The organism is Microbacterium sp. NPDC064942 (assembly GCF_049545525.1).
In the GTDB taxonomy this organism is placed as follows: domain Bacteria; phylum Actinomycetota; class Actinomycetes; order Actinomycetales; family Microbacteriaceae; genus Microbacterium; species Microbacterium gawkjiense.
On sequence record NZ_JBMWDR010000007.1, the window covers coordinates 112,488 to 168,546 of the forward strand.

A 56,059-nucleotide genomic window follows, 5' to 3' on the forward strand; every position below is an offset into this window, starting at 1 on the left:
CTTCGCGGCCAGGATCTCGCGCGCGGACTCCCGGTCGACCGGGGTGCCGTAGGTCGCGAGCAGCGGCGACGCCGCGACGGCGGCCTGCACGGCGGCCGACGGGGTCGGGGACATGAGCCCCTGCGGCGCGCGCAGCCGCGTCCAGGCGACGGGCGTCGGCGCGCCCTTCTCGTTCATGACGGTCACGATCGCCTCGCCTGTGCCGAGCTCCTGCAGCACGCGTTCGAGGTCGTAGCCCGAAGTCGGGTACGTGCCCACCGTCGCGCGCAGGGCCTTCGCGTCGTCGGGCGTGAAGGCGCGGAGCGCGTGCTGGATGCGCGAGCCGAGCTGGCCGAGGACGTCGCCCGGCACGTCCTTCGGGGTCTGCGTCACGAAGAAGACTCCGACCCCCTTCGAGCGGATGAGGCGCACGGTCTGCACGATCGCCGCGGTGAACGCCTTCGACGCGTCGCGGAACAGCAGGTGCGCCTCGTCGAAGAAGAACACGAGCTTGGGCTTGGCGGCATCCCCCACCTCGGGAAGGATCTCGAACAGCTCCGCGAGCAGGTACATGAGGAACGTCGAGAACAGTTCGGGCTTGTCGGCGATGCCGGGCACCTCGAGGAGCGAGATGATCCCGCGTCCGTCGGGGGCGGTGCGCAGGAAGTCGCGGACGTCGAACTCCGGCTCGCCGAAGAACACGTCGGCGCCGCCGTCGGCGAAGGTGATGAGCTCGCGCAGGATGACACCGGCCGTGGCGGAGGACAGCCCGCCGAGGTCCTTCAGCTCGGGCTTGCCGGCGTCGCTGGTCAGGTGGGTGAGGACGGCGCGCAGGTCCGCCAGGTCGACGAGCGGCAGCCCGTGCGCGTCGGCGTAGTGGAAGACGAGGCCGAGGCTCGACTCCTGCGTCTCGTTGAGACCGAGCACGCGGCTCAGCAGCAGCGGACCGAACCCGGTGACGGTGGCCCTGACCGGGACGCCGGTACCGATGCCGCCGAGCGCGAAGTACTCCGTGACGGATGCCGCCGGTTCCCACGCCTGGCCGATCGCCTCGGTGCGGGCCAGGAGCTTCGGGCTCGATTCGCCGGCCGTGGCGATCCCCGTGAGGTCGCCCTTGATGTCGGCCGCGAAGACCGGCACGCCCTTGGCCGCAAGCTGCTCGGCGAGCCCCTGCAGGGTGCGGGTCTTGCCCGTGCCGGTGGCCCCGGCGACCAGCCCGTGTCTGTTGGTCATCGCGATCGGGATTCGGATCTGCGCTTCGCGGACCGGGTCGCCGTTGACGAGCGCGCCGAGGTCGAGCGTCTCCTCTTCGAACGTGTACCCCGTGACGATCCGCGCGACCTCCTCCGCGTCGAGCGGGCCGGTGGGCGCGTCGGGAGCGGGCGCGTCGGCCGGAGTGGGTGCGTCGGCCGGAGTGGGTGCGTCGGCCGGAGCCGGCGCAACGGGCGGCGGAGGGTCGGCGGCCGGGGCGGGATCGCCGTCCGGGCCGGCCGCGGTCGGAGGCGCGGCATCCGTCTGTGTCCGTGCGGCCGCCGCACGTGCGGCGGCCAGGGCGGCCTGCGCCTTCGCGAGCTTCAGCTCCGCCTCTGCGGCGGCGGCCTCGGCTTCGAGACGGGCGAGTTCGGCATCGGCTTCCTCGGCGCTCATGCCGCTCAGCCTAGCGAGAGCCGGCGCTCGCGTTCCCGGACGACGGGGATCGTCAGCGCCGCCGCGACCAGCAGCGTCGTTGCGACACCGAGCACGGTCCCGCCCAGGGTGTCGGTCAACCAGTGCGCATGGACCTGCGTGCGGCTGAACGCCATGAGCAGGGTCCACGCGACTCCGACGACGAGCACCCAGACGCGCGGGAAGAGGACCACCGCGACGGTGGCGATCACCGCGGCGTTCGCCGTGTGGCCGGACGGGAACGACCCTTGGTCGGAGATGACGAGCATCTCCTCCGGCCGCACGCGGCCGAAGATCCCTTTGAGCAGCTGCACGACGAGCGCCCCCGCGATGGACGCGGCGAGGAAGAAGACCGCACCCCACAGCCGCCGGGCCACGAGCAGCAACCCCGCGCCGACGAGGGGCACGACGTAGGTCCCGATGACCCCCGCGCCCAGGATGTTCATGAGCAGCGACACGGGTCGGATGCCGGGGAGGAACGTCGCGACGTAGGCGTTCCACCAGGAATCGAGGTCGATGAGTTCGGAGTCGGTCGACTCGACGGCGATCCCGGTGGCCACGGCCGCGACGAGGAGCGCCGCGCCGATCACCGCCAGCCGCAGACCGATACCGATCTCGTGTTCGTGCGTGGGCACTGTCATGGCCCCATCCTGCTCGACGCGGGGCGCCGTCAGGCACCCCTTGCGCAGCCGCGCGGGATGCCCCACACGTCACGAGACCCTATGAAACGCTCACCGCCCAGGGCCCGTGCAGATGCAGGCGAATAAAATCGAAGCGGCGCACCTGCGCCCTCCCCACCCCGACCGACGAGGCCACTCCCATGACCCCGAACGATCCCACCGGTAAGCGCACGAGCGGCAACCCTGCCACGCAGGCGCAGCTGAACCTCACCGTGAAGCAGCAGCGCGAGCAGCAGAAGCAGCAGAAGCTCGCCGAGTACCAGCGCCAGCTCGCCAAGCGCCGCCGCACGAAGACCACCTGGTGGATCGTCGGCGTCACCGCCGCCGTGCTTATCGTCGGCCTCGTCGTGGCCTCCGTCGTTCTCACCCCGCGCCCCGTGACCGTCGCCCGCGGCGACGGCGACGGCTCGGGCATCGCGGGGGTGCAGACCTTCGAGCACACCGCGAACCACGTCGAGGGTGTCGTCGACTACGAGCAGACCCCTCCCGCCGGCGGCGACCACAACGCGGTGTGGCTGAACTGCGGTGTCTACGACCAGCCCGTCCCGAACGAGAACGCCGTCCACACCCTCGAGCACGGCGCCATCTGGATCACGTACGACCCGGCGCAGGTCGACCAGGCCGGCATCGACGCCCTCGACGCGCAGCTGCCCTCGGACCACACCGTGCTCTCGCCCTACGAGGACATGGACACTCCCATCGCCGTCAGCGCGTGGAACGCGCAGCTGAAGGTCGACTCCCCCGACGATGAGCGCATCGGCGAGTTCATCAAGGCCTACTGGCGCAACGTGAACGGTCCCGAGCCGGGCGCCGCGTGCACCGGCGCTCTGGACGCGCCCGGCAAGCAGTGACCGACGGCACCGTCGGCGACGAGCCGGGCACCGAGCGCACCCTGCCCCCGTGGTGGGTCGTGCTGCTCGTGGGCCTCGCCATCGCCGCGGTGGCGTTCGCGATCGGCCGCTTCTCGACGTTCGGCATCGCCGGCTCCACCCCGGGTGAAGGCTCCGCCGACGCCGGCTTCGCCCGCGACATGCAGATGCACCACGCGCAGGCGGTCGACATGGCGATGACCATCTACGCCGAGACCGACGACGACGAGCTCCGCGCCCTCGCGTACGACATCGCGACCGGGCAGTCGTCGCAGCGCGGCGAGATGCTGGACTGGCTGGTCCGCTGGGGGCTGCCGCAGTACGACGACCAGCCGATGGCGTGGATGGCGGCATCCGATTCCGGGCATGCGCACGGCGGCACCGACGGCGAGCCCCTCTCGGACGAAGAGATGCGCGAGCAGATGGGCATGGCCTCGGACGCCGAGCTGGCAGCTCTCAAGGCGGCCACCGGTCAGCAGGCGGACTGCTCGTTCCTCACCCTGATGATCCGCCACCACGAGGGCGCGATCCCGATGGCCGAGGCCGCCGTCGACCTCGCCTCCGACGAGCGGGTCCGGACGGTCGCTCAGACCATGATCAAAGGCCAGTCCTTCGAGATCCAGGCGATGACCTCGATGCAGCAGCGCCTCGGCTGCAGCGGTTGACCCGCAGACGAACGAAGAGGGGGATGCCGGTGGCCACCGGCATCCCCCTCTCTCGTCGTTCCGGGCTCAGCCCTTCGTCGCACCCGCGAGCAGGCCGCGGACGAAGAAGCGCTGCAGCGCGAAGAACACGATGAGCGGGACGATGATCGAGATGAACGTGCCCGCCGACTGCAGGAACCAGCGGTTGCCCCAGGTTCCCGACAGCGAGTTCAGCGCCTGCGTGATCGGCAGGGCGCCCGGCGAGGCGAAGATCGTCGCGACCAGCAGGTCGTTCCACACCCACAGGAACTGGAAGATCGCGAACGACGCGATCGCCGGAGCGGCCAGCGGCAGGATGATCCGGAAGAAGACCTGACCGTGGCCGGCGCCGTCCACCCGCGCCGCCTCGATGACCTCACCCGGGATCTCCGCGATGAAGTTGTGCAGCATGAACGTCGCCAGCGGCAGCGCGAAAATGGCGTGCGCGATCCAGACGCGCGCGAAGCTGTACTGCACGTCGTTCAGACCGAAGCCCGGGAAGATCGGCACCTCGTTGATGGTGAGCCCCTCGGAGAAGAGGGACAGCAGCGGCACGAGGGCCATCTGCAGCGGCACGATCTGCAGGGCGAACACGAAGACGAACAGCGCGCTGCGCCCCTTGAAGTCGATCCACGCGAACGCGTAGGCCGCCAGCGCCGCCATGACGATCGGGAAGACCGTCGCGGGGATGGTGATCGCGAGCGAGTTCACGAACGCCGAGGCGAGTGTCGTCGACGTACCGCCCGAGTTCAGCGCCTCGAAATAGTTGTCGAGGGTGAAGTCGGGGTTGGTGAACACCGTCCACCACCCGGTCGACTGCGTGTCGGCGCCGGGTCGGAACGAGGTGACGAACAGGCCGAACGTCGGGATCGTCCAGAAGATGGCGATGATGACGGCCGCGATCGTCGCGCCCTTCGACGTCAGCTTCTTGTGGGCGATCGCCTCGTTCTTGCGGGTGTCGCGCGCGACCTGGCGGGCCGTGCGGTTGTCGACCGGTGTGGTGGGTGCTGCGACGGTCATCAGCGGATCTCCCTCTGCTTGGCCATCGATCGGGCGTTGTAGATGATCAGCGGCAGGACGAACAGGAACAGGACGACGGCCAGAGCGGACGAGTGACCGTAGCTCTGGAACCGCTGCTGCTGGTTGACCATCTCGAAGCCGAGGACGGTCGTCTCGTCGCGACCGCCGGTCATGACGGCGACGATGTCGTACACCTTCAGCGAGGCGATCGTGATGGTCGTGAGCACGACGATCAGCGACGAGCGGATGCCGGGGACCGTGACGTTGCGGAACCGCTGCCACGCGTTGGTGCCGTCCAGTTGTGCCGCCTCCATCTGCTCGACGGGGACCGCCTTGATGGCCGCCGACAGGATCACCATCGCGAAACCGGTCTGCGTCCAGACGAAGACGACGAGGAGCATGAGCGTGTTGATGACCGGCTTGATCGCCAGCCACTGCACCGGGTCGCCCCCGAAGGCGGTGACGATGGCGTTCAGCAGACCGACCTGGTCGCCCTGGCGGGCGTCGTACATGAACTTCCAGATGATGCCGGCGCCGACGAACGAGATCGCGACGGGCATGAACACGAGGACCTTCAGGATCTTCTCGCCGCGGGCGCGATCGATGAAGACGGCGTAGGCGAGACCGATCACGACCGAGATCGTCGGTGCCAGAAGCGCCCACAGCAGCGTGTTGACCACCGACGCCGTACCGGTCGGGTTCGTGAACACCCAGATGTAGTTCTCCATGCCGACGAACTGCTCGCCCGACTTGTCGAAGAACGACTTGAAGATCGTCGAGATCGCCGGGTAGATCAGGCCGAGGATCAGCATGATGCTGGCCGGCGCCATGAAGAGGATCAGCTGGAACAGGTAGCCGGCGCCCTGACGGGAACGGAAGTCCGCGAAGAAGAGCAGTCCACCGACCAGCAGGGCGATCGCGACGACGTACACCACCGCGTTCGCGTAGGGACGCAGCAGGAGGAAGGCCAGCAGCGGGATCAGCAGGCAGGCCGCCAACCGCATGATGAAGTAGCCGCGGCCGGGCCGCGGGGCGAACTCGATCAGCACGAGGATGATGCCGACCACGATCCCGAACACCACCAGGATGACGGGGATCTGGATCAGCGGGTTCAGACCGCCGAGCCAGAGGAAGAAGCTGTTGAGCGAGAACCCGATGGTGATGCGTGCCGACTCCTCGCTGGAGGCCGTGAAGGCCAGCAGGAAGAAGAGCAGGACGATCAGGGCGAAGCCGGCGGCGACGACGATTCGGGTGATCGATCGTCCCTTGGGGTCCTGCGCGTGAGTGGTCACGGCGGGTTCGGTGTCGACCGGCCTGTCGACGGTGGTCTGCGACATGGGTGTCCCCTTCTGAGTAGGACGACGTACTCGGGCGGTGCGGATGGGAGAAGCGGGGTCGGGCTGGTGCAGCCCGACCCCGCTCGGCTCAGCCGATCGTCAGGCGACGATCAGTTCTCGTAACCGGCCTGGATGTCCGAGAGCACCGTGTCGGTGTCCTTGCCGTCGATCCAGTCGACCATGCCCTTCCAGAACGAGCCCGAGCCCACCGTGGAAGGCATCAGGTCGGAGGCGTCGAAACGGAAGACCGTCGACTCGTCCTGGAGCGTCGTCATCGCTTCCGTGAGGAACTCGCTGGAGGCGAGGCTGGGGTCGGCGTTCTTGTTCGCGGAGATCACACCGCCGAGCTCGACACGAGCGTCGGCGAACTCCGGCGAGGCCATGAACTCCAGCACCTTCTGAGTGGACTCGTCGTCCGAGAAGCCGGCGACGAACTCGCCGCCACCCTCGACCTGGAGCTCGCCCTCGGTGTAGCCCGGCATGATGAACGCGTAGACGTCACCGTCGGGGGCGACCTCGGGGGTCTCGCCGTCGGCGGTCTGCACGTCGAGGAAGTTCGCCGAGAGGAACGACGCCTGGTGCGTGAGCGCGCAGTCGCCGCTCGCGACGGCCGCAGCCACGTCGCCGAACGCCGTCGAGTTGATGCTCTTGACGTCGCCGTAGCCGGCGTTGACGTAGTCCGGGTTGAGCAGGATGTCGCCGACCGCGTCGAACGCTTCCTTGATCTGCGGGTCGGTGAACTTCACGTCACCGGCCACCCACTGGTCGTAGACGTCGGGGCCGGACTGGCGCAGGACGAGGTCCTCGATCCAGTCGGTGCCCGGCCATCCCGACGCGGCGTCGGAGGCGAATCCGGCGCACCACGCGGGGCCGCCGGTGGTCTCGACGATCTTGTCGGTGAGGGCGATCATCTCGTCCCACGTCTTGGGGATCTCGACGCCCCACTCGGCGAACTGCTTCGGGGAGTACCAGACGTACCCCTTCAGGTTCGCGAGCATGGGGGCGGCGTAGAACTCGTCGTCGAACGTGCCGTAGTTCTTCCAGTCGGGCGACCAGTTCTCGTCGACGGCACTCTCGACCGCGTCGGAGGCGGGCAGCACCTTGCCGGTGTCGACGAGCGTCTTCAGCAGACCGGGCTGCGGGACGATCGCGATGTCCGGGGCGTCACCACCGGTGACCTTCGTGACGATGTTTCCTTCGAACGACTTGTCGCCGGTGTACTCGACCGTGATGCCGGTGTCGGCGGTGAACTTCTCGAACGACTTGTTGAGGGCGTCGGCCTCACCGCCGGTGATGCCTCCGGCGATGCGGACGGTCTTCTTCGCCTCGCCGCCCGTGCCGCCTTCGCCCTCGGTGCCACCTTCTGCACACCCGGCGAGCACCAGTGCTGCCGCGCCCAGGAGGGCGACCGGGGCAAGAAGACGGTATCGCTGTGACAATGCCATGTACTTCTCCTCTTTCGGGATCATCGTCCGCCCAGAGGAGCCTTGGCCGCATCCTTGGGGAACCGATTCCAAGACAACCTACTTGGCGGTAGCGCTTCGACACAACAGCGAAATATCAAGGTTCTGCATCCATTAGAGTGCCTGGGCCCTCGAGCCGTGAGACCGCTCTCACGGCCGGCCCACGGAACCGGTTCCGGAGTGCCGTTCCAGGCACTACGCTGAGTCCTCGACCGAGGGGACGGTCGGACGGGGTCGAGGAGGACCGATGAGCACCATCGCCGACGTCGCACGTGAGGCCGGCGTATCGAAGGCGACCGCCAGTCGCGCACTGACGGGCAGCACGCAGGTGTCGGCCGATGCCCGACGACGTGTGCACGAGGCCGCACGCCGGCTCGGATACACACCGTCGACGAGCGCCGTCAGCCTCGCGACGGGGCGCACCCGCAACGTCGGCGTCGTGATGCCGCACGTCAACCGATGGTTCTTCGCCGAGGTCCTCGAGGGCATCCAGCAGGCGCTCCTGGAACGCGGACTGGACCTCACCCTGTACGACGCCGACCCGGGCAGCGAGACCCGCCGTCGCGTGTTCGACGAGTTCCTCACCCGCAAGAGGTTCGACGGGCTCATCGCGGTCGGGCTGGAGCCCGCCGAGAGCGAGCTCGAGACCCTGCTGTCGCTCAGCCGCCCGGTCGTCAGCATCATCGGCACTGAGCGCACGACGAGCGTCGTGACCCTCGACGACGCGCACGCGGCCGCCCTGGCGACGGCGCACCTCGTCTCGCTGGGACACCGCCGCATCGCGTTCCTCGGCGGCACGGCGGCGACATTGTGGCCCCACGTCGAGTCCGCGCGCTACGAGGGTTACGAACGCGAGATGCGCGAGTCGGGGCTCAGCGACCACATCAGCCGCACGCCCGCGGAGCTCACGATGTCCGCCGGCTACGCCGCCGCGGTCGATCTGCTCAGCGACCCCTCGCAGCGACCCACCGGACTGGTGGCGGCGTGCGACGAGGTCGCGATCGGCGCCATCATCGCGGCGCGGCGCCTCGGCATCCTGGTCCCCTCCGACCTCAGCGTCATCGGCATCGACGACCACGAGAACGCCGAGATGTTCGCCCTGACGACGCTGCGGCAGATCCCGCGCGAGCAGGGCGCGACGGCCGTGGAACTGCTCATGCGGCACATCGAGGATCCGACGGCCGAACCGACCAGCGTCATAATCCGACCCCGACTGGTGGTGCGGAACTCGACGTCCACACCGACCGGGTCATCGAGCGCCGCCGTCCGCGACGCGGCCTGGTCCTGACCCCCGGCATCCACCCCGGAAACGGCCGAAGGCCCCGGATGCCGAAGCATCCGAGGCCTTCGGAAAGGTGCGGAACCTTACTTGACGGACACCGTCGCGCCGGCGGCCTCGAGGGCCTCCTTCGCCTTGTCGGCGGCTTCCTTGTTCGCGCCCTCGAGCACGGCCTTGGGAGCACCGTCGACGACGGCCTTGGCCTCGCCGAGGCCGAGCGAGGTGAGCTCGCGGACGACCTTGATGACCTGGATCTTCTTGTCGCCGGCAGCCTCGAGGATGACGTCGAAGGAGTCCTTCTCCTCAACCTCTTCAGCAGCAGCGCCACCACCGGCACCGGCAACGGCGACGGGGGCAGCAGCGGTGACGTCGAACTTCTCCTCGAACGCCTTCACGAACTCGCTGAGCTCGACGAGGGTGAGGCCGGCGAACTGCTCGAGCAGCTCCTCGGTGGAAAGCTTCGCCATGATGTATCTCCTAGATAGATGGGGTGTGTGTAAAAGAGCTCGCTCGTCGCTTACGCGGCGTCAGCGGTCTCCAGCTTTTCGCGAAGCGCGTCGATGGTGGCGGCAGCCTTGCCCATCGTCGCCTTCATCATGCCCGCAGCCTTCGCCAGCAGAACCTCGCGGCTCTCGAGCGAGGCGTACTTGTTGACCTCGTCGGCCGAGAGCGCGTTGCCCTCGAAGATGCCGCCCTTGATCACGAGAAGCGGGTTGGCCTTGGCGAAGTCACGCAGAGCCTTGGCAGTGGCGACGAAGTCGCCGTGCACGAAAGCGACGGCCGAGGGACCCTTGAGGTCCTCGTCCAGCGCCGTGATCCCCGCGTTGTTCGCGGCGATCTTGGTCAGCGTGTTCTTCACCACGGCGTACTGCGCGTCCTGACGGATCGCGTTGCGCAGCTGCTTGAGCTGGGCAACCGTCAGACCGCGGTACTCGGTCAGCAAGACGGCGTTCGAGTCCTCGAAGTTCTTCGTGAGCTCGGCGACCGATGCATCCTTCTGCGCCATGGTCACTCCTTGATGTGTACGAGACGCCCCGCGGTGGCGGGACGTCGACCTCGACGGTCGGGCTGCATGAGAAAAGCTCCGGCGCATGCGCACGGAGCTTCGGCCCGGTTTCCCGGAAGTCTGTCGTACACCTGCGCGGGCCCCTGCGATGCAGAGCTTCGATCGTGTGCGCGGGCGCACAACGATGACCGACGGTCTTTGGCTTGTCCCCCAGTGTACGCCGCGCTCGCGCACCCGCCAAATCCCGGCATCCGGTCCGTGCGTTCGCGCGAAAGCGCGCCCGCGTGCCGAGAGGTGCGGGCGAGGCGCCGCCGCGTCGTCCACATCATGTGCTCCCGACGAGAGCACACGATGCGGACGGTTTAGGAGATGTGCAGTCGTTCAGAGCACATGATGTGCACGACGGAGGAGGCAGGGGATGCCGCGTTCGCCGCGCTCATGGGCGGGGTGAGATCCGGAAGGCAGCCATCCGGGCGGCGAGCACCTGCGGTGTGTCGAGGTCCGTCCACCCGATGCGCACCAGTCGCTTCTGTGTCACGCCTCGGATCCAATCCTCACGCTGCTTCTCCAGGAGCAGGATGTCGTCCAGGTGTCGACCGGCGCGGAGCTCATCGTCGCGGTACTTGACCGCGCCGTCGAACTCGACGAGAACGTTCTCGTCCTCCAGCTCGATGTCGACGCGGTAGTCCGAGCCGGCGGGCCCGCGCACCGGGACTTGGAGCCGGAATCGGGCGAACCCGATCTCCGCCAGCATCCAGCGCGCGATGCTTTCGCCCGTACTCTCGGCGAGACCGTTCGCGAAGGCGATGACCGTCCCTGCACGAGCCGCTCCGCGTGAACCGCGCTTTCGCCGGCCGATGTCGAGCACACTCTGACGCCAGCGCTCGACCGCCTCGGGATCGCCGCCGGATGTGGACGCCACGATGCGCAATGCCGCGTCGGCGGCCGCGACACCGCTGGACGGCGGCAGAACTCGACACACATCCCAGAGCGTCCGGGCCAAGGTCGTGCAGGGCACATCGAACGGGTTCGTGATCTCGGACGGCTCGAGCCGATCCGCGTGTCGGCGCAGCGCCGCGCGACTGACCAGCCGGCCATCCGCCGGCAAGCTCACGTGAACCGCATCGGGTACGTGCCGTGCAAGCGGCAGTCCCCACAGCACCGCTGCGGACTGATAGGAGAACACGCTCGTCCCGTCCTTCCGCTCAGCATCGGCGGCGGCGATCTCGACGAGGTGGCGCGCTTCGGGCCATAGGTCGTCGAACTGCTCGGCGAGGACGTATCGATTGCGTTGGATCCGCAGCATCCGACCCTCTCTCACCGCGTCCGTGATGTCACGCGACCGCCACCCGGAGCGTTCCAGATCGGCACGATCGAGAATCAGCCGGCGCGCTTCGGCGAACGAGATGTGTCGAGGCATGCAGCGAGCCTCCCCAGGGCGACCCGGCCCAGAGGGGTTCGCGCACCGAACCGGGGAAGCCTCCGCAATCCGTCGTCCAGTGGAGGAAGCGACGGATGTTCACATCATGTCGTCCGCACGAGAACACACGTTCCGCGCAGCTCACGACGTGTGATGTCGACCAGACGACATGATGTGGACAGAAGGGCGGATGCCGGGCGGCAGCGCACGGGCGGCAGCGCAGCGCGCGGGCGACGCAGCGCACGCCCTCGCGCGCCGGCACCGGCGCGGGTCAGTGCGAGGAGAAGGCGGATCGATGGCGCGGGTGGGCGAGCACCTGATCGCCGGGGTGCGCGAGGTCGTGTACTCCCGTTCCGCGCCGCTCGCGACGGCGCACCTGTCGATCGTGCAGTCCGCGACGGGTGCGGAGGCGGGCGTCCTGGGCGCCAGCATCCTCGTCGTCGAGCATGCGCTCTCCCGGGACGTCCTCGCCGCGGGGGTCGAGACCGTCTGATCGGGCGACGGCCGCGCGCGGCGGGTCGGGGCAGCCCGTGCGGGAGGGGCGACTTAGGATCGACGGGTGACTCCCGAACTCGCCGCCCGGATCGTCGCGGACTCCCGCGACCGGGTCGCGTGGATGCGGGCCCGCTCCCGCGGGATCACGGCCACGGACGTCGCCTCGCTCACCAGCGAGAAGGCGATCGCCCGGGCGGCCGAGGCGAAACTGAACGGCTCCGGATTCAGCGGCAACGCCTACACCGACCACGGCCGACGGCGTGAGCCCGAGATCGCCGCCTGGGTCGCGGCGACCCACGGCATCCGTCCGTCGTCGGCGCTGTTCCACGCCGAGATCGAGAAGCGGCACCTCGCCACGCCCGACGGGATCATGGTGGATGCCGCGGGCCGCGTCACGCTCGCCGAGATCAAGACGACCAACAAGACGTGGAAGTCGATCCCCCGTACGTACCTGCGTCAGGTGTGGTGGCAGCAGCACGTCCTCGGCGCCGAGCGCACGCTCGTCGTGTGGGAGGAGCACCAGGACTTCGTCCCGCTCCGGGACGAGCCGCGGTGCGCCTGGATCGATCGCGACGAGGCCGAGATCGGCTCGCTCGTGCGCCTGGCGACCGCCTTGATCGACGAGCTCTACCACCGCACGACCGGTAAGACGCCGCCGGTGCGCGAGACGGCCGCGCCGGTCAGCCGCCGCGAGCAGCTGCGCGAACGCGACATCTTCCGCGCGCTCGCCCTCGCCGACTGATCCCCCGCGATGAGGCCGCCTTCGGGCGGTGTTTCGTCGCGCCTCGGGGAGATAGTTGACGTGGATCAAATGTCGCCATATAGTTGACGTCTATCAAATGTTGACCTGAATCATCTAACAGGAGTCGCATGTCCACCTCGACCCCCACCGCGCCGCGCCGGGTCCTCGCCCCGCTCTCGGGGCTGCTCCTCGGCATGTTCGTGTCGATGATCGCGTCGACGGTCGTCTCGACGTCGCTGCCCGTGATCATCCACGACCTCCGGGGCGACCAGGGCGCGTTCACCTGGGTGGTGACCGCCACCCTGCTCACCACGGCCATCTCGACGCCCATCTGGGGCAAGCTCGCGGACCTCGTGAACCGCAAGGCGCTCTACCAGATCGCGCTCGTCATCTTCGTCCTCGCGACCGCCGCCGCCGGGTTCGCGCAGGACCCCGGCACGCTCATCGCGTTCCGCGCCGTGCAGGGTCTCGGCGCAGGAGGCCTCGCGGCCCTCAGCCAGGTGCTCATGGCCGACATCATCAGCCCGCGTGAGCGCGGCCGCTACATGGGCCTGTTCGGCGCCGTCATGGCCGTCGCGACCGTCGGCGGCCCGCTGCTGGGTGGCGTCATCACCGACGCGTTCGGCTGGCGCTGGAACTTCTTCGTGTCGCTCCCGATCGCCGTCGCCGCGCTCATCATGGTGCAGCGCACCCTGCCTCACTCGAGCGTGAGCAGTCGCCGTCCGAAGATCGACTACCTCGGCATCGTGCTGCTGTCCACCGCCGTCTCGCTGCTGCTCATCTGGGTCACCAGCGCCGGCTCCAGCTTCGATTGGTGGGGCACCGAGACCATCCTCATGGTCGGTGGCGCCCTCGTCGCCGCCGTGCTGTTCGTCGTCGTCGAACTGCGCACCAGCGAGCCGCTCGTGCCGCTCACCCTCTTCCGCGACCGCACCTTCACCCTCGCGGTCGTCGCCTCGATCGCCACGGGCATCGCGATGTTCGGTGCGTCGGTCTTCCTCGGCCAGTACATGCAGATGGCCCGCGGCGCCACGCCGACCGAGGCCGGCCTCATGACGATCCCGATGATCGCGGGGCTCCTGCTGTCGTCGGTCGGTGTCGGTGCGCTCATCACGCGCTTCGGCCACTGGAAGCCGTACCTCGTCGTGGGCAGCATCCTGCTGACCGCCGGCGCGACCCTCCTGTCGACCATCCACTACGACACCGACTTCTTCCTCGTCTCGGTCTACATGTTCCTGCTGGGCGCGGGCGTCGGCATGACGATGCAGAACCTCGTCCTGGCGGTGCAGAACACCGCGAAGCCGTCGGAGATCGGCGTCGCGAGTTCGGGTGTGACCTTCTTCCGCAGCCTCGGCGGCACCGTCGGCGTCTCGCTCATGGGCGCGGCGCTCGCCACGCGCGTCACCGACCTGTTCGGCGGAGCGCAGGAGAAGATCGTCGCCGCCCTCACCGCCCTCGGGCCCGAGGGGGCGACCTGGGCCAAGCAGCTCGCCTCCGGCGCACTCCCCCGCGTCGCCACCATGCCCGAGAGCCTCCGCGTGATCGTCGAGGACATCTACGCGCAGGGCATCTCGTCCGCGTTCCTCATCGCGGTGCCGTTCGGTGTGATCAGCATCCTGGCCGTGATCTTCCTGCCCGACCGCAGCCTCAGCACCATGACCACCTCCGAGCGTCGCCACGCGTCGGAGGCCGACCTGGCCACCGTGTCGGTGCCCGCCGGAATGGACGCCGTCACCGCGACGGGCACGGTTCCCGTGGTCGCCCCCGACGCCCCGGCGGACGAGGCCGCGAGCGAGGCACGGCGATAACATGGACACGATGTCCGCAGCGACCGACCGAGAGGCCCGCACCCGCGCGGTGCGGGCTCTCGAGGGCGAGTTCAGCGACCTGATCACCCTCTTCAGGCGCAAGATCACCGAGAACGCCAACCGTGTGAGCCCGGGGATGCTGCCGGGCGCCTACAAGGTCTTCACGACGATCGTGCGTCACGAGCCGGTCACCCAGTCCGCCCTCGCCGAGATGCTCCTGCTCGACAAGGGCCAACTCAGCCGGAGCGTGCGCGAGCTCACGGAGCTCGGACTCATCGAACGCACCCCCGACCCCAACGACGGCCGGTCGAGCCTGCTGAGCGCCACGGCGCACGGCCGCGATCGCCTCGCGGATGCCCGGGGCCCCCAGGAGGGCGCGCTGCTCGCCGCGCTGGAGGACTGGCGGGTCGAGGACATCGAGAACCTCGCCCGACTGCTGCACGCCCTCGTCGCCGGATCCCGACCCGACGGCGGCCCCACCACGTAGGCCGCCGCCGGGATTCTCGCTCCGGTGACGCCGACGTAACACCGTCGAGACAATGTCGCGATTGACTGGTCTTCCACCGAGCACCCCCGCGCTCGCCGTCGAGCGCAGGTGAGAAGGAGCAGCCGATGCGATTCCGGCCGCTGCGATCCGCAGCCCCCACCGCGAGCGAGGCCGTCGAGGTGACCGCTCCTCCCCCGGACATGCGCGGCGTGGTCTACGACGCCCCGGGCGACGCCGAGGCCCTCCGTGTCGCCCGGCTGCCCGTCCCGAAACCAGCGCTCAGCGAACTGCTCGTGCGCGTCGTCGCCGCCGGCGTGAACCCCATCGACGCCAAGACCCGCGCGGGTCGCGGCCTGAACGGTCTCCTCGACGGTGCCCCCACGCCCCTCGGCTTCGACTTCAGCGGGGTCGTCGTCGCGAGCCCGTTCGAGGCCCACCCGTTGCAGCCGGGCGACCCGGTGTTCGGGATGGCGGCCTTCCCCCGGACGGGCGGGAGCTACGCCGACTACCTCGTCGTGCCCACCCTGTCGGTGGCGCGCAAGCCCGCCTCGCTGTCGCACGTCGAGGCGGCGGGGGTGCCGGTCGCGGCGCTCACTGCCTGGGGACTCGTCGTCGAGACCGCTCACGCGCACGAGGGCCAGCGCGTCCTCATCCACGCCGGCTCCGGCGGCGTCGGTCACTTCGCCGTGCAGCTCGCGGCCTACTTCGGTGCCCACGTGACGGCGACCGGTTCGGAGCGCAACCTCGGTTGGCTGCGCGAGCTCGGGGCATCCGTCGCCATCGACTACACGACGACCCGCTTCGAGGAGGTCGTCGGCGAGGTGGACGTCGTCATCGACCTCGTGGGCAACGTCCACGGCGACACCGGTACGCGGTCCCTGACCGTCCTGCGCCCGGGCGGTCTGTACGTCATGGTGCCCACGGGAGCCTGGGACGGATACGCGGATGCCGCCGCGGCGGCCGGCGTGCGCGCGACCTCCTACAAGACGATCCCCGACGGTGCCGTGCTCGCGACGCTCGGACGCCTGCTCGACTCGGGTGCCGTGCAGGTCTACATCGACCGGGTGTTCGATCTCGCCGACGCCGCCGAGGCACACCGCGAGCTCGAACGCGGCCACACGCGCGGCAAGATCGTGCTGAGCGTGGCGGACGCCTGATGCGCCGCATCCGCCTCGTCGTCCGAGGCATCGTCCAGGGTGTCGGGTTCCGGTTCGCGATGCAGCACACCGCGCGTGCGGCCGGTGCCACCGGATGGGTGCGCAACCTCTCGAACGGCACGGTCGAGGCCGAGGTGCAGGGCGACGCGGCCGCCGTCGAGGCGGTCGTCGACTGGGCGGCGAAGGGGCCGCGCGGGGGCGTCGTCGACGACGTCGTGCTGACCGAGGTCACGCCGCAGGACGAGGAGGCGGACTTCGAGATCCGCCGCGACGCCTGACGCGTCAGTCCTCGAGCGGTCGCAGGATGCGGTCGAGGAAGCGCCGGGTGCGCTCGTTCGTCGGCGCGGTGAAGAGGTCGCGGGGGTGACCGCGCTCGACGATCATGCCGCCGTCGAAGAAGACCACCTCGTCGGCGACCTGTCGCGCGAAGCCGAGCTCGTGCGTAACGATGACCATCGTCCAGCCCTCGTCGGCGAGCTCCTTGAGCACCAGCAGCACCTCGCCCACGAGCTCCGGGTCGAGGGCGCTGGTCGGCTCGTCGAAGAGAAGGACGTCGGGAGCGAGCGCGAGCGCCCGTACGATGCCGACCCGCTGCTGCTGTCCGCCGGACAGCTCGTGCGGATAGGCATCGCGCTTCTCAGCGAGTCCGACGCGCGCCAGCAGCCGCTCGGCGTCGGCGACGGCCGCATCCTTCGTCACCCCCCGCGCGTGCACCGGTCCCTCGATCACGTTCTCGAGGACCGTGAGGTGCGGGAAGAGGTTGTGGTGCTGGAAGACCATCGCGGAGCGGTCCCGGAGCGCGGCGCGCTGCTGCTTCGCCGCCCGCCCCGTGGCCGACTGGCCGAAGTCGTGCGTCTGGCCGTCGGAGAAGGTCACCACGCCGGCGTCGGGGGCTTCCAGGCCGTTGAGGCACCGGAGCACCGTGGTCTTGCCGGACCCGCTCGGACCGATGAGGCAGACGACCTCGCCGCGACCGACGGCGAAGTCCACGCCGTCGAGGACGACGTTGTCGCCGAAGGACTTCCGCAGTCCGGTCACGGCCAGCAGGGGGGCGTCAGTGTGCGACACGGCGATCGAGCCTCCGTTCGATGCGGTCCTGACCGAAGGAGAGGACGAGGCAGAAGAGCCAGTAGATGAACGCGGCCTCGATGTAGACGACGAGGAACTCCGAGCTGAACGCGGCGATGCGCTGCGCCGCGAGGAACAGCTCGGCCACCGTGATCTGCGCCACGAGGGACGTGTCCTTCACGAGCGAGATGAACGTGTTCGACAGCGGCGGGACCGAGACGCGCGCCGCTTGCGGCAGGATGATGCGTCGGAGCGCCGTGGCCCGCGGCAGACCGACGGTGAATGCCGCCTCCCACTGCCCCTTGGGGACGGAGAGTATCGCGGCGCGGATGACCTCCGCGGCGTACCCGCCGACGTTGAGCGACAGCGCGATGACGGCGGCCGGCCAGGCGTCGAGGCGCACATCGATCTGCGGCAGCCCGTAGTAGACCACGAAGATCTGGACGAGCAGCGGCGTCCCCCGGATGACGGAGATGTACGCGCGGGCAAGACCCGACAGCACCCGGTTGCCCGAGATGCGCATCAGCGCCGCCGCGATCGCCAGCACGAGACCGATCACGAACGAGACGAGGGCGAGCGGGATCGTGACCGTCACCCCGGCCAGGAGCATCGGCCAGAACGAGCTCAGGACCAGTTGCCACGTATCGGCGTCCACCGGCATCCTTTCTCAGAACGGGCGACGGGCCCGACGGACGCCTCGCAGCGTCGCGCCGAGCCCGTCGGGGCCGGGATCACTCGGTGACGTCGGCTCCGAAGTAGGTCTCGCTGATCTTCGCGAGGGTTCCATCTTCGCGCAGCTCGTCGAGCGCGTCGTCGATCTTCTCGATCAGCGCCGTCTTGTCCTTGGCGGCGACGACGGCGCTCTGGGCGGGGTCGGTCTCGGCCGCGATCTTCAGGCCCGTGGGTCCGTTGGTCTTCTCGTAGTCGAGGAAGGTGAGCTTGTCGTTGACGGTCGCGTCGACGCGGCCCTGACGCAGCAGCTCGACGGCCTGTGCCCAGCCCTCGATCGGGGTGACGTCGGCGCCGGCCTCCTCGGCCAGCTGGAAGAAGTTGCTTGTGAGCGACTGCGCCGTCTTCTTGCCCTTCAGATCGGCGAAGCTCGAGATCGAGTCGTCGCCCTCCTGGACCACGACGACGCTCGGCGACACGGTGTACGGCTCGCTGAAGAGGTACTTCTCCTCGCGCTCGGGGTTGATCGAGACCTGGTTGGCGATGACGTCGACGCGGCCCGCATCGAGACCGGCGAAGATGCCGTCCCACTGGGTCTCCTGGAATTCCACCTTCAGATCGAGCTTCTCGGCGACGGCCTCGATGATCTCGACGTCGTAGCCGACGAGCTTGCCGGTCTCGTCGTGGTACGTGAACGGACGGTAGGTGCCCTCGGTGGCGACCGTGAGCGTGCCCGCCTTGGCGAGACCGAGGTCCTCGCCGCCGGCACCGGGCTGCCCCGAACTCGTGGAGCAGGCGGTCAGCGCCAGGACGGTGCTGAGGGCGAGGGCTCCGAGGGCAGCGGTACGACGGGACATGGATCTCCTTGGTGAGGGGGTGTCGGGATGCGGTCGCGCAGCATCGGTGGCCGGCGCGACCCTTCAGTACAACACGCAGCGGCCCGAGATCTTCCCCGGGTGACGGACTGTGTCAGCGCGGCAGCCCGCGGACCAGCTCCGCGAACACTGCGGCGGCGTCGTCCGACCGCGACAGGGCGGCCGCCTGACCCGCCCACAGCGACACGAGGTCGCCGCTGTGCGGTGCGGCGGAGCGGAATCCGCCGGTCAGCCAGTTCTGCGCCGGGAACGGCGCGATCGCCCCGCCGTCCTCGATCGTCCGCACCGCTCGATTCGGGATGCCGCGGGCCAGGCGCCCGCTCATCGCCCGGGTCAGCACCGTGTCGGTGTCCGCCGCCGCCGCGAGTGCGGCTCGGTGCGCCTCGGCGGCCGCCGACTGCCGCGTCCGCAGGAACGCGCTCCCCACCTGCACGCCGGCCGCCCCGAGCGCGAATGCCGCCGCGACACCCCGACGATCGGCCACGCCGCCGGCGGCGATCACCGGGATGTCGACGGCGTCGACGACCTGCGGCACGAGGGCGAACGTCCCCACGAGGGACTCCTCGGCCGGTCGCAGGAAGCTCACCCGGTGACCGGCTGCCTCGGCACCGCTCGCGACGACCGCGTCGACGCCACCCTCCTCCAGCGCGACGGCCTCGGCGACGGAGGTCGCCGTGCCGATGACGCGGATGCCGCGACGATGCGCCTCGGCGACGACCTCCGGCGCGGGCACCCCGAACACGACGCTCAGGACGGCGGGCGCGGCATCCCAGACCGCGTCGAGCTGCTCCGACAGCGAGGGGAGGAACGCGGCGGGCAGCGGCGGGACGGCCGCACCGGCCGCCTCGAACAGCGGCGCGACGGCCGCCTGCGCGGCGGTCAGGTCGACCTCGTCGGGCGCGACCTCGTCGCCCAGCGGCAGCCACAGATTGAGCGCAAAGGGGCGCCCGGTCGCGGCGCGCAGCGCCGTCGCGGTGTCACGGATGCGGTCGCCCGAGTAGCCGTACAGTCCGAAGGATCCGAGGCCGCCGCAGTCGCTCACGCTCGCCGTCAGCGCGACCGACGAGAGCCCACCGAACGGGCCGAGGACGATCGGGGTGTCGATACCGAGAAGGGAATGCAGATCACCGGTCACCCCCTGACGCTACCAAGGGCGGGAACGACGACGGGGCCCCACCCGAAGGTGGAGCCCCGTACGGTCAGTGATCTCAGACGAGAGCGTTGACGTCCAGCGGGATGCCGGGACCGAACGTGGTCGAGATGGCGCCCTTCTGGATGTAACGGCCCTTCGCGCTCGAGGGCTTCAGGCGCACGATCTCTTCGAGAGCGGCGGTGAAGTTCTCGTTGAGCTGCTCAGCCGTGAACGACGCCTTGCCGACCACGAAGTGGACGTTGGCGTGCTTGTCGACGCGGAACTCGATCTTTCCGCCCTTGATCTCCTCGACGGCCTTGGCCGGGTTGGGGGTCACGGTGCCGGTCTTGGGGTTCGGCATGAGGCCGCGGGGTCCGAGGACCTTACCGAGGCGACCGACCTGGCCCATGAGCTCGGGGGTGGAGACCGCCGAGTCGAACGCGGTGTAGCCACCGGCGACCTTCTCGATGAGCTCGGCGCCACCGACCTCGTCCGCACCCGCGGCGATGGCCGCTTCGGCGGCGGGACCGGTCGCGAACACGATGACGCGCGCGGTCTTGCCGGTGCCGTGGGGCAGGATGACCGTGCCGCGGACCATCTGGTCCGCCTTGCGCGGGTCGACGGCGAGCTTCAGCGCGACCTCGACGGTCGAGTCGAACTTCGCGGAGCCGGTCTCCTTCGCGAGGGCGACGGCCTCCTCGGAGGAGTAGAACGTGGAGCGGTCGATCTTCGCCGCTGCTGCTTCGTAAGCCTTGGACTTAGCCATGATGTTCTTCCCCTCAGTCCTCGACCGTGATGCCCATGGAGCGGGCGGTGCCGGCGATGATCAGCGAGGCGGCCTCGATGTCGTTCGCGTTCAGGTCGGGCATCTTCGTCTCGGCGATCTGACGGACCTGGTCCTTGGTGAGCTTCGCGACCTTGACGGTGTGCGGGGTCTTCGAGCCCTTCGCGACGCCGGCGGCCTTCTTGATGAGCTCCGCGGCGGGCGGGGTCTTCAGGACGAAGGTGAAGCTGCGGTCCTCGTAGACGGTGATCTCGACGGGAATGACGTTGCCGCGCTGCGACTCGGTCGCGGCGTTGTACGCCTTGCAGAACTCCATGATGTTGACGCCATGCTGACCGAGCGCGGGGCCGATCGGCGGCGCCGGGTTGGCGGCACCGGCGTTGATCTGAAGCTTGATCAGGCCGGTCACCTTCTTCTTCGGTGCCATTCCTCTTCCTTTCACGAGCGGGACGGATGCCCCGTTCTCCCACGGTCCCGGCGGTTCCGGGTCGTGGTGGTGTCCGTGCGCGCGACGAAGCGACACACAAACCACATGAGTCTACCGCATCCGGCATCCTCCGGCAGTACGGCGAAGGCCCCGCCGGAGCGGGGCCTTCGCGTCGCGCGGTGCGGCGCTTACTGCTTGGTGACCTGGTCGAAACTGAGCTCGACCGGCGTCTCGCGCTCGAAGAGCGAGACGAGGACGGTGAGCTTGCCGCTCTCGGGCTTGATCTCGGAGATCGATCCGGGCAGACCCGCGAACGAACCCTCCTTGATCGTGATCGTCTCGCCGATCTCGAAGTCGACCTCGGTGACGACCGAGCGCGCCTGCGTGGCGGAGCCCTTGGCGGCACCGGCCTTGGCGGGGGCGACCTCCTTGGCCTCGACGAGGGGCTTCAGCATGTTGAAGGCCTCTTCGAAGCGCAGCGGCGTGGGGTTGTGGGCGTTGCCGACGAAGCCGGTGACACCGGGCGTGTGACGCACGACCGACCAGGTGTCCTCGTTGAGCTCCATGCGGACCAGCACGTAGCCGGGGATCCGCACGCGGTTGACCATCTTGCGCTGGCCGTTCTTGATCTCGACGACGTCCTCCATGGGGACCTCGACCTGGTAGATGTCGTCCTCGACCTCGAGCGTCGACTTGCGCTGCTCGATGTTCGCCTTCACCTTGCGCTCGAAGCCGGCGTAGGAGTGGATGACGTACCACTTGCCCTCGAGCGAGCGCAGCTCCTGACGGAACGCCTCGTACGGGTCCTCGGGGGACTCGTCCTCGTCCTCGTCGTCGCCGAGTTCGGGACCGTCGTAGGGGGCGACCTCGTCGGCGGCGGCCGCAGCGCGCTCGGCCTCCTCGTCGGCGAGCGACTCGGTCAGCACCTCGGCGGCGGCCTCGGCCTCGTCGGCCTGGTCGATCTCGAGCGCGTCGTTCACGATGCGGTCGGCCTCGGGGTCTTCGATCACGACGGCGTCCTCTCCCGTGGGCTCGTCATCGGAGGGTTCGTCGTCCTCGATGTGCAGGGCGGCGTGCTCGGCGGACTCGGCGGAACGCTCCTGGTCGGCCAGGACGTTGCCCTCCTGGGCCTCGTCGTCCTCGCTGGACTGCTCCGCGGCGGTCGACCAGTCGGCGTCGTCGACATATCTTTCGGTCACGTCATTCACTTCCCTGCAGGTTCGGCTTCGATGTTCAGCGGCGCGTCGGCGGGTGATCCCGTGGTCCGGGATGCCGTCCGTCACCGCGACGGATGGTCGTCCGTTCGTCAGCTCGGCACGTCGAAGACGATGTCCGTGACCCAGGTGAAGAGCAGGTCGAGCCCGTAGACGATCGCCATCACGACGACGACGAATCCGAGGACCACGAGCGTGAACTTGACGAGCTCCTGCCGGGTCGGCGTGACGACCTTGCGGAGTTCGGCGATCACCTGACGGATGAAGAGGGCGATCCGCTGGAAGAAGTTGAGCTTCTTCTCACGGGTGGCGCCGCTGCTGGCAGCGACGACCTCGCCGTTCGGCTCATCCTGGACCATTCAACCCACCTGTTGCTCGGTTCGAGTCAGCTGACGCTGACGCGCAGGGCGGACAGGAATCGAACCTGCAACCTGCGGTTTTGGAGACCGCTGCTCTGCCAATTGAGCTACCGCCCTAAGGTCTTGCGACCCGGGGATCCACATCCTCGCCGACCCCATGGGCACGGCAAAAGAATGCAGACAACTGCGCGCACAAGCATACGGCATGCCTCGCGGGGTGGCGAACGCGCGGCATCCTCCCCCCTCCCGGAAGGGCCTCGCTAGGCTTGTCCGGCCGTCCTGTCGCGGCAGCGCCGGAGGGGGTCCGGCGCACGGACGATCACGAGGAGCCCGGTGACCGACAGTTCCGCCGCCCACCAGTTCCAGGTCGACCTCCGGGGTGTCATCGACCTCCTCAGTCGCCACATCTACTCGAGCCCCCGCGTGTTCCTGCGCGAACTCCTCCAGAACGCCGTCGACGCGATCGCCGCTCGACGTGCGCTCGACGGCGGGGGCGGCCGCATCCGGATCACGCCCGTGAGCGCCGCGTCGGACGAGTTCGTCCTGCGCGACGACGGCATCGGGCTCACCGAGGCCGAGGTCGCGGATCTGCTCGCGACGGTGGGACGCAGCTCGAAGCGCGACATCTTCGACCTGCCGCGCGGCGACTTCCTCGGCCAGTTCGGCATCGGGATGCTGTCGTGCTTCATGGTGTGCGACACGATCGTCATCCGTTCGCGCAGCGCCGCGGGGGGCGGCGCCGTGGAATGGACCGGCCACGCCGACGGCACCTTCACGGTGTCGCCGTACGCCGGCGACCTCCCCGTCGGGACGAGCGTGCACCTGACCCCGCGCGCCGACACGCGGTCGCTGCTCGAAACGAGCACCGTCCTCGACCTCGCCGAGACGTTCGGGCGCTACCTGCCCCACACCGTCGTGGTCGACCTCCCCGGCGGCGGCGAGACGACCGTCACCGAGCCGGCGGCCAGGCGCAGGCGCTCGTGCAGCAGGGCCGGCACCTCGGCAACTTCGGGGAGTTCGACGACGCCGTGCTCGCGTTCGACACCGCGATCGGCCTCATCCGGGACCGCGAGGACCAGGTCGGCGTGCTCGCCGAGGCGCTGCACCTGCTCGCGCAGGCCAAGATGCAGCGCGGCGACGAGGACGCCTCCGACGTGATCGACCAGGCGCTGGCGCTCGGCCAGGCCAACGAGGCGCACTGGTACGTCGCCGACGTACTCGACACGCGCGCGCGCCTGCTGGCCGGCCGTTCGTTCAGCCGATGCGGATGAGCTTCTTGTTGACGAACTCGTCGGCCGCCAGGAGCCCCAGCTCGCGGCCGGTGCCGCTGCGCTTGATGCCGCCGAAGGGCAGGCCCGGCTCGTCGGCGAGCACGAGGTTGACGTAGACCATGCCCGCCTCGATCCTGTCGGCGACCCGCTTCGCCTGTTCGGGGTCGGTCGTGTACACGTACGATCCGAGGCCGAACGGGGTGTCGTTGGCGAGGCGGACCGCCTCGTCCTCGTTCGCGACGCGGTAGACGACGCCCGCCGGACCGAACAGCTCCTCGCGGTAAACGTCCATCTCGGGGGTGACGCCCGTGAGGACGGTCGGGGTGAAGAAGGCACCGTCGCGGGTGCCGCCGGTGACGATCGTGGCGCCCTGGGCCGCAGCATCCCGGATCTGCTTCTCGAGACGCTCGGCGGCCGCGACCGAGGACAGCGGGCCGAGGACCGTGTCGGAGCTCCACGGGTCGCCGACGCTCGCCGCGGCCATCTTGGCGGTGAACGCCTCGAGGAACGCGTCGTAGAGCCCGTCGACGATGATGAACCGCTTCGCGCCGTTGCAGGACTGCCCGGTGTTGTCGAGGCGCGCGTCGACCGCCGCCTGCGCGACCGCGTCGATGTCGTCGGCCGACAGCACGATGAACGGGTCGGACCCGCCGAGTTCGAGGGCGACCTTCTTGAGGTTGCGGCCGGCGACCTCGGCGACCGCCGCGCCGGCACGCTCGGAACCCGTCACCGAGGCGCCCTGCACCCGCGGGTCGGCGATGACGTCGGCGGCCTGCTCGTTCGTCAGGTAGACGTTCGTGTACGCGCCCTCGGGGAAGCCCGCGTCGCGGTAGATCGCCTCGATCGCCGCTGCGGACTCGGGGCACTGCGGCGCGTGCTTGAGGAGGATCGTGTTGCCGACCGCCAGGTTCGGGGCCGCGAAACGGGCCACCTGGTAGTAGGGGAAGTTCCACGGCATGACGCCCAGCAGCACGCCCAGGGGCGCCTTGCGGATGACGGCGGTGCCGTCGCCGTCGATCGGGACGGGCGCGTCCGCGGTGATCTCCTCGATGTGGTCGGCGTAGTACTCGGTGATGTCGGCGGCGAAGTCGACCTCGCCGAGCGCGCCGTCGATCTGCTTGCCCATCTCGCGGACGATGATCTTCGCGAGCTCGTCGCGGCGCTCGCGGTGCAGCTGCGCGGCGCGGCGCAGCAGGTCGGCCCGCTCAGCGGGCGTGGAGGTGCGCCCCCACCCGCGGGCGGCCTCGTCGGCGGTGGCCAGGGCGCGCTCCACCTCGTCGGCGGTGGCGGTCGGGTAGGTGGCGTGGGTCTCCCCCGTGGCGGGGTCGATGACGGCGTAGTCGCTCATGATGCTCCTCTTCGTCCCGCTCAGGCGGGGATCAGGGTGTACTTCACGTTCAGGTATTCGTGGATGCCTTCCAGGCCGCCTTCGCGCCCCATGCCCGATTGCTTGACCCCGCCGAACGGGGCAGCGGCGTTGGACACGACGCCGACGTTCAGGCCCATCATGCCCGTCTCGAGACGGTCGATCATGCGGTGGCCGCGGGCGAGGTCCTGCGTGAAGACGTAGGACACCAGCCCGTACTCGGTGTCGTTGGCCAGGCGCACGGCCTCGTCCTCGTCGGAGAAGGTGGAGATCGCGAGCACCGGCCCGAAGATCTCCTCGCGGAGGATGGCGCTGCCGGGGACGACACCCTCGACGACCGTCGGCTCGTAGAAGGTGCCGGGACCTTCGAGGGCGTTGCCGCCGGCCAGGATGCGGGCGCCCCGCTCGACGGCGTCGCCGACGAGCTCCTGCGCCTTCGCGACCGCGCGGTCGTCGATGAGCGGACCGATCTGCACGCCGTCCTCGGTGCCGCGGCCCACGTTCATGGCGCGCACGCGGTCGGCGACGCGCTGCGAGAACTCGGCCGCGACCGACTCGTGCACGATGAAGCGGTTGGCCGCCGTGCAGGCCTGTCCGATGTTGCGGAACTTGGCGAGCATCGCGCCGTCGACGGCCTTGTCGAGGTCGGCGTCCTCGAAGACGACGAACGGCGCGTTGCCGCCGAGCTCCATCGAGACGCGCAGGACGCCCTCGGCCGCCTGGGCGATGAGCTTCTGACCGACGGGCGTGGACCCCGTGAACGACAGCTTCCGCAGCCGCGGGTCGGAGATGATCGGCCCCGACACCGCGCTCGACGACGAGGTCGTGATCACGTTGACGACGCCCTCGGGGACGCCGGCCTCGGCGAGCAGCTGCGCGAAGAACAGGGTCGTCAGCGGCGTCAGCTCGGCGGGCTTCACGACCACGGTGCAGCCCGCGGCGAGCGCGGGGGCGATCTTGCGAGTCGCCATCGCGAGCGGGAAGTTCCACGGCGTGATGAAGAAGGACGGACCTACGGGGCGCTGCGAGACGACCATGCGCCCCGTGCCCTCGGGATTCATGCCGTAGCGGCCCGAGATGCGCACGGCCTCCTCGCTGAACCAGCGCAGGAACTCGCCCCCGTAGGCCACCTCTCCCCGGGACTCGGCGAGGGGCTTGCCCATCTCGAGGGTCATGAGAAGGGCGAGGTCCTCCTTGCGGGCCTGCACGAGGTCGAACGCGCGGCGGAGGATGTCGCTCCGCTCCCTGGGCGCGGTCGCCGCCCACGCCTCCTGCGCTGCAACGGCCGCGTCGAGGGCCCGGATGCCGTCGCCCGGCGAGGCGTCGGCGATCCGCCGGATCACGTCTCCCGTCGACGGGTCGAACACGTCGAGGGTCTTTCCCTCCTCGGCATCCACCCACCGGCCTCCGATGAAGAGCTGGTTCGGGATCTGGGCGAGGAAGTCGGACTCGCGGGAGGTCATCGGTTGTTCTCGCTTTCTGCGCGCAGCTTCCGCGCACTGGGGGGTGCGTCCATCGCGAGCGTCTGCCCGCGGAAGAACGCCGGACGGCGGACGGACTGCCAGATCATGGTGACGATCCCGACGACGATGATCAGCATCCCGAGGATGAACACGAGGCCGACGCCGAACACCTCGGAGCCGGACCCGTAGGCCGGGTCCATCGAGTCGACGAGGGTCGTGACGAAGATGACGGCGAGGATCACCCCGCCGACGAGCGGCGAGAGGAATGTGAACAGGAACGACCGGACGGAATCGAACCACTGCTTGCGGAAGTACCAGACGCACGCGAAGGCGGTGAGCCCGTAGTAGAAGCAGATCATCATCCCGAGCGACAGGATCGTGTCGGTGAGGACGTTCTCGCTGAGCAGCCGCATGACCGCGTAGAACACCGCGGCGACGACGGAGGACACGATCGTCGCGAAGCCGGGCGTGAAGAACCGCGGGCTGACGGCGGCGAACCGACGCGGCAACGCGCCGTAGTGCCCCATCGCCAGCAGCGTCCGGGCCGGTCCCACCGCAGTGGACTGGAGGGATGCCGCCGAGCTCGAGAGCACGGCCAGCGAGACGAGGAACGCCAACGGTCCGAGCACGGGGCCCGAGAGCGCGAAGAAGACGTTCGCCGAGATGTCCTCGTTGCCGAGCCCGAGTTCCCCGGTCCCGACGCCGGCGAACATCATCAGACTGACGGACAGGGCGAGGTAGAGCGCCATCACGACCACGACGGTCACCATCGCGGCGCGTCCGGGCGTGCGGTCGGGGTCCTTCGTCTCCTCGTTCATCGTCAGGACGACGTCCCAGCCCCAGAAGATGAAGATCGACAGCGAGATGCCCGCGGCGAAGGCGCTGAAGCTCGACACCTCGAACGGGTTGACCCACGACCAGTCGAAGGCGAGGTGGTCGATGCCGTCCCCGCTGAAGCTCTTCACGAAGGCGGCGACCGCGAAGAGGACGAGCACGATGACCTGGAAACCAACGAGGACGTACTGGAACTTCTGCGTGGTCTGCATGTCGCGGTAGGACACGAGCGTCGCGCCCAGGAGGAACAGGAGACACACCCCGACGTTGATGAACGGGTTGAAGGCGAGCTCGGCGATGCCCTCGTTGCCGCTGATCTGCGCGATCAGCAGGAAGAGGAACTCGACGGCGATGCCGGCGAGGTTCGACAGCACGATGACGGTCGCCGCGATCAGGCCCCAGCCCGTCATCCATCCGATCCACGGGCCGAAGGCGCGGACGCCCCACGTGAAGCTCGTTCCGGAGTCGGGCATGACCCGGTTCAGCTCGCGGTAGCCCAGAGCGACGAGCAGCATCGGGATGAACCCGACGAGGATCACGGCGGGCACCTGCACGCCCACCGCCGAGACTGTCGGCCCCAGGGAGGCGGTGAGCGTGTAGGCGGGGGCGATCGTCGAGACACCGATCACGACGGCGCCGACCAGGCCCACCGTTCCGGCGCTGAGGCCCTTGGCGGAGATCGCGGCGTCTTTCGCGCCGGGGATCTTCTCTGCGGCGTGCTGGCTCATCGTCGAGCTCCTTCGGATCAGCGGGACTGTTCGGGGGTGCGGGTGCGAGGCACGACGACCATCGGCACCGGGATCTCGCTCAGCAGCTTCGCCGCGACCGATCCCAGGAAGAGGCGCCGCGGCTGCGCGAGGCGGCTCGAGCCGACGAGGATCATCTCGCCCGGCAGCCAGTCGAGGTGGGCCACGGCATCCTCGATGCTGTCGCCCTTCGCGGTCACGATGTCGGCGCGGACCCCCTCGGGGATGGCCGTCAGGACGTCGTCGAGGACCTTCTCGGCGTGGGCGGCCCCGGCGAGGCGGATGACCCCCGTGTCGACCGAGGCGGGCAGGTCGACCGTCACGAGCGAGACGAGGCGCAGCGACGCCCCCGTCGCCGACGCGAGCGCGACGGCCTCCTCGAGGAGGACGTCGGCACCGGCACGCGTGCCGACCGCGACGGTCAGGCGCGGAACACCGGCATCCGTCACCCGCTTGCGCGCACCGCGCGGCACGAGCACAACCGGAACGTCGGAGGAGTGGAGCAGCTGGCTCGTCGTGGAGCCCAGCCGGTGACGGCCCCGCGAGCCGCCGTCGGCGGCGCCCACCACGAGGTGCGAGGCGCCGAACTCGTCGGCCGCCTCGACGAGACCCTCGGCGAACGACTCGGCGTAGCGGGCGTGCTCGCGGTGGACCACGCCGTTCGGCACATCCGCGGCCGCCTCGGCGAGCCAGGACTCGGCCTGGCCGAGCAGGTAGCGGTCGTACGACGCGTCGGGAGGGGTGATGACGCTGCGCCCCTCCCCCGGCAGGACCAGGACGATGTCGAGCTCGGCACCGGATGCCGCGGCGAGCCCGCCCGCGACGGCCACCGCGTCGCGGCCCGCCTTCGTCGCGGTGTACCCGACGACGATCCGGCCGCTCATGCCCGGCCGTCCGCGAGGACGTTCCGGGCGGCCAGGCGACCCATGCGGATCGCGCCGTCGACGTGCTGGTAGCCGGCGCCCGCGATGTCGCTGCAGGCGAAGTGGATGGGCCCGACGGGCGTGCGCACATCCGCGCCGTAGCGGTGCAGGCCGCCCATGTCGAAGCTCGCCGCGTAGGCGCCGCGGGTCCACTCCTCGGTGCCCCAGTCGCTCTCGTAGTAGACGACCGGGTCCTTCGCCTCGGGGCCGTAGTAGTGCGTCAGCGACTCGAGGATGCGTTCCTTGCGCTCCTCGGCGGACAGGCGGAACATGTCGTCGGCGTTACGGTCCGACACGAAGCCGACGAGCGTGCCGCGCGGGTCCTCGTGGTTCGTGTTGTCGTAGGCCTCGTGGCAGATCTCGTAGGGGCTGAAGGCGGTGCCCGACAAGCCCTTCTCGCGCCAGAACGGCGTCTCGTAGACGGCGTGCACCTTGATGACGAACCCCATCGACAGGTGCTGGTGCATCTGGTGCTGAAGACGCGGCATCGGCGGCTCGAACGAGATCCGGTGGTACAGCACCGGCGCGAGGGCGAGGATCGCGCTGCGCGCCCGGACGGTGAGGCCCTCGGCGTGCGCCGTGACCCCGGCATCCGACCATTCCAGTGTGCGCACCGGACGGTTCAGGAAGACGTCGTCGCCGAGGCGCTCCGCGAGGAGGACCGGCACCTGCTGCAGGCCGCCGACGACGCGCTTGTCGAGGATGAAGTCCGCGTCGACGAGGTGCGAGTAGCTGCCGGCGCTCGCGGCCATGAGCAGGGACTGCAGCAGCGAGAAGGCGTGCGTCGGCTTCGTGAGCATCGCCGACCCGGTCGCGAAGGCGAGGTTGCGGACCGCCTCGTCGTCGTCGGTCTGCTGGCGCAGCCACGCGTCCCACGTGATCGTGTCCCACTCGGCGGCCTTCGGGTGCGCGTAGGGACGGTCGGGGTCGATCTCGGCGACCATCGCGTCGAGCCGGCGGGTGATCTCGTCGATCGTCCGCTCGGTCTCGGGGCTCACGGGGAACATCTCGCCCGTGAAACGCGACACGGTGCCGTCGGGCCCGACGTAGACGCTGTCGCCATCGCGGTAGCGGCTGAAGGTCTCGAGACCCAGTTCGGCGACCGTCTCGATGAGGGCGTCCTGGTCGGGCGAGACCCACTGGCCGCCGAGCTCGAGCATCGCGCCGTCGACGACGTCGGTCCACAGGCGACCGCCGACGCGCTCGCGCGCCTCGAGGACGGCGACCGACAGACCGGCCTTGCGCAGCTCGTTCGCGGCGGTGAGGCCGGCGGCGCCGGCTCCCACGATCACGACGTCACGGGTGATCTCGGTCATTCACGACTCCTTCGTCAGAGAGCTGGTCGTCGGCGCGTGGTCGGGCCGGCGACGGAGGTTGCGCCGCACGAGCGGCCAGAACACGAGCAGCACGGCGGTCGCGATGAGGCTCGTCCACACCTGCGCGCGCCCGGACTCCGACGTCAACATGATGGCCACGACGGCGGCGATGGCCGCGATGAGGAGGATGTTGAGCCACGGGTGCAGCCACACCTTGAGCTTCAGCTTCGCGACCTCGTCGGGCGTCATCTTCTGGCGCAGCCGCATCTGCGTGAGCGCGATGAAGACGTAGACGAAGAGGGCGACGAGGCCCGCCGAGTTCATGATGAAGTCGAAGATGCCCGAGCTGGGGGCGACGAAGTTCACGAGCGTCGCGATGAGCCCGCCGATCGTCGAGGCGAGCAGGGCGAACACCGGCACCCCGGTGCGGGAGCGGCGGGCGACGACCTTCGGGGCGAACCCCTTGTCGGCGAGCGCGGCGAACATGCGCGAGGCCGAGTACAGCCCGGAGTTCAGCACCGAGATGACGGCCGTGAAGATGACGAGCTGCATGATCACGTCGGCGAACGGGATGCCGAAGCGCGACAGCGCGATCGTGAAGGGCGCGTTGGCGACATCGGTCGGCACGGGCAGTTCGTCCCAGGGGACGACGGTGACGATGACGAGGACCGACCCCACGAAGAACAGCAGGATGCGCCAGATGATCGTGCTCGTCGCCTGCCGGATGCCCTTGGCCGGGTCGACCGATTCGGCCGAGGCCATGACGGCGATCTCGGTGCCGAAGTACGAGAAGATCACCAGCGCGACGCCGGTGAAGGCGACGCCGATGCCGTTGGGGGCGAACCCGCCGTGCTCCCAGAGGTTCGGCACGGCGAACGTCGCATCCGGCCAGAGCCCGAGGGCGAAGAGGATGCCGGCGCCCAGGAAGACGACGATCGCGAGCACCTTGATGCTCGCGAGCCAGAACTCGACCTCGCCGAAGGTGCGAACCGAGATGACGTTGGTGCCGACGAAGATCGCGATGAGGATGAGCGACCAGGCCCAGGACGGCAGCGCCGGGAGCCACGTGTGGAGCGTCTCGCCGCCGAGCACCGCCTCGTAGGCGAGGACTCCGACCCAGAAGTACCAGTACAGCCAGCCCACGAGGTACGCCGCCCAGTCGCCGAGACCGACGCGGGCGTACTCCATGAACGAGCCGATCGCGGGACGGGATGCCGCCATCTCGCCCAGCATGCGCATGGCGAAGAAGACGAGCAGACCGCCGATGAGGTACGACACGATCGCGGCCGGTCCGACCTCGCGGATCACGTTTCCGGACCCGACGAACAGGCTCGCCCCGATGATCCCGCCGAGGGTGATCATCGTCACGTGCCGCGAGCGCAGCTTGTTGGAGCGCGCCTGCGTCACCGCGCCGAGCCCCGCCGACGTCTCGGGAGAGACCGGCTGCGACCAGTTGTCGGACCCCGCCATACTCAGACCGTCTTCAGCGCCTGCGCGAGGACGTCGAGGCCCTCGGTCAGCAGGTCGTCGCTGATCGACAGCGGGGGCAGGAAGCGGATCACGTTGCCGTAGGTGCCGCACGTGAGCACGATGACCCCTTCGGCGATACAGGCCTTCGCGACCGCGGACGTGAGCGCACCGTCCGGCGCTCCGGTCGTCGGGTCGACGAACTCGATCGCGATCATGGCGCCGAGCCCACGCACCTCGGCGATGCGGGGGTCGGATGCCGCCATCGCGCCGAGCCGAGCCGTCAGCAGCGCCTCGATCCGCTGCGCGCGCTCGATGAGACCGTCGTTCTCGAACGCGTCCATCGCGGCGAGCGCGGCCGCGCATGCGACGGGGTTGCCGCCGTACGTGCCGCCGAGGCCGCCGGTGTGCGTCGCGTCCATGATGTCGGCGCGTCCCGTGACCGCGGCCAAGGGCATTCCCCCAGCGATGCCCTTGGCCGTGGTGATCAGGTCCGGAACGATGCCGAAGTGCTCGCTCGCGAACGTGGCGCCGGTGCGGGCGAAGCCCGACTGCACCTCGTCGGCGATGAAGACGACGCCGTTGTCCCGGCACCAGTCGACGACGGCCGGCAGGAAGCCGTCGGCCGGGACGACGAAGCCGCCCTCGCCCTGGATGGGCTCGATGATGACGGCGGCCAGGTTGTCGGCACCGACCTGCTTCTCGATCATCGAGATCGCGCGGGCCGCGGCATCCGCCCCCGACAGTCCGTCGCGGAGCGGGTACGAACCGGGCACGCGGTAGATCTCGGAGGCGAACGGGCCGAAGCCGCTCTTGTAGGGCATGGACTTGGCGGTGAGCGCCATCGTGAGGTTGGTGCGGCCGTGGTAGGCGTGGTCGAAGGCGACGACGGCCTGCTTGCCGGTGAACTTGCGGGCGATCTTGACGGCGTTCTCGACCGCCTCGGCGCCCGAGTTGAACAGGGCGCTCTTCTTCGCGTGGTCGCCGGGGGTGAGCCGGTTGAGGTTCTCGGCCACCTCCACGTAGGACTCGTACGGCGAGATCATGAAGCAGGTGTGCGTCAGCTGCGCGGCCTGGGCGGCGATCGCCTCGACGACCTTCGGGTGCGCGACACCCACCGTCGTGACGGCGATGCCCGAGCCGAGGTCGATGAGCGAGTTGCCGTCAGCATCGACCACGACGCCACCGCCGGCGGCGACGGCCGCGATCGGGACGGTGTGCCCGACGCCCGCGGCGACGGCCTCGGCCTTGCGCGAAAGGAGCTCCTGCGAGCGGGGCCCGGGGATCGCGGTCTCGAGGCGGCGCTCCTGCGGGAGGGACGGTCCGCCGAGGGGCGTAGTGACGGCTGCGGTCGAGGTGCTCATGCGGCGAGCGTAGAGGGGCGCGGGCGAGCGGTCACTCGCCGTTGCGTCTATCCTCAGCGCAGGGGTGTACATCGTGTACACACCGGAGGAGGCGACATGGTCACGCGCGAGGCCGAGCCGACCCTGCGGGCGCTGCTCTCTCGCCGCGAGCTGGCCCTCCGCCTCGCCGACGACGAGTCGGCCTTCCGGCCGGGGGCGCTCGACCGACCGACCCGGTGGGTGCACAGCTCCGACCTCGACGATCCGACCCCGTTCCTCGCCGAGGACCTCGTCCTCCTGACGACCGGCACCCAGTTCCCGACCGACGGCGACTACCCCTTCGACGCGTACGTCCGGCGGCTCGTGGACCGCGGCGTGGCGGCGCTCGGTTTCGGCACCGAGGTGGTGCGCGACGGCATCCCGCCCGACCTCGCGGCGGCGTGCCGGGCCGCCGGGCTCCCCCTGTTCGAGGTCCCCTACAGCACACCCTTCATCGCCGTCGCCCGCGCCAACGCCGAAGCCGTCGCCGCGCAGGCCTACGCACGGCGCACGTGGGCGCTGTCGGCGCAGCGCGCCCTCGCCCTCGCCGCGCTCCGGCCCGACGGGCTCGGGGCGACAATCGCCGAGCTCGCCAAGCAGCTCGACACGTGGGTCGGGATGTACGACGCCGCCGGCGAACTCGTCCGAGAGCACCCCGCCGGCGCGCTCTCGCCCACCGCGGCGGACACCCTGCGCGCCGAGGTCGGCGCGGTGCTGCGGCGCGGTGCGCGCGCCGGCTCGTCGCTGCACTCGGACGCCGCCGCCTTCACGCTGCAGACCCTCGGGCGCGGCGGCGAGCTGCGCGGCGTCCTCGCGATCGCCGCCGGCGAGCTCGACCGCGCCGGGCGCGACGTCGTCACCGCGGTGATCGCGATGGCGGGACTCGCCCTCGAGCAGCATCAGCGCCTGTCGCGGGCGCGCAAGGCGCTGCGCTCGGGGATGGTGCGCTCGCTCCTCACCGGGGATCCGGCGCTCGCCCGGCAGATCTCCCGGGACGTGTGGGGCGCCCTGCCGCCCGCGCCGGTCGTCGTGGCGGTGACGGATGCCGCCGGTCGCCGCGCGGACGCACTGCTCGACCTACTGGAGCTGCGCGCCGAGGAGCGCCACGGCGGGCTGTTCTTCGGGAGCGTCGACGACGACGTCGTGATCGTGGTCCCGGCATCCGCGTCACCGGCCCTCGACGAGTTCGCCGAACGCTTCGACGCGCGGCTGGGGGTGTCGGAACCGACGCCCTACGCCGGCTTCGCGAAGGCCCTGGACCAGGCCCGCGTGGCGCGCGGACGCGCCGGGAGCGCGGGCGTGGTGGGATTCGCGGAGGTGCAGGCCGGCGGCATCCTGTCGGCGCTGTCGGCGGGGACCGCGCCGACGGTGGCCGCCGCCTTCCTCGAGCCGCTGCGCCGGCACGACCGCGAGCAGGGCGGCCGGCTCGAACAGACCCTGCGCGCGTGGGTGGCCGCCGACGGGTCGAACGACGGCGCCGCATCCGCGCTCGGTGTGCACCGCCACACCGTGCGCACGCGCCTCGCCGCCGCGGAACGCGTACTCGGCGTGGACCTCTCGTCGTTCGCCGGGCGCGCCGAGCTGTGGGCGGCGCTGCAGCTCGGGGGGTGACACCGACGGCGGAGATCCGGTCGGACACGCCGCGGAACGGATGCCGCACCACGGCGCGTCGCGAGGATCTCCGCCGTTCGGCCCGGCGGCGGCCTCACTCCGGCGCGTGCGCCTCGAGGAACTCGTACAGGTCGGTCGTGTCGACGCCGGGGAAGGCCCCCGTCGGCAGCGTCGCGAGCAGCGTCCGCGGCGTCCGCACGTTCGGCCACGCCTGGTCGCGCCACTGCGACTCGAGGTCCTCCGGCGGGCGCCGGCAGCACACCTCGACGGAGTGACGTGACACGCCGCGGTTCGTCGTCTCGCGGCCGATGAACCACTTCGTGTCGTCGAAGCGGACGCCCACGCTCACCGAGTGGGAGCCTTCGCTCGACGCCTCCACGCGGGCCGTGCACCAGTAGGTCCCGTTCCCGGTGTCGGTGTACTGGTAGTACGGGTTGAACTTGTCGGGGATGTCGAACACGACCCGGCTCGTCCACTTGCGGCAGCACAGCTGCCCCTCGATCGAGCCGAACCGGTCGGCGGGGAAGTTCACGTCGTCGTTCTCGTACGCCTTCGTGATCGTGCCCGACTCGTGCACCTTGAGGAAGTGCACCGGGAAGTCGAGGTGCCGCGTCGCGAGGTTGGTGAACCGGTGCGCGGCGGTCTCGTACGACACCGAATAGGCATCGCGGAGGTCCTCGACCGAGAGCGCGCGGCGGGACTTCGCCTCCTGCAGCGCCGCCGCCGCGTGCGCCTCGGGCACCATCATCGCGCCGACGAGGTAGTTGGTCTCGACGCGCTGGCGCAGGAATTCGGCGTAGGAGCGCGGTTCGGCATGGCCGAGGATGCGGCTGGCGAGCGCCTGCAGCACGGGGGTCCGCGAGTCGCCGCGGTGCGGCACCGTGCTCGAGAGGTACAGCCGGCCGTGGCGGATGTCGGCGACGCTGCGCGTGGACTGCGGCAGGTCGCTCACGTAGTGCAGTGAGAAGCCGAGGTGGGCGGCGATCTCGGATGCGGTCCGCTGCGTGAGCGGGCCGCCCGGATGGTCGACGGCGGCGAGGATCCGCTGCGCGTGGTCCTCGAGCTCCGGGAAGTAGTTGTCCTGCCGCCGCATGAGGTGGCGGAGCTCCACGTTGGCGCGACGCGCCTCTTCTGGCGTCGCGGAGCGCTCGTCGTTGAGCCGCTCGACCTCGCCCTGCAGGCGCAGCACGGTACGCAGCACCTCGTCGGGCACGGCCTTGCCGATGCGGAACGGCTCGATCCCGAGGGACTGGAACGTCGGCCCCTTCATCGCCCTCTCCACCGCGATCTCCAGCGTGGCGCGCTCGTCGAGCGGCTCCGCCTCGAGCAGCGCGTCGATCGTCGTGCCGAGGGCACGCGCGATCGCCTGCAGCAGCGTGAGCTTCGGCTCCCGCTTGCCCGTCTCGATCATCGACAACTGGCTCGGCGCTCGGGACACGGCGGATGCCAGGTCGTCGAGCGTCATCCCACGCGCGACGCGCAGCTGCCGCACCCGCCTCCCGATGGTGAGCGCGTCGGCCGCATCGCCGTCGACCGGGGCGTCTTCGATGATCGTCATGACCGGAAGTGTGTCACGGAAGCAGAAGATCGCGCAATCTTCTCTCCTGAAATGCCCGTTGCGAGAGTCGAACTTCACTCATGGTGGATGTCACGAACCGAATCGGCGCCGCACCGGCGTCGACCTCACCGCGAAGGAGCCGGCCATGACCCTCACTGCCACGGGCATCGCGCCCGTCACCACCCCCACCCCGACGCAGATCACGCCGACGCTCGTCGTTCGCGGTCGGATGGGCGACCGGTACGAGGAGATCCTGACTCCCGCCGCGCTCGACTTCCTCGCCGAGCTCCACGCCCGCTTCGGCGGTCGTCGCCACGACCGGCTGGCCGCGCGGATGCGTCGGCGCTTCGAGATCGGCAACGGCCAGGACCCCACGTTCCGGGATGACACGGCGCACATCCGCGACGACGCGGAATGGCGCGTCGCCGGCCCCGGCCCCGGGCTCGAGGACCGCCGGGTGGAGATCACCGGCCCGACCGACCCGAAGATGACGATCAACGCGCTGAACTCCGGCGCGAAGGTGTGGCTGGCCGACCAGGAGGACGCCACCAGCCCCACGTGGCGCAACGTCATCGAGGGCCAGCTCTCGCTCTTCGACGCGATCCGCGGGCAGCTGACCCACACGAACGAGGCGGGCAAGGAGTACCGCGTCACGGCGGAGCGGACGCCGACGATTGTCATGCGGCCGCGCGGCTGGCACCTCATGGAGAAGCACATGGAGTTCACCGACCGGAACGGCCGCACCCTCGCGGCATCCGGATCGCTCGTCGACTTCGGCCTGTACTTCTTCCACAACGCCGCGCAGCTGATCGCCAACGGCCGCGGCCCGTACTTCTACCTCCCGAAGATCGAGTCGTCCGAGGAGGCCAAGCTGTGGGACGACGTCTTCACCTACAGCGAGCAGTACGTCGGCATCCCGCACGGCACGATCCGCGCGACCGTCCTCATCGAGACGCTTCCCGCCGCGTTCGAGATGGACGAGATCCTGTTCGAGCTGCGCGACCACATCGCGGGTCTGAACGCCGGCCGGTGGGACTACATCTTCTCGATGATCAAGAACTACCGCGGCCGCGGCGCCCGGTTCGTCCTCCCCGACCGCAGCCAGGTCACCATGACCGTCCCGTTCATGCGGGCGTACACCGAGCTGCTGGTGCAGACGTGCCACAAGCGCGGCGCCTACGCGATCGGCGGCATGAGCGCCTTCATCCCGAACCGGCGCGACCCCGAGGTGACGCGGCAGGCGTTCGAGAAGGTCGCCGCCGACAAGAAGCGCGAGGCCGGCGACGGCTTCGACGGCACGTGGGTCGCCCACCCCGACCTCATCCCGGTCGCGCAGGCGGAGTTCGACGCCGTGCTCGGCGACCGGCCGAACCAGGTCGACCGCCTGCGGGAGGACGTCCAGGTGCACCCGTCGCAGCTGATCGACTGCCACATCGGCCTGCCGATCAGCGCCGCCGGGGTCTACGGCAACGTGTCGGTGGCGATCCGCTACATCGAGGCGTGGCTGCGCGGACTCGGCGCCGTCGCGATCGACAACCTGATGGAGGATGCCGCGACCGCGGAGATCAGCCGGTCGCAGGTGTGGCAGTGGATCCACCAGGACCGCACCACCGAGGACGGCACGCCGATCACCCGGGACTACATCGAGGGCCTCATCGCGCAGGTGCTGAGCGAGGTCGAGCGCCAGGGCGGCGACCGGTTCGACGACGCCGCCGCCGTGTTCCGCGATGTCGCCCTCGGCGCCGAGTTCCCGACGTTCCTGACCCTCGGCGCCTACGCCACCTACCTGACCGACGCCGACTGACCCCGGCCCCGCACACCAGAGGAAGAGCAATGACCGCTTACTCGAACGACATCGACGCCATCCGCACCCTGAAGGAGGCGAACGGCCCCTCCTGGGATGCCATCGACCCCGAATCCGTCGCCCGGATGCGCGCGCAGAACCGGTTCCGCACGGGACTGGAGATCGCGCAGTACACCGCCGACATCATGCGGCGCGACATGGCCGAGTACGACGCCGACTCGTCCCTCTACACGCAGTCGCTCGGCGTCTGGCACGGCTTCATCGGGCAGCAGAAGCTGATCTCGATCAAGAAGCACCTCAAGAGCACGAACAAGCGCTACCTGTACCTGTCGGGCTGGATGGTCGCGGCGCTGCGCTCCGAGTTCGGGCCGCTCCCCGACCAGTCCATGCACGAGAAGACGGCCGTCCCCGCCCTCATCGCGGAGCTGTACACGTTCCTCCGGCAGGCGGATGCCCGTGAGCTCGACCTGCTGTTCACCAAGCTCGACGACGCCCGCGCCGCCGGCGACGAGACGGCCGCCGAGTTCGTGCAGTCGCAGATCGACAGCTTCGAGACGCACGTCGTCCCGATCATCGCCGACATCGACGCCGGCTTCGGCAACCCCGAGGCGACGTACCTGCTGGCGAAGAAGATGATCGAGGCGGGCGCGTGCGCCATCCAGATCGAGAACCAGGTGTCGGACGAGAAGCAGTGCGGTCACCAGGACGGCAAGGTCACCGTCCCGCACGAGGACTTCATCGCGAAGCTCAACGCGGTCCGCTACGCATTCCTCGAGCTCGGCATCGACAACGGCGTCATCGTCGCCCGCACCGATTCGCTCGGCGCCGGCCTCACGCAGAAGCTCGCCGTCACGCGAGAGCCGGGCGACCTCGGCGACCAGTACAACGCGTTCCTCGACGTCGAGGAGATCTCGGGCGCCGACCTCGGCAACGGCGACGTCGTCATCAAGCGGGGCGGCACGCTGCTGCGGCCCAAGCGCCTGCCCAGCAACCTCTACCAGTTCCGGCCCGGGACGGGCGAGGCGCGCGTCGTGCTCGACTGCATCACGTCGCTCCGTAACGGCGCCGACCTGCTGTGGATCGAGACGGAGAAGCCGCACATCGAGCAGATCGCGGGCATGGTCGACGCGATCCGCGCCGAGGTGCCGAACGCGAAGCTCGTGTACAACAACAGCCCGTCGTTCAACTGGACGCTGAACTTCCGGCAGCAGGCGTACGACGCGCTCGAGCAGCGCGGTGAGGACCTCTCGGCCTACGACCGCGCCGACCTCATGAACGTCGCCTACGACGACACCGAGCTCGCCCGGCTGGCGGACGAGAAGATCCGCACCTTCCAGCGCGACGGCGCCGCGCGGGCGGGGATCTTCCACCACCTCATCACCCTGCCGACCTACCACACCGCCGCGCTGTCGACGGATGACCTGGCCAAGGGCTACTTCGGCGACGAGGGCATGCTCGCCTACGTGCGCGGCGTGCAGCGGCGCGAGATCCGCGAAGGCATCGCGACCGTCAAGCACCAGAACATGGCCGGCAGCGACATCGGCGACAACCACAAGGAGTACTTCGCCGGCGAGGCCGCCCTGAAGGCGGGCGGCGCGCACAACACGATGAACCAGTTCGGCTGACGTCCGGGGGGAACGAAGAGGGGGCGGATGCCTGTTCAGGCATCCGCCCCCTCTTCGTGCGGTCAGTCCTTGTGCCGGGCCTTCCGCGGCGGACGGTCGTCGAAGCTGCGCTTCGGGCGGTCGTCGAACGAGCGCCGATCACCGCCCCGCTGGCCGGGGCGTCCCCTGTCGGGGGCGATGTTGATCAGCTGACCCGAGATGCGCGTGGCGCGCAGGCGGTCGAGGACGCCGTCATCCATGTTCGTCGGGAGCTCGACGAGCGAGAAGTCGGGACGGATCGTGATGGCGCCGAAGTCGTCGCGGCCGAGGCCGCCCTCGTTCGCGAGTGCGCCCACGATCTGCCGGGGCTCGACGCGGTGACGGCGTCCCACGTCGATGCGGTAGGTCGTGAAGTCGCCGCGGCTGCGACGCTCGCGCGTGCCGCCGTCGGCGCGCTCGGGACGCGCGTCCTTGTCGCTGCGGGTGCCGCGCTGCGCGTCGGCCGCGAGCGTCTTCGCGAGCTGGTCGCTCGCGGGGTCGAGCAGCAGCGGTGTCTCGCCCTGCGCCACGACGGCGAGCGCGGCGGCGACATCCTGCTCGGGCACGTCGTGGTTGCGGACGTAGTGCGCGATGACGTCACGGAAGCCGGCGATGCGGTCGGTCTCGCCCAGCGCGGCGGTGATCGCGTCGTCGAAGCGCGCGAGACGGGTCGAGTTGATGTCCTCGGTCGTCGGCAGCTGCATCTGCGTGGGCGCCTGACGCGTCGCTCGCTCGATGTGGGCGAGCAGGTAGCGCTCGCGCGGCGTGACGAAGCTGATCGCGTCTCCGGTGCGGCCGGCGCGACCGGTGCGGCCGATGCGATGCACGTACGACTCGGTGTCGGTCGGGATGTCGAAGTTCACGACGTGGCTGATGCGCTCCACGTCGAGGCCGCGGGCGGCGACGTCGGTCGCGACGAGGATGTCGAGCTTGCCATCCTTCAGCTGCTGGATGCTGCGCTCGCGCTGCGGCTGCGGGATGTCGCCGTTGATGGGGGCGGCGCTGAACCCGCGGGCGCGGAGCTTCTCGGCGAGGGTCTCGGTCTCGTTCTTGGTGCGGACGAAGATGATCATCCCGTCGAAGTCCTCGACCTCGAGGATGCGGGTGAGCGCGTCGACCTTCTGCTGGTACGACACGATCAGATACCGCTGCGTGATGTTCGTGTTGGTGGAGGTCTTGGTCTTGACCGTGATCTCCTCCGGGTCGCGCAGGTACTGCTGCGCGAGACGGCGGATGGATGCCGGCATCGTCGCCGAGAACAGGGCGACCTGCTTCTCGGCGGGGGTCTGCGCGAGGATCTGCTCGACGTCCTCGGCGAAGCCCATCTTCAGCATCTCGTCGGCCTCGTCGAGCACGAGGTTCTTCAGCTGCGAGAGGTCGAGGGTGCCCTTTTCGAGGTGGTCCATGATGCGGCCGGGCGTGCCGACGACGATGTGCACGCCGCGGCGGAGAGCGGACAGCTGCACGCCGTAGCCCTGACCGCCGTAGACGGGGAGGACGTGGACGCCCTTCATGCGCGCGGCGTAGGACTCGAACGCTTCGCACACCTGGAGCGCGAGCTCACGGGTCGGGGCCAGGACGAGTGCCTGCGGCGTCTTCTGCGTCAGGTCGAGGTTCTCCATGATCGGCAGTGCGAACGCGGCGGTCTTGCCGGTGCCGGTCTGGGCCATGCCGACGACGTCGCGGCCGCCGAGAAGGACGGGGATGGTCGCGGCCTGGATCGCGGAGGGCGTCTCGTAGCCGAGGTCTTTGATGGCGGCGAGGACGGGACCGGTGAGGCCCAGCTCGTCGAAGCCGGGGAGGGCGGGGGTGTCTGCGGGCTCGGTCGGGGTCTGGGGGTCACTCACCTATCCACCGTAGTGGAGCCGGGCTGGGAACCATCCGGGCGGGCGTAGGATGAGAGGTCGCGCCTGACGACCGGAACGGACTGCCTCGTGATCGAGATCCTCACCCCCGACCAGATCGACCGCGCCCGCACGACGGGCGGCCTCGTCGGCGACATCCTGCACGGCATCAAGGAGCGCGTGAAGCCGGGCACGAACCTGCTCGAGATCGATGCATGGGCGAAGGACATGATCCTCGGCGCCGGCGCCGAGTCCTGCTACGTCGACTACGCGCCGTCGTTCGGCCGCGGCCCGTTCGGCCATTACATCTGCACCGCCGTCAACGACGCCGTGCTGCACGGCCGTCCGCGGGACCAGCGCGTCGCCGCCGGTGACCTGCTGACGCTGGACCTCGCGATCAAGACGGGCGGGGTCGCCGCCGATGCCGCGATCAGCTTCACCGTCGGCGGCGCGCCCCACGCCGAGAACGATGCCCTCATCCGTGCGACCGAGGAGGCCCTTGCCGCCGGCATCGAAGCCGCCCAGCCGGGCGCGCGCATCGGTGACATCTCCGCCGCGATCGGCGACGTGCTGACCGGCGCCGGCTACCCCGTGAACACCGAGTTCGGCGGGCACGGCATCGGCACGACGATGCACCAGGACCCGCACGTCTCGAACATCGGCCGCGCCGGCCGCGGGTACCGCCTGCGCCCCGGACTCATGCTCGCGATCGAGCCGTGGGTCATGGTCGACACCGACGAGCTGAAGGTCGACGAGGACGGCTGGACGCTGCGCAGCGCGACCGGATGCCGGACCGCCCACACCGAGCACACGGTCGCGATCCTCGAATCCGGCAACGAGATCCTGACGCGCCCGACGCGCTGAACCGGCCGGACAGGGTGCCGGTCGGCATCCCGCGACAACGCGCCCGACGGTACGCTCGGAGGGTGACCGAACACGCTGCCGCCCCCCGCACGCCCGCCGTCTCCACGAAGCTCAGCGCGATCGCCGAGTCCGCGACCCTGAAGGTCGACGCAAAGGCGAAGGCGCTGCAGGCCGCGGGACGACCGGTGGTCTCGTACGCGGCCGGCGAGCCCGACTTCGCGACCCCGCAGTTCGTCGTGGATGCCGCGGCCGAGGCGCTGCGTGACCCCGCCAACTTCCGGTACACCCCCGCGGCCGGTCTGCCCGTGCTGCGCGAGGCGATCGCCGCGAAGACGCTGCGCGACTCGGGGCTGGAGGTCGCCCCGTCGCAGGTGATCGTCACCAACGGCGGCAAGCAGGCCGTCTACCAGGCCTTCCAGGCGGTCGTGAACCCGGGCGACGAGGTGCTGCTGCCCGCGCCGTACTGGACCACCTACCCCGAGGCGATCGCCCTGGCCGACGGTGTGCCCGTCGAGGTGTTCGCCGGCGCCGACCAGGAGTACAAGGTCACCGTCGACCAGCTCGAGGCCGCGCGCACCGACAAGACGACCGCGCTCGTGTTCGTGTCGCCGTCGAACCCGACGGGCGCCGTCTACACCGCCGACGAGACGAAGGCGATCGGCGAGTGGGCCCTCGCCCACGGCATCTGGGTCATCAGCGACGAGATCTACCAGAACCTCGTCTACGAAGGCGCTCGCGCGGTGTCGATCGTGGAGGCCGTGCCCGAGCTCGCCGGCCAGACGATCCTCGTCAACGGCGTCGCGAAGACATACGCCATGACCGGCTGGCGCGTGGGCTGGATGGTGGGCCCCGCCGCCGCGATCAAGGTCGCCGGCAACCTGCAGTCGCACCTCAGCTCGAACGTCAACAACATCGCGCAGCGCGCGGCCCTCGCCGCCCTCACCGGCCCGCAGGACGAGGCCGAGAAGATGCGCCAGGCCTTCGACCGCCGTCGCGGACTGATCGTCTCGGAGCTCGCGAAGATCCCCGGCGTCACGGTCCCGAACCCGCTCGGCGCGTTCTACGTCTACCCGGACGTCACGGGACTGCTGGGGCGCGAGTGGGACGGTGTGCGCATCGACACGTCGCTCGAGCTGGCGGATTACATCCTCGAGCGCGCCGAGGTCGCCGTCGTCCCGGGCGAGGCCTTCGGCCCGTCCGGCTACCTGCGCCTGTCGTACGCCCTCGGTGAGGAGCAGCTGCTCGAGGGAGTCCAGCGCCTGCAGCGCCTCTTCGGCTGACGCGCGCCCGCCGGGCGTCGAGCACCGAGGTCGACGGCTCGGGTCAGAGCTCGACGTCGAAGAGCACCGGCTCGGGCTGCAGCAGCACCCCGAACTCGGACTGCACGCGCTGCTGGATGAGTCGCGCCAGCGCGGCGACCTCCTCTGCGGTCGCGCGTCCGCGGTTCGTGAGGGCGAGCGCGTGCTTCGTCGACAGCGACGCGCGCGAGCCCGGCAGGCGGAAGCCCTTGCGCATCCCCGCCTGCTCGATGAGCCACGCGGCGCTGATCTTCACCGGCGCGGGTCCGTCCGCCCGCGGCGGGATGAACCCGTCGAACCGGTCGAGCGGGATCACCCGGTCGGCCTCGGGCTCGGGCGCCATCGACCAGCGCGGCGCCTCGGGCGGGAGCGTCGCGGCGAACTGCGCCGAGACGATCGGGTTCTGGAAGAACGACCCCGCACTCCAGGTGTCGTGGTCGTCCTCGTCGAGCACCATGCCCTTGCGGGAGCGGATGTCGAGCACCGTCTCGCGGATCCACGCGAGCGAGACCGCGGCATCCGGTTCGAGGCCCAGCGCCGACCGCAGCTGCGCGCCGCGCACGGGGACGTCGCCGTGACCGACCTGCGTGAGCTCCAGCGTGACCGAGAGGATGACGGCGGAGCGCTCGGGGACCGACCCGTAGTGCTTCTTCAGCACCGAGGTGCGGAGCCCCAGTCCCAGATCGGATGCCGGGACCACCGACACCTCGCCGGTCGCCTCGTCGATGAGCTCGACCTCGACGAGCGTCTCGACGATCTCCTGACCGTAGGCGCCGACGTTCTGGATGGGGGCGGCGCCGGTGGTGCCGGGGATCCCCGACATGGCTTCGATGCCGCTGAGTCCTGCGGCCACGGTCTGCGCGACGAGGTCGTCCCAGTTGTGACCGGCCTGCACCTTCAGCCGCACGCGGCCGGGGTGCGGCGACGGCAGGCGCTCGATGCCGCTCGTCCGCACGAGGACGGCGGTGCCGTCGAACTCGTCGTCGCCGAACAGCAGATTCGACCCGCCGCCGACGACGAGCCAGCGGTCGCCGTCGTCCCACACGTCACGGAGGGCGGCGACGAGCTCGTCGGTCGTCGCGGCCTCAATCATGCGGCGCGGCATCCCTCCAACGCGGAGCGTCGTGAGCTGCGACAGCGGGACGGGGGCGATCTCGGGCATCAGGATGCCGCGCGCACGCGCACCTGCGCCTTGCCGAGAACGGTCGTGCCGTCGTGCGAGACGGTCAGGTCGATGCGCACGGCGTCGTCCTCGATCGCGCCGACCTTGGCGACGACGGAGACGTCGGCCCCCGCATCGGTGTCGACGACGACGGGGCGCGTGAAGCGGACGCCGTAGTCGAGGATGCGGCCGGAGTCCCCCAGCCACGACACGATCGTCTCGACGGCGAGGCCCATCGTGAGCATGCCGTGGGCGAGGACGCCCGGCAGCCCCACGCGCTCGGCGACGGCGTCGTTGTAGTGGATCGGGTTGAAGTCCCCCGACGCGCCCGCGTAGCGCACGAGCGCGGCGCGGGTCAGGTGCACGGTGCGCTCGGCGACAACAGCGCCGAGCTCGAAGGCCGGGCCCACGGCGGTCATTCGTCGCCTCCCACCAGCAGGACGGAGGTCGCGGTGACGACGTGGTCACCGGCGGCATCCGTGATCTCGGCCTCACTGGTCACCATCGCACCCTTCCCGAAGGCGCGGATGCCGGTGACCGTCAGGCGTCCCGTCAGCTCGTCACCGGCGACGATGGGCCGCGTGTAGCGGAAGCGCTGCTCGGCGTGCACGACGCGCTCGAGCACGATGCCGGAGTCCGGCTCGCTCAGCAGCTGCTGCAGCGTGGCGTCCTGGATCACCATCGCGAAGGTCGGCGGCGCGACGACGTCGGCGTAGCCGAGGGAACGCGCGACCTCGGGGTCGTCGTGCTGCGGGTCGGTCGCGAACACCGCGCGGGCGAACTCGCGCACCTTCTCGCGGCCGACGAGGTACGGGGCGGTCGGCGGGAAAACACGACCTTGCAACTCGGGATTCACGGGCACCGGTCGATCCTACCGTCCGGGTCCGGCGCCGGCCCGGTTCAGCGGGCGCGGTGGGCCCGCACGGCCTTGATCGACAGCTGCACGGCGATGAAGGTCAGGTAGACCGCGAAGAGGACGTTCGCCGTGAACGGGTCGACGAGGGTCGCAAGCCACGCGCCGAGGGCGGTGGTCGTGCACGCGGCGACACCGATCACGCCGGCGGCGACGAGGTCGACGTTGTGGCGGCGGAGGTTGCCGATCGTGCCCGAGATCGCGGTCGGGATCATCATGAGCAGCGAGGTGCCCTTGGCCACCAGATCGCTCGTGCCGAAGAGGAACATGAGCGCGGGCACGACGATGACGCCTCCGCCCACCCCGAGGAGCCCCGCCATCACGCCGGTGAAGACACCGAGGACGGCCAGGCCCGTTCCCGTGAGCCAGTTCAGCGGCAACTCGGCCTCGCGGGACGGCACGACGATGAAGAGCATCACGATGACGACGACGAGGAAGGCGATGAAGCCCCAGCGGATCGCGTTCTGCGGCAGCCGGGCGAGGAGCCACGTACCGATCTGCGCGCCGACGACCGCGGCGCCGGCGAGGATCAGCGCAGGCACCCAGGCGACGGCCCCGACGGCCGCGTACGACACGACGCCGACCGCGGCGGTGGGCACGATGGCGGCGAGCGAGGTGCCGGCGGCGCGCTTCTGATCGAAGACCAGCAGCGTCAGCAGAAGGGGCACGATGACCGTTCCGCCGCCCACGCCGAACATGCCCGACATGAGCCCGGCGAGCAAGCCGATGCCCAGTGCGCCCAGGTAGTAGCGGGGGGTGCGGGCGACGGGGGGTGTCGTGGTCACGAGGCGGGGTCCGACACGAAACGCATGCCTCGACCCTACTCCCGGCCCGGCGGACGCCCGCGCGGAGCCTCGGCCTACGATCGAAGCATGTCCCCTTCGCTCGTCCTCGTGGCCAATGCCGGTGAATCCTCGATCAGCACGTTCCGTGTGACGGATGCGGGGCTCGAGCGCCTGTCGGTCACGACCGGCACCACCGGATGCTCGAACTTCGCCGTCGACCCCGAGCGCGGCCTCGTCTACGCGTCGGTCAAGGCCGACGACGAGAACGCGGATGCCGGCATCCTCACCCTCTCCCTCGACCGTGAGACGGGCGACCTCACCCCGCTGACCCGCGTGCCGCTGCCCGGCGGCGCGATGAACTACCTCTCGCTCACGCGGGACGGCTCGGTGCTGCTGGGCGCGGCATACTCCGGCGGGTACGGGATCGTCTGCGCCGTCGACGCGTACGGGGTGGTCAGCCCGCCCGCCGCCGAGGTCCGCTTCCCGCGACTGCACTCGGTGATCGCGAGCGGCGACGGCCGCCACACCTACTTCGTCTCGCTCGAGAGCGACCTCATCGCGCAGTTCTCGCTCGGCGACGACCTCGCGCTGACCCCGCTCGACCCGCCGGTGGCCGCAGCTCCGACCGGCAGCGGCCCGCGTCACCTCGCGTTCGGCGACGACGAGCAGACCCTGTACGTTCTGACGGAGTTCACCGGCGAAGTCCTGCGTTACCGGCGCGACCCGGCGGCGGGCACGCTCGAGCTGCTGTCGTCGACGCCCGCCCACGACCCGTCCGAGAAGCTCCGTCACAGCGTCATCGACGAGGACCCCCGCGAGAACCGCTACGTCTGGGGTGCCGACATCCACCTCACCGACGGCGTCGTGTGGGCCTCGGAGCGGACCGCGAGCACGCTGGCGGCCCTGCGCATCGCGCCGGACGGCTCCCTCTCCGAACCGACCGGCTTCGTCGTCACCGAGGACCAGCCGCGCGGCTTCGCCGTCAGCGACGACCGCACACTGCTCGTCGCGGCGGGCGAGCGCTCGACGACCGTCTCGCTCTACCGCGTCGACGGCGCGGACCTGCACCTGCAGGGCCGATACGAGACTGGCCGCGGCGCGAACTGGGTCCGCTTCGCCTGAGCGCGCTCAGCGCAGGAACTGCTCCGGGTCGAACTCGGCGATCGGGATGATGCGCACGCGCGGCAGCTGGGCGTCGAAGGCTCCGGCGTCGTACTCGAGGTCGAAGAAGCGGATGCCGGGGATCTGGGCGAAGCCGGCGTTGCGGAACTCCTCGAAGGCGAGCACGCCGACACGGCGCGAGCCGTCGGCGAGGACGCCGAGGTCGTCGACGAAGTCGCCGTCGTGGCTGACGAGGACGACGTCGTCGCCGTGGTCCTGCAGGGCGCGGAGGGTGCGCTGGATGGCGAGGTCGACGACTTTCTCGTCCGGGTCTCCCGACAGCGGCACGGGCTGGTAGCCGAGGGCGAGGAGCGCCTGCACGAACGACATCGGCAGGTTGATGGACGCGTTGAGGAAGAAGAGCCCGCGGGCATCCTGGTTCCAGCTGTCCGCGACGAACGAGAGGATGCGGTCCCACCGCGGCCGCTCATCGGGCTGCGGACGCCGGCCGAGGATCGATCCGCCCAGGGTGGCGTCGATGTTCTCCCCGTCGACGAGCACCCAGGTCCTGCGATTGCCGGCCATGCCGCCTCCTCCGCGCACCGCCACCAGCGGACCGGTGCGCCCGACTCATCCTAGGCGCCGGCGCCCGCTCACCAGCGGCGGCCGAAGACCCCCGCGAGCACGGCGTGCGCGAGCGGCAGGAGCGACCCCGTCATGAGGACACCGCCGAGCACCGGATCGTCGGGGCGGATCACCGCGCCCCCGACGAGGAGGCCGGCGAACAGCATGCCCGACAGGGTGCGACGGCCGAGTTGCTCGAGCCGCGCGACGCGACGCTCCAGCGCCGGGTCGGGCAGGGTGATGCGATGGTCCTCGACGCGGGTGATCAGGTCGTCGACGCGGCCCGGCAGGCGCGAAGCGGTCGTCAGCGAGGTCACCGCGCGCCGCAGCACGTCGGTCACGGCGTTGCGCCCCTCCTCCCGGACGAGGCGCGACGCATAGGGCTCGACGGCATCCCACAGGTTGAACGCGGGGTCGAGGGCGCTGCAGACACCCGAGGTCAGCGACATGGCGCGCACGATGAGCAGGAAGTTCTCCGGCAACTGGAACGGCAGCGTCCGCACGACGTCCTGGAACTCGATCGCGAACGCGCGGAACTCCCGCGGGTCGACCTCGCGCAGCTCGGCGAAACCCATCCCGCCGAAGCGCGCGAACAGCTGGGTCATGGCGCGCTCGAGCTCGCTCGTGTCGGCGCTCGGCAGCAGGACGCCGACATCGCGGATGCTCTGCACGAGGGCCACGCCGTCGCGCGCGGCGACGGCGATCATGAGGCGGCGGAGACCGGCGCGCAGGCTCGGCGGGACCTCGCCCATCATCCCGAAGTCGATGAACGTGAGCCGCCACGGCGGGGTCGCGGGACCCGCGGCATCCGTCGTCGGCATCGGGGTGACGAAGATGTTGCCCGGATGCGGGTCGGCGTGGAAGAACCCGTGCGTGAACACCTGGTCGAACATGACGGAGGCGAACACCTGCGCCACCTCGGCGGGATCGATGCCGGCGGCCCGGAGCGACTCGTGGTCGGTGATCTTGATGGCCGTGACGTCTTCGAGGGTCAGGGTGCGCCGCGAGGTGCGCTCCCAGACGACGGCGGGGACGCCGACGCGCGGGTCGCCGGCGAAGTCCGCGGCGAACCGCTCGCCGTTCGCGGCCTCGTGCAGGTAGTCGATCTCCTCGAGACTCGTCTCGGCGAACTCTTCGACGAGCTGCGGCGCGTCGACGCGGTCCGACACGATCCGCACGTGGCTCAGCCACCTGCCGACGCGGCGGAGCGCCGCGAGGTCGGTGTCGACGATGTCCTGGATGCCCGGGCGCTGCACCTTCACGACGACGGCGTCCAGCCCGGTCAGGGCTGCGTCCTCCGACGACAGTCGTGCGCGGTGAGCCTGGCCGAGGGATGCCGCGGCCACCGGCGCGGTCTCCATGGCGGCGAACGCGCGGTCGAGGGTGACCCCGAGCTGACCCTCGGCCTCCGCCTTGATGAGCGGGAACGGGACGGCGGGGACCTCGTCCTGCAGACCTTCGAGCTCCTTGGTGATCTCGGGCGGCAGCACGTCGAGGCGCGAGGACATGAACTGCCCGACCTTGATCATGAGACCGCCGAGGTCGATCGCGAGCGCGTGGAAGCGTCGGGCGATCCGCTGCATGCGCGCCGAACGGCCGCGCACGCCGATCCAGCCGAGACCGATCCGGGGAAGGAACAGCTCGAACCACCACGTGACCACGAGGGCCCTCGCGGCGAAACGGAGGATGCGGCGGTAGCGCGCCCGTGCGTCGCGGTCGTCGGGAAGGTCGTCGCCTTCCCGACGCCGTGCTGCCACGCGGGTCAGCCCTGCGCGAGCAGGGCGTAGAGCCGGCGGCGGGCCTCGTCGAGGATCTCGACGGCCTGTGCCACCTGCTCGGGAGAGCCGGAGCGCGCCACCTGCGCGGCGGCCTGGGCGAGCTCGACGCCCGCCTTGGGCAGCGCGGTCGCGCGGTGCGGGTGCTCCTTCTGCGGCGCGGCGGTCTCCCACGGGGCCGATCCCACGGCCTCCTCGGCGACCATCCGGCCGGCGTCCGTCAGCGAGTACGTCTTGCGACCGTTCGCCTCCTCGGCGACGATCAGGCCCTCGTCGGCGAGGAGCTGAAGGGTGGGGTAGACCGAGCCGGCGCTCGGCTTCCACGAGCCGCCGCTGCGCGAGTCGATCTCCTGGATGATCTGGTACCCGTGCATCGGCTTCTCGGCGAGGAGGGCGAGCACGGCGGTGCGGACGTCGCCGCGGCTCATCCGGGGCGATGCGGGACGCTGGTCGAACTGGGTGCGGAACTGTTCGAACGCCTCCATGAGATTCGCGCCGAGGCCGCTGAGGTCGAAGCCCTGGGACCCCGATCCGAAGCCGCGACCGCCGCCGCCGAAGCCGCCCGAACCGAAGCCCTGCGAGCCGAATGAGCTGTTCATGATGTCTCCTCCAGATGGTGACCGATACCCAACGATATATCGCTGACGACAGCCAAGGGGTGGCGTCAGCAACTTCCCAGGGTTTGTGATCAGGCCTTTTTCGGTCACCGTCGATGACCCGACTGTCCAGGTAACGTTCGGGTAACGCCCAGGAATGTGAGACAGAGTGGGCGACTCGTGCCCGCCCGAACGGACACGCGCGCTCCATCGGAGCGTGTTCTCGCTACACGGAACCTTTTCTTCTGCATGCCTACAGACACGCCATCCACCCCCACCCGCCGATCCATCCGCACGACCCGCACCGACGCACGCCGACTCCGGCGCCGTCCGGTCCTCGTCCTCACGACGTTGACCACCGCGTTCGCCATCGCCGCGAGCGCCACCGCCATGGCCCCCGCTCCGGCCACGGCACGTGCCGAATCGACCCCGGCGATCGCGCTGGCCTCGTTCACGAAGGCACTGCCCGACTCGATCACCGCCGGCGTCGCCACCTCGGTCCCCGCCTCGAAGATCCAGTCCACGCTCGACCGCGCCGACGACGCGGTCGCAGCCTCGAAGAAGGTCACCGCGGACATCGCGACCTCGAAGCTGGACGTCGGTACGGACGACACCACGGTCGAGACCGATGACCTCGCTCAGGCCGTCTCGGACCTCGAGAACGTCTCCGCCCTCCCGCTGCTGCTCGACACGCGCGACGCCACCGCCGCCGTCGAAGAGGCGGTCGCCGAGGTGAACGAGCAGACGGGCGCGCTCCAGGGCCGCCTGGACGCCGCCATCCAGAAGGAGAAGGAGCGTCTGGCCGAGGAGAAGCGCAAGGCCGAGGCTGCTGCGAAGGCCGCCGCCGAGAAGAAGGCCGCCGAAGAAGCTGCCGCGGCCGAGGCATCCCGGTCCAGCTCCTCCGGCTCGTCGTCGTCGGGCTCGTCGAGCTCCGCCGGCACGACCAAGCGCGCCGCCTCGGGCACGTCCGCCGGCGCCGCGCAGGCGACCGCGCGCAGCATGCTCGGAAACTACGGCTGGGGCGACGACCAGTTCTCGTGCCTCGTCTCCCTCTGGAACAAGGAGTCGAACTGGAACTACCAGGCCTACAACTCCTCGAGCGGCGCCTACGGCATCCCGCAGGCCCTGCCCGGCAGCAAGATGGGCAGCGCCGGCTCCGACTGGAAGACGAACCCGGCGACGCAGATCGCCTGGGGCCTCGGCTACATCGACGGCCGCTACGGCAGCCCCTGCGGCGCATGGGGCCACTCCCAGTCCAACGGCTGGTACTGACCCCCGCACGCCCCCGGATGCCGCGGGTCCCCGACACGACGTCGGCGGGCCCGCGGCATCCACCGTTTCAGGAGGTGAAGACCGCCTCGGCGACACGGGCGAGGTCGTACAGGTCGGTGACGCCCGCGAGCTCGCGGGCCGAGTGCATCGACAGGATCGGGATGCCGACGTCGACCGTGGCGATGCCCAGTCGCGTCGCCGTGATCGGACCGATGGTCGAGCCGCACGGCACCGCGTTGTTCGAGACGAACTCCTGCGAGCCGACACCGGCGGTCTCGCACCAGCCGTGCCACGCGGCGGCCCCGGCGCCGTCGGTCGCGTAGCGCTGGTTCGCGTTGATCTTGAGGATCGGGCCGGAGCCCAGCCGCGGCTGGACGACGGGGTCGTGCTTCTCGGCGTAGTTGGGGTGCACCGCGTGACCGACATCGCTCGAGACGCACCACGACGACGCGAGGGCGCGCAGCTGCTGCTCGCGGTCGGCGCCGAGGCTCAGCTGGATCCGCTCGAGCACGTCGGCCAGGAAGGGCCCCGCGGCACCCGAGCGGGTGGCGGAGCCGACCTCCTCGTGGTCGAAGACGGCGAGCATCGCGATGCGCTCCCCGTCGAATCCGTTCGCCGCGCGCGCGAGCGCGACGACACCGGCGTGCACCGACGCCAGGTCGTCGAGCCGCCCCGAGGCGAAGAACGCATCGTCCTTGCCGAAGACCGCGCCGCGTGCGGCATCCGCCGTGACCACGTCGTATCCGCGGATGCGGGTCGCGTCGACGCCGGCCTGCGCCGCGAGCTCGCCGAGCAGATCCGACGAGTCGGCGTCACCCAGACCCCAGACCGGCTGGGTCTGCCGTTGCCGGTCGAGGGCGAGCCCCTCGTTGACCTCGCGGTCGAGGTGGATCGCGAGCTGCGGCAGGCGCAGGAGGGGTCCGGTCGCGGCGAGGACGCTCGTGCCGTCGTCGAGCACGAGGCGACCCGCGAGGCGCAGTTCACGGTCGAGCCACGAGTTCAGCAGCGGCCCGCCGTAGACCTCGACGCCGGCCTGCAGCCATCCGTGCGACCCGGTGGTGGGGCGCGGCTTGAGCTTCAGGGCGGGTGAGTCGCTGTGGGCCCCGAAGACGTGGACGCCGGTCGCGGCATCCGCTCTCTCCGGGACGATCCAGGCGAGCACCGCACCGTCGCGGACCACGAGGAACCGGCCACCGGGCTGCGCCGGCCAGGCCTCACGCTCGTCGAGCTCGCGGAAGCCGACCTCGCGCAGTCGACGGGCGACCTCGGCTGCGGCGTGGTAGCTCGACGGCGAGGCGGCGACGAAGTCGGCCAGGTCGGCGGCGTGGTCGAGTGCGGCCGTGCCGGACACGGGCGTGGACATGGGACCTCCAGGAGGGATGCCGGACGGGACCTCTCGATCGTAGACACAGCCGCGCCGCAACCCCGTGGCGGGGCCGGCGCGGGCGGGGTAAACCGGGCGCATGGCGAAGAAGGACGACGCGGTCACGCTCGAGGTCGACGGGCACGTGGTGCGGCTCTCGAGCCCCGACAAGGTGGTGTTCCCCGAGCCGGGGATCACCAAGCGCGACCTCGCCGACTACTACCTCGCCGTCGCCGACGGCGCGATCCGCGGCGTGGCCGACCGCCCGATGGTGCTGAAGCGCTTCGTGAAGGGCATCGGTCAGGAGGCGTTCTTCCAGAAGCGCGTGCCCGAGAACCGGCCGGACTTCGTGTCGTCCGCGACGCTCCGCTACGCCTCGGGGACGAGCGCCGAAGAGGCGGTGATCCGGGATGCCGCGGGCCTGGTCTGGGCGGTGGGGCTCGGATGCCTCGACCTCAACCCGCATCCGGTTCGCGCCGACGACCTCGACCACCCGGACGAGCTCCGCATCGACCTCGACCCGATGCCCGGCGTGGACTGGACGCAGATCGTCGACGTCGCCTTCGTCGCGCGCGACGTGCTCGCCGACGTCGGGCTCGTGGGCTGGCCGAAGACGTCGGGGTCGCGCGGCATCCACATCCTGGTCCGCACCGACCGGGCCCACGACTATCCGCAGATGCGACTGGCCGCGCAGGCGTTCGCGCGCGAGGTCGAGAACCGCGCGCCGGGGCTCGCCACGGCGCACTGGTGGAAGGAGGAACGCGGCGAGAGCGTGTTCGTCGACTTCAACCAGAACGCGAAGGACCGCACGGTCGCCTCGGCCTACTCGGTGCGCCCGCTCCCCGACGCCCGCGTGTCGATGCCGGTCGACTGGGACGACCTGCGCGAGGTCCGCCCCGAGGCGTTCACGGTGCGCACGGTTCCCGCCCTGTTCGCCGAGCGCGGCGACGCGCACGCGGGCATCGACGACGCACCCGGTTCGCTCGACCGGTTGCTCGACCTCGCCGAGCGGCTGGGGCCTGCGGAGAAGGCGCCCCGGGGCGGCGACGGCACCGGGCGCCGCCAGTCGACGATGCCGCTCATCGAGATCTCGCGCGCCGCGACGAAGGACGAGGCCCTCGAAGGTCTCGAGCGGTGGAAGGCGCGGCATCCCGACGTCACCCGCCGCCTCTCCCCCGCCGACGTGCTCGTCGACGGCATGCGCGGATCGAGCTCGCTCTGGTACCGCGTCCGCGTCAACCTGCAGCACGTCCCCGAACCCGAGCGGCCCCCGCAGGAGCCGCTCGAGGTCGACTACGACCCCTGGACGCGCTCCGCCGGCCGCGACTCCTGAGACTCCTCGCGCCGGCGCCCCGAGCCCAGGGCGTAGGTCGCGCCGAGGCCGATCACCAAGAAGCCCGCGGCGGTCAGCGCCGAGGCGCGGGTGCCGTCCGAGAACGCGGTGCGCGCGGCATCCGCGATCTGCGCCTGCGCCGGGTCCGCCTCGAACCCGGCGATCGCGGCGCCGGCCGAATCGACGACGGCCGAGACGACGGTGTCGGCCTGCGCGGCGGGCACGCCGGCGTCGTCGAGGGATGCCGCGAGCACACCTCCGGTCGTCGTGAACAGCACGGTCCCGAGGATCGCGACGCCCAGCGCCGAGCCGACCTGGCGCGCGGTGGACTGCATGCCCGACCCCTGGCCCGACTTCTCGACCGGGACATCCTGCAGGATGACGCCGGTGAGCTGCGCCGTCGCGAGTCCGACGCCGAACCCGTACACGGCGAGCGCCGGAATGAGCCAGCCCCAGGCGGCATCCGGTCCGATGATGAACCCGGCCCACGCGATGCCGACGATCTCGGCCAGGATGCCGACACGCACCACGACGACCGCCGGCACCTTGCCGCTGAACGCGCCCGCGGCCCCACTTGCAACGAACGAGCCGCCCGCCAGAGCGAGCAGGAGGAAGCCCACCTGCAGGGCGTCGAAGCCGAGGACGAACTGCAGCCACAGCGGCAGGGCGAGGATGAGTCCGAACTCGCCGAGCGAGACGACGAGGGCGGCGATGTTGCCGTTCCGGAACGAGGAGATGCTCAGCAGCGAGAAGTCGATGAGCGGGTCCTGGCCGCGGCGGGCGCGGCGCAGGCCCCACCAGACGAAGAGCACGAGCGCGACGAGGGTGACCGCGAAGGCGAACGGGATCGGCGAGATCGTCAACGGCCACTCCCACCCGCCGATCGTCAGGCCGTCCTCCGCCGTCCACCACCCGAACGTGCGCCCCTCGATGAGACCGAAGACGAGCGAGCCGAAGAGGATGACCGACAGGAGCGCCCCGACACCGTCGATGGACCGCTTGCGGCCCTCGCGGGATTCCGCGACGGTCAGCAGGACGCCGATCACGATGATGATCCCCAGCGGCACGTTGATGCCGAACGCCCACCGCCACGAGAACGCCGTCGTCAGCCAGCCGCCGAGCAGCGG

At 70.2% G+C, this 56,059-nt stretch carries 52 protein-coding genes, 1 tRNA gene and 1 pseudogene (2 of these 54 only partly in view); 19 read left to right on the top strand and 35 right to left on the bottom strand.

Features of this window, described 5'->3' with window-relative positions; genetic code table 11:
- Both ACPEH2_RS12340 and ACPEH2_RS12345 read right to left on the bottom strand, forming a co-directional pair.
- Positions 1-1,626, bottom strand: the 5' portion of a protein-coding gene (locus ACPEH2_RS12340; RefSeq protein ID WP_423718832.1) for a helicase HerA-like domain-containing protein. 285 nt of this gene lie to the left of the window's left edge; only the first 1,626 of its 1,911 coding nucleotides appear in the window; its start codon is at positions 1,624-1,626; its stop codon lies off the left edge, out of view.
- 5 nt (positions 1,627-1,631) lie between these two features.
- Entirely contained in the window at positions 1,632-2,285 is a 654-nt protein-coding gene (locus ACPEH2_RS12345; protein ID WP_423718833.1) for a phosphatase PAP2 family protein, read from the bottom strand.
- Between the two features lie 179 nt (positions 2,286-2,464).
- On the opposite strand from ACPEH2_RS12345, the gene ACPEH2_RS12350 reads away from it, so the two are divergent.
- Positions 2,465-3,175: a DUF3105 domain-containing protein gene (locus ACPEH2_RS12350; protein ID WP_366213879.1), complete on the top strand. Its 711-nt coding sequence runs from the start codon at positions 2,465-2,467 to the stop codon at positions 3,173-3,175.
- Positions 3,172-3,858: a DUF305 domain-containing protein gene (locus ACPEH2_RS12355; protein ID WP_217530814.1), complete on the top strand. Its 687-nt coding sequence runs from the start codon at positions 3,172-3,174 to the stop codon at positions 3,856-3,858. The genes ACPEH2_RS12350 and ACPEH2_RS12355 overlap by 4 nt, the downstream gene beginning before the upstream one ends.
- 66 nt (positions 3,859-3,924) lie before the next feature.
- Here the strand turns inward: ACPEH2_RS12355 and ACPEH2_RS12360 are convergent, their stop codons facing one another.
- From ACPEH2_RS12360 to ACPEH2_RS12370, 3 genes are all read right to left on the bottom strand, one after another.
- Positions 3,925-4,896, bottom strand: coding sequence for a carbohydrate ABC transporter permease (locus tag ACPEH2_RS12360; RefSeq protein ID WP_217530811.1), 972 nt, complete (start codon positions 4,894-4,896; stop codon positions 3,925-3,927).
- Positions 4,896-6,233, bottom strand: a complete 1,338-nt coding sequence (locus tag ACPEH2_RS12365; protein ID WP_217530809.1) for a carbohydrate ABC transporter permease — start codon at positions 6,231-6,233, stop codon at positions 4,896-4,898. Before ACPEH2_RS12365 ends, ACPEH2_RS12360 begins: the two co-directional genes overlap by 1 nt.
- A gap of 110 nt (positions 6,234-6,343) precedes the next feature.
- Positions 6,344-7,678, bottom strand: a complete 1,335-nt coding sequence (locus ACPEH2_RS12370; protein ID WP_423718834.1) for an ABC transporter substrate-binding protein — start codon at positions 7,676-7,678, stop codon at positions 6,344-6,346.
- 265 nt (positions 7,679-7,943) lie between these two features.
- On the opposite strand from ACPEH2_RS12370, the gene ACPEH2_RS12375 reads away from it, so the two are divergent.
- On the top strand, positions 7,944-8,984 hold the full coding sequence (locus tag ACPEH2_RS12375) for a LacI family DNA-binding transcriptional regulator (protein ID WP_217530805.1): 1,041 nt from the start codon (positions 7,944-7,946) through the stop codon (positions 8,982-8,984).
- Between the two features lie 77 nt (positions 8,985-9,061).
- Here ACPEH2_RS12375 and rplL read toward each other — a convergent pair whose 3' ends face one another.
- The 3 genes from rplL to ACPEH2_RS12390 all read right to left on the bottom strand — a co-directional run bounded on the left by rplL (position 9,062) and on the right by ACPEH2_RS12390 (position 11,143).
- Positions 9,062-9,442, bottom strand: coding sequence for a 50S ribosomal protein L7/L12 (gene rplL / locus ACPEH2_RS12380; RefSeq protein WP_018186979.1), 381 nt, complete (start codon positions 9,440-9,442; stop codon positions 9,062-9,064).
- Between the two features lie 50 nt (positions 9,443-9,492).
- Positions 9,493-9,981, bottom strand: coding sequence for a 50S ribosomal protein L10 (gene rplJ / locus ACPEH2_RS12385; RefSeq protein ID WP_064002996.1), 489 nt, complete (start codon positions 9,979-9,981; stop codon positions 9,493-9,495).
- Positions 9,982-10,417: 436 nt separating this feature from the next.
- Positions 10,418-11,143, bottom strand: a complete 726-nt coding sequence (locus ACPEH2_RS12390; protein WP_359919514.1) for a hypothetical protein — start codon at positions 11,141-11,143, stop codon at positions 10,418-10,420.
- Between the two features lie 544 nt (positions 11,144-11,687).
- On the opposite strand from ACPEH2_RS12390, the pseudogene ACPEH2_RS12395 reads away from it, so the two are divergent.
- The 6 genes and pseudogenes from ACPEH2_RS12395 to ACPEH2_RS12420 form a co-directional block, all read left to right on the top strand.
- A pseudogene (locus ACPEH2_RS12395) lies at positions 11,688-11,894 on the top strand (sugar kinase); the annotation flags it as partial.
- 66 nt (positions 11,895-11,960) lie between these two features.
- Positions 11,961-12,638: a YqaJ viral recombinase family protein gene (locus ACPEH2_RS12400; RefSeq protein ID WP_359919516.1), complete on the top strand. Its 678-nt coding sequence runs from the start codon at positions 11,961-11,963 to the stop codon at positions 12,636-12,638.
- Between the two features lie 128 nt (positions 12,639-12,766).
- Positions 12,767-14,446 (top strand): MDR family MFS transporter, encoded by a 1,680-nt coding sequence (locus ACPEH2_RS12405; RefSeq protein WP_359919518.1) that lies wholly within the window; start codon positions 12,767-12,769, stop codon positions 14,444-14,446.
- Between the two features lie 10 nt (positions 14,447-14,456).
- The gene (locus tag ACPEH2_RS12410) at positions 14,457-14,933 is read left to right on the top strand and encodes a MarR family winged helix-turn-helix transcriptional regulator (RefSeq protein ID WP_217530797.1); all 477 of its coding nucleotides are present in this window, start codon (positions 14,457-14,459) and stop codon (positions 14,931-14,933) included.
- A 125-nt stretch (positions 14,934-15,058) separates the two neighbouring features.
- Entirely contained in the window at positions 15,059-16,090 is a 1,032-nt protein-coding gene (locus ACPEH2_RS12415) for an NADP-dependent oxidoreductase (protein ID WP_359919520.1), read from the top strand.
- Complete coding sequence (locus ACPEH2_RS12420) at positions 16,090-16,368, top strand: acylphosphatase (RefSeq protein ID WP_253035406.1); 279 nt, start codon at positions 16,090-16,092, stop codon at positions 16,366-16,368. The genes ACPEH2_RS12415 and ACPEH2_RS12420 overlap by 1 nt, the downstream gene beginning before the upstream one ends.
- Positions 16,369-16,372: 4 nt before the next feature.
- On the opposite strand, the gene ACPEH2_RS12425 is transcribed toward ACPEH2_RS12420, so the two are convergent.
- The 9 genes from ACPEH2_RS12425 to ACPEH2_RS12465 all read right to left on the bottom strand — a co-directional run bounded on the left by ACPEH2_RS12425 (position 16,373) and on the right by ACPEH2_RS12465 (position 22,735).
- Entirely contained in the window at positions 16,373-17,158 is a 786-nt protein-coding gene (locus ACPEH2_RS12425; RefSeq protein WP_311285435.1) for an amino acid ABC transporter ATP-binding protein, read from the bottom strand.
- Positions 17,145-17,768, bottom strand: a complete 624-nt coding sequence (locus ACPEH2_RS12430) for an amino acid ABC transporter permease (protein ID WP_423718847.1) — start codon at positions 17,766-17,768, stop codon at positions 17,145-17,147. The genes ACPEH2_RS12425 and ACPEH2_RS12430 overlap by 14 nt, the downstream gene beginning before the upstream one ends.
- A gap of 121 nt (positions 17,769-17,889) precedes the next feature.
- Entirely contained in the window at positions 17,890-18,684 is a 795-nt protein-coding gene (locus tag ACPEH2_RS12435) for an amino acid ABC transporter substrate-binding protein (RefSeq protein WP_064002983.1), read from the bottom strand.
- 112 nt (positions 18,685-18,796) lie between these two features.
- The gene (locus ACPEH2_RS12440) at positions 18,797-19,837 is read right to left on the bottom strand and encodes an NAD(P)H-dependent flavin oxidoreductase (protein ID WP_359919525.1); all 1,041 of its coding nucleotides are present in this window, start codon (positions 19,835-19,837) and stop codon (positions 18,797-18,799) included.
- Positions 19,838-19,910: 73 nt separating this feature from the next.
- Positions 19,911-20,600 (bottom strand): 50S ribosomal protein L1, encoded by a 690-nt coding sequence (gene rplA, locus ACPEH2_RS12445; RefSeq protein WP_064002981.1) that lies wholly within the window; start codon positions 20,598-20,600, stop codon positions 19,911-19,913.
- 13 nt (positions 20,601-20,613) lie between these two features.
- Positions 20,614-21,045 carry a 50S ribosomal protein L11 gene (gene rplK / locus ACPEH2_RS12450; protein ID WP_064002980.1) on the bottom strand — a complete coding sequence of 144 codons (432 nt, stop codon included), beginning with the start codon at positions 21,043-21,045 and terminating at the stop codon, positions 20,614-20,616.
- Positions 21,046-21,233: 188 nt separating this feature from the next.
- Positions 21,234-22,244, bottom strand: coding sequence for a transcription termination/antitermination protein NusG (gene nusG / locus ACPEH2_RS12455; RefSeq protein ID WP_423718835.1), 1,011 nt, complete (start codon positions 22,242-22,244; stop codon positions 21,234-21,236).
- A 107-nt stretch (positions 22,245-22,351) separates the two neighbouring features.
- Positions 22,352-22,618 carry a preprotein translocase subunit SecE gene (gene secE / locus ACPEH2_RS12460; protein WP_064002978.1) on the bottom strand — a complete coding sequence of 89 codons (267 nt, stop codon included), beginning with the start codon at positions 22,616-22,618 and terminating at the stop codon, positions 22,352-22,354.
- A 44-nt stretch (positions 22,619-22,662) separates the two neighbouring features.
- A tRNA-Trp gene (locus ACPEH2_RS12465) sits at positions 22,663-22,735 on the bottom strand.
- A 216-nt stretch (positions 22,736-22,951) separates the two neighbouring features.
- Here ACPEH2_RS12465 and ACPEH2_RS12470 point away from each other — a divergent pair.
- Both ACPEH2_RS12470 and ACPEH2_RS12475 read left to right on the top strand, forming a co-directional pair.
- Positions 22,952-23,776: an ATP-binding protein gene (locus ACPEH2_RS12470; protein WP_423718836.1), complete on the top strand. Its 825-nt coding sequence runs from the start codon at positions 22,952-22,954 to the stop codon at positions 23,774-23,776.
- On the top strand, positions 23,704-23,889 hold the full coding sequence (locus ACPEH2_RS12475) for a hypothetical protein (RefSeq protein WP_359919528.1): 186 nt from the start codon (positions 23,704-23,706) through the stop codon (positions 23,887-23,889). The genes ACPEH2_RS12470 and ACPEH2_RS12475 overlap by 73 nt, the downstream gene beginning before the upstream one ends.
- Here ACPEH2_RS12475 and ACPEH2_RS12480 read toward each other — a convergent pair.
- From ACPEH2_RS12480 to gabT, 7 genes are read right to left on the bottom strand one after another with little or no spacing between them, the layout of a single operon-like run.
- Complete coding sequence (locus ACPEH2_RS12480; protein ID WP_359919530.1) at positions 23,873-25,237, bottom strand: NAD-dependent succinate-semialdehyde dehydrogenase; 1,365 nt, start codon at positions 25,235-25,237, stop codon at positions 23,873-23,875. The two genes, ACPEH2_RS12475 and ACPEH2_RS12480, sit on opposite strands and share 17 nt — an antisense overlap.
- A 20-nt stretch (positions 25,238-25,257) precedes the next feature.
- Positions 25,258-26,718, bottom strand: coding sequence for an NAD-dependent succinate-semialdehyde dehydrogenase (locus ACPEH2_RS12485; RefSeq protein WP_217530786.1), 1,461 nt, complete (start codon positions 26,716-26,718; stop codon positions 25,258-25,260).
- A complete protein-coding gene (locus ACPEH2_RS12490; RefSeq protein ID WP_064002973.1) occupies positions 26,715-28,280 on the bottom strand; it encodes an APC family permease in 1,566 nt (521 codons plus the stop codon). The genes ACPEH2_RS12485 and ACPEH2_RS12490 overlap by 4 nt, the downstream gene beginning before the upstream one ends.
- A gap of 17 nt (positions 28,281-28,297) precedes the next feature.
- Complete coding sequence (locus ACPEH2_RS12495; protein WP_217530784.1) at positions 28,298-29,182, bottom strand: universal stress protein; 885 nt, start codon at positions 29,180-29,182, stop codon at positions 28,298-28,300.
- Positions 29,179-30,537: a flavin monoamine oxidase family protein gene (locus ACPEH2_RS12500; RefSeq protein ID WP_423718837.1), complete on the bottom strand. Its 1,359-nt coding sequence runs from the start codon at positions 30,535-30,537 to the stop codon at positions 29,179-29,181. Before ACPEH2_RS12500 ends, ACPEH2_RS12495 begins: the two co-directional genes overlap by 4 nt.
- The gene (locus ACPEH2_RS12505) at positions 30,538-32,007 is read right to left on the bottom strand and encodes an amino acid permease (RefSeq protein ID WP_423718838.1); all 1,470 of its coding nucleotides are present in this window, start codon (positions 32,005-32,007) and stop codon (positions 30,538-30,540) included.
- A 2-nt stretch (positions 32,008-32,009) separates the two neighbouring features.
- Positions 32,010-33,368 carry a 4-aminobutyrate--2-oxoglutarate transaminase gene (gene gabT, locus ACPEH2_RS12510; protein WP_423718839.1) on the bottom strand — a complete coding sequence of 453 codons (1,359 nt, stop codon included), beginning with the start codon at positions 33,366-33,368 and terminating at the stop codon, positions 32,010-32,012.
- 96 nt (positions 33,369-33,464) lie between these two features.
- On the opposite strand from gabT, the gene ACPEH2_RS12515 reads away from it, so the two are divergent.
- A complete protein-coding gene (locus tag ACPEH2_RS12515) occupies positions 33,465-34,997 on the top strand; it encodes a PucR family transcriptional regulator (protein WP_423718840.1) in 1,533 nt (510 codons plus the stop codon).
- Between the two features lie 94 nt (positions 34,998-35,091).
- Here ACPEH2_RS12515 and ACPEH2_RS12520 read toward each other — a convergent pair whose 3' ends face one another.
- Complete coding sequence (locus tag ACPEH2_RS12520; protein WP_423718841.1) at positions 35,092-36,555, bottom strand: helix-turn-helix domain-containing protein; 1,464 nt, start codon at positions 36,553-36,555, stop codon at positions 35,092-35,094.
- A 145-nt stretch (positions 36,556-36,700) separates the two neighbouring features.
- Between ACPEH2_RS12520 and aceB the strand changes: the two genes are divergently transcribed.
- Positions 36,701-38,359 (top strand): malate synthase A, encoded by a 1,659-nt coding sequence (gene aceB / locus ACPEH2_RS12525; protein WP_311285424.1) that lies wholly within the window; start codon positions 36,701-36,703, stop codon positions 38,357-38,359.
- Between the two features lie 29 nt (positions 38,360-38,388).
- Complete coding sequence (locus ACPEH2_RS12530) at positions 38,389-39,984, top strand: isocitrate lyase (RefSeq protein ID WP_423718842.1); 1,596 nt, start codon at positions 38,389-38,391, stop codon at positions 39,982-39,984.
- 62 nt (positions 39,985-40,046) lie between these two features.
- On the opposite strand, the gene ACPEH2_RS12535 is transcribed toward ACPEH2_RS12530, so the two are convergent.
- Positions 40,047-41,849, bottom strand: coding sequence for a DEAD/DEAH box helicase (locus ACPEH2_RS12535; protein WP_423718843.1), 1,803 nt, complete (start codon positions 41,847-41,849; stop codon positions 40,047-40,049).
- A gap of 87 nt (positions 41,850-41,936) precedes the next feature.
- Between ACPEH2_RS12535 and map the strand changes: the two genes are divergently transcribed.
- A complete protein-coding gene (map, locus tag ACPEH2_RS12540) occupies positions 41,937-42,710 on the top strand; it encodes a type I methionyl aminopeptidase (RefSeq protein WP_217530757.1) in 774 nt (257 codons plus the stop codon).
- A 62-nt stretch (positions 42,711-42,772) separates the two neighbouring features.
- Positions 42,773-43,990 (top strand): pyridoxal phosphate-dependent aminotransferase, encoded by a 1,218-nt coding sequence (locus tag ACPEH2_RS12545; protein WP_311285420.1) that lies wholly within the window; start codon positions 42,773-42,775, stop codon positions 43,988-43,990.
- A 43-nt stretch (positions 43,991-44,033) separates the two neighbouring features.
- Here the strand turns inward: ACPEH2_RS12545 and ACPEH2_RS12550 are convergent, their stop codons facing one another.
- From ACPEH2_RS12550 to ACPEH2_RS12565, 4 genes are read right to left on the bottom strand one after another with little or no spacing between them, the layout of a single operon-like run.
- Entirely contained in the window at positions 44,034-45,170 is a 1,137-nt protein-coding gene (locus ACPEH2_RS12550; protein ID WP_359919555.1) for a UDP-N-acetylmuramate dehydrogenase, read from the bottom strand.
- Positions 45,170-45,589: a MaoC/PaaZ C-terminal domain-containing protein gene (locus tag ACPEH2_RS12555; protein WP_217530752.1), complete on the bottom strand. Its 420-nt coding sequence runs from the start codon at positions 45,587-45,589 to the stop codon at positions 45,170-45,172. The genes ACPEH2_RS12550 and ACPEH2_RS12555 overlap by 1 nt, the downstream gene beginning before the upstream one ends.
- On the bottom strand, positions 45,586-46,032 hold the full coding sequence (locus tag ACPEH2_RS12560; RefSeq protein WP_217530750.1) for an FAS1-like dehydratase domain-containing protein: 447 nt from the start codon (positions 46,030-46,032) through the stop codon (positions 45,586-45,588). Before ACPEH2_RS12560 ends, ACPEH2_RS12555 begins: the two co-directional genes overlap by 4 nt.
- A gap of 38 nt (positions 46,033-46,070) precedes the next feature.
- Positions 46,071-46,868: a sulfite exporter TauE/SafE family protein gene (locus ACPEH2_RS12565; RefSeq protein WP_217530748.1), complete on the bottom strand. Its 798-nt coding sequence runs from the start codon at positions 46,866-46,868 to the stop codon at positions 46,071-46,073.
- Positions 46,869-46,955: 87 nt separating this feature from the next.
- On the opposite strand from ACPEH2_RS12565, the gene ACPEH2_RS12570 reads away from it, so the two are divergent.
- Positions 46,956-47,990 (top strand): lactonase family protein, encoded by a 1,035-nt coding sequence (locus ACPEH2_RS12570; RefSeq protein WP_217530746.1) that lies wholly within the window; start codon positions 46,956-46,958, stop codon positions 47,988-47,990.
- A 6-nt stretch (positions 47,991-47,996) separates the two neighbouring features.
- On the opposite strand, the gene ACPEH2_RS12575 is transcribed toward ACPEH2_RS12570, so the two are convergent.
- From ACPEH2_RS12575 to ACPEH2_RS12585, 3 genes are all read right to left on the bottom strand, one after another.
- Positions 47,997-48,554: an NYN domain-containing protein gene (locus tag ACPEH2_RS12575; RefSeq protein WP_064002956.1), complete on the bottom strand. Its 558-nt coding sequence runs from the start codon at positions 48,552-48,554 to the stop codon at positions 47,997-47,999.
- Positions 48,555-48,622: 68 nt separating this feature from the next.
- Positions 48,623-50,350 (bottom strand): ABC1 kinase family protein, encoded by a 1,728-nt coding sequence (locus ACPEH2_RS12580; protein WP_359919558.1) that lies wholly within the window; start codon positions 50,348-50,350, stop codon positions 48,623-48,625.
- 5 nt (positions 50,351-50,355) lie between these two features.
- Entirely contained in the window at positions 50,356-50,967 is a 612-nt protein-coding gene (locus tag ACPEH2_RS12585) for a PadR family transcriptional regulator (RefSeq protein WP_064002954.1), read from the bottom strand.
- 246 nt (positions 50,968-51,213) lie between these two features.
- Between ACPEH2_RS12585 and ACPEH2_RS12590 the strand changes: the two genes are divergently transcribed.
- Complete coding sequence (locus ACPEH2_RS12590) at positions 51,214-52,236, top strand: hypothetical protein (protein WP_217530740.1); 1,023 nt, start codon at positions 51,214-51,216, stop codon at positions 52,234-52,236.
- A 67-nt stretch (positions 52,237-52,303) separates the two neighbouring features.
- Here ACPEH2_RS12590 and ACPEH2_RS12595 read toward each other — a convergent pair whose 3' ends face one another.
- The gene (locus ACPEH2_RS12595; protein WP_359919560.1) at positions 52,304-53,599 is read right to left on the bottom strand and encodes a M18 family aminopeptidase; all 1,296 of its coding nucleotides are present in this window, start codon (positions 53,597-53,599) and stop codon (positions 52,304-52,306) included.
- Between the two features lie 100 nt (positions 53,600-53,699).
- Between ACPEH2_RS12595 and ligD the strand changes: the two genes are divergently transcribed.
- Positions 53,700-54,932, top strand: a complete 1,233-nt coding sequence (gene ligD / locus ACPEH2_RS12600) for a non-homologous end-joining DNA ligase (RefSeq protein ID WP_359919561.1) — start codon at positions 53,700-53,702, stop codon at positions 54,930-54,932.
- On the opposite strand, the gene ACPEH2_RS12605 is transcribed toward ligD, so the two are convergent.
- Positions 54,893-56,059, bottom strand: partial view of a DHA2 family efflux MFS transporter permease subunit gene (locus tag ACPEH2_RS12605; RefSeq protein WP_359919563.1) — the 3' portion only. It continues 447 nt past the right edge of the window; the window shows 1,167 of its 1,614 coding nt (coding positions 448-1,614); the start codon falls outside the window, past its right edge; the stop codon is at positions 54,893-54,895. The two genes, ligD and ACPEH2_RS12605, sit on opposite strands and share 40 nt — an antisense overlap.

Bases quoted from the DNA above. Each gene is read 5' to 3' on its own strand.
- ACPEH2_RS12345 (WP_423718833.1), bottom strand. From the start codon at position 2,285: ATGACAGTGCCCACGCACGAACACGAGATCGGTATCGGTCTGCGGCTG.
- ACPEH2_RS12350 (WP_366213879.1), top strand. From the start codon at position 2,465: ATGACCCCGAACGATCCCACCGGTAAGCGCACGAGCGGCAACCCTGCC.
- ACPEH2_RS12360 (WP_217530811.1), bottom strand. From the start codon at position 4,896: ATGACCGTCGCAGCACCCACCACACCGGTCGACAACCGCACGGCCCGC.
- ACPEH2_RS12365 (WP_217530809.1), bottom strand. From the start codon at position 6,233: ATGTCGCAGACCACCGTCGACAGGCCGGTCGACACCGAACCCGCCGTG.
- ACPEH2_RS12370 (WP_423718834.1), bottom strand. From the start codon at position 7,678: ATGGCATTGTCACAGCGATACCGTCTTCTTGCCCCGGTCGCCCTCCTG.
- ACPEH2_RS12375 (WP_217530805.1), top strand. From the start codon at position 7,944: ATGAGCACCATCGCCGACGTCGCACGTGAGGCCGGCGTATCGAAGGCG.
- rplL (WP_018186979.1), bottom strand. From the start codon at position 9,442: ATGGCGAAGCTTTCCACCGAGGAGCTGCTCGAGCAGTTCGCCGGCCTC.
- rplJ (WP_064002996.1), bottom strand. From the start codon at position 9,981: ATGGCGCAGAAGGATGCATCGGTCGCCGAGCTCACGAAGAACTTCGAG.
- ACPEH2_RS12405 (WP_359919518.1), top strand. From the start codon at position 12,767: ATGTCCACCTCGACCCCCACCGCGCCGCGCCGGGTCCTCGCCCCGCTC.
- ACPEH2_RS12410 (WP_217530797.1), top strand. From the start codon at position 14,457: ATGTCCGCAGCGACCGACCGAGAGGCCCGCACCCGCGCGGTGCGGGCT.
- ACPEH2_RS12415 (WP_359919520.1), top strand. From the start codon at position 15,059: ATGCGATTCCGGCCGCTGCGATCCGCAGCCCCCACCGCGAGCGAGGCC.
- ACPEH2_RS12420 (WP_253035406.1), top strand. From the start codon at position 16,090: ATGCGCCGCATCCGCCTCGTCGTCCGAGGCATCGTCCAGGGTGTCGGG.
- ACPEH2_RS12430 (WP_423718847.1), bottom strand. From the start codon at position 17,768: ATGCTCCTGGCCGGGGTGACGGTCACGATCCCGCTCGCCCTCGTCTCG.
- ACPEH2_RS12435 (WP_064002983.1), bottom strand. From the start codon at position 18,684: ATGTCCCGTCGTACCGCTGCCCTCGGAGCCCTCGCCCTCAGCACCGTC.
- rplA (WP_064002981.1), bottom strand. From the start codon at position 20,600: ATGGCTAAGTCCAAGGCTTACGAAGCAGCAGCGGCGAAGATCGACCGC.
- rplK (WP_064002980.1), bottom strand. From the start codon at position 21,045: ATGGCACCGAAGAAGAAGGTGACCGGCCTGATCAAGCTTCAGATCAAC.
- secE (WP_064002978.1), bottom strand. From the start codon at position 22,618: ATGGTCCAGGATGAGCCGAACGGCGAGGTCGTCGCTGCCAGCAGCGGC.
- ACPEH2_RS12480 (WP_359919530.1), bottom strand. From the start codon at position 25,237: ATGAGCGACTACGCCGTCATCGACCCCGCCACGGGGGAGACCCACGCC.
- ACPEH2_RS12485 (WP_217530786.1), bottom strand. From the start codon at position 26,718: ATGACCTCCCGCGAGTCCGACTTCCTCGCCCAGATCCCGAACCAGCTC.
- ACPEH2_RS12490 (WP_064002973.1), bottom strand. From the start codon at position 28,280: ATGAGCCAGCACGCCGCAGAGAAGATCCCCGGCGCGAAAGACGCCGCG.
- ACPEH2_RS12495 (WP_217530784.1), bottom strand. From the start codon at position 29,182: ATGAGCGGCCGGATCGTCGTCGGGTACACCGCGACGAAGGCGGGCCGC.
- ACPEH2_RS12500 (WP_423718837.1), bottom strand. From the start codon at position 30,537: ATGACCGAGATCACCCGTGACGTCGTGATCGTGGGAGCCGGCGCCGCC.
- ACPEH2_RS12505 (WP_423718838.1), bottom strand. From the start codon at position 32,007: ATGGCGGGGTCCGACAACTGGTCGCAGCCGGTCTCTCCCGAGACGTCG.
- gabT (WP_423718839.1), bottom strand. From the start codon at position 33,368: ATGAGCACCTCGACCGCAGCCGTCACTACGCCCCTCGGCGGACCGTCC.
- ACPEH2_RS12515 (WP_423718840.1), top strand. From the start codon at position 33,465: ATGGTCACGCGCGAGGCCGAGCCGACCCTGCGGGCGCTGCTCTCTCGC.
- ACPEH2_RS12520 (WP_423718841.1), bottom strand. From the start codon at position 36,555: ATGACGATCATCGAAGACGCCCCGGTCGACGGCGATGCGGCCGACGCG.
- aceB (WP_311285424.1), top strand. From the start codon at position 36,701: ATGACCCTCACTGCCACGGGCATCGCGCCCGTCACCACCCCCACCCCG.
- ACPEH2_RS12530 (WP_423718842.1), top strand. From the start codon at position 38,389: ATGACCGCTTACTCGAACGACATCGACGCCATCCGCACCCTGAAGGAG.
- ACPEH2_RS12550 (WP_359919555.1), bottom strand. From the start codon at position 45,170: ATGCCCGAGATCGCCCCCGTCCCGCTGTCGCAGCTCACGACGCTCCGC.
- ACPEH2_RS12555 (WP_217530752.1), bottom strand. From the start codon at position 45,589: ATGACCGCCGTGGGCCCGGCCTTCGAGCTCGGCGCTGTTGTCGCCGAG.
- ACPEH2_RS12570 (WP_217530746.1), top strand. From the start codon at position 46,956: ATGTCCCCTTCGCTCGTCCTCGTGGCCAATGCCGGTGAATCCTCGATC.
- ACPEH2_RS12575 (WP_064002956.1), bottom strand. From the start codon at position 48,554: ATGGCCGGCAATCGCAGGACCTGGGTGCTCGTCGACGGGGAGAACATC.
- ACPEH2_RS12585 (WP_064002954.1), bottom strand. From the start codon at position 50,967: ATGAACAGCTCATTCGGCTCGCAGGGCTTCGGTTCGGGCGGCTTCGGC.
- ACPEH2_RS12590 (WP_217530740.1), top strand. From the start codon at position 51,214: ATGCCTACAGACACGCCATCCACCCCCACCCGCCGATCCATCCGCACG.
- ACPEH2_RS12595 (WP_359919560.1), bottom strand. From the start codon at position 53,599: ATGTCCACGCCCGTGTCCGGCACGGCCGCACTCGACCACGCCGCCGAC.
- ligD (WP_359919561.1), top strand. From the start codon at position 53,700: ATGGCGAAGAAGGACGACGCGGTCACGCTCGAGGTCGACGGGCACGTG.